This window comes from Streptomyces sp. NPDC002698, assembly GCF_042888945.1.
In the GTDB taxonomy this organism is placed as follows: domain Bacteria; phylum Actinomycetota; class Actinomycetes; order Streptomycetales; family Streptomycetaceae; genus Streptomyces.
Map to the genome: position 1 here is coordinate 386,002 of NZ_JBIAQM010000001.1, position 55,875 is coordinate 441,876.

A 55,875-nucleotide genomic window follows, 5' to 3' on the forward strand; every position below is an offset into this window, starting at 1 on the left:
TCACCGGGGCCTGATGGCCATCTGACCTGCGGTCCAGCAGCCGTCACCTGTCGTAGCTCGCCGCCGTCGGTTCAACTGGGCCGACCCACGAACGGCCCACGGACGGCCCAGAGGTAACCCCTGGGCCGTCCGTTGCTGTACAGCGGTGCTGTACTACAGCTGTGCTGCACTACAGCGGTTCCGGAGCGACCGGCCGTCTTCGGGTGCGGGAACCGGCCACGCGTTCACCGCGTCCGGTCCAACTGGTACTGGAGGAAGGCGCAGGTGCGTATGACGAAGCCGGCCATCTCGCTCGGCAGCGGCCTGCTGGTTGTCGGGATCACCGCGGCCGTGTGGTGGAACTGGTTCAGCGAGCCCTACGCCCTGGCCGACGCGCCCAAGGTCGACGTGACGGTGCGCGCGGAAAAGTCCAGGTACCCCGACGTACAGGAGACGGCCGAGGACGTCGACACCCTCGTACGGGTCTACGTGCAGCGGCTCAAGGACGGAGACGCGAAGGGAATCGCCGATCTGGCCGGCCCCGCTTTCAAGCAGCCCGGGCCCACCGCGGCCGAGTACGTGCGCGAGTACGGCCGGGCGGCGGGCGGCCCCGTCGAAGTCACCGTGCTGGAGGGAGTCGTCGACTACTTCAACCCGGTGACGGTGACGTACAAGGAAACCGGTCAGCGGCAGGAACTGCTGCTGGTGAAGGACGACGGACACTGGTGGATAGGCCTCGGCGACGGCGACCCCGCGGCGGGCATGCGGCCCTGACGAGGACGCTAGTCGCAGCCGGGCGGGTTCTTCCTGGCCGGCACGAACTGCAGCGTGGGCATCCCGGCCGCGTCGAAGTTCGCCGTGTCCGGGCCGATCAGGGTCATATAGCCGGCGAGCGTCTGGGCGTACGGTGAGGACCGCTTCCCCCGGACCTGCTCGACACCGGGGAAGACCGTGTCGAGGACCCACCAACGCCCGCCGAACCTGGCCCACTTGATCCCACAGTGCGTATAGAGGTCGTACGGGTACGGCTTGTGCCGCACGGGCTTCGCGGGCCCTTCTTTCCAGTGGCCCCCTTCCGCGGTGCGGGCGGGCAGGGTGGGGCCGCGGTACCCCTCGGAGGCCGGGGTGTCGGTCGGGGACGAACAGCCGGTGAGCATCAGCCCGGCGCTCAGCAGCAGGACGGCGGTTCGGCGCGATGTCTTCATGGTCCCAGGACGCCCGAGGTCCGCGGTCCGTTCGATTCCCGCAGGACGTAGAGCGTCCGGCCCGGCGAAACGGGTCCCACCTCCCGCCCGTCCGGCGCCTTCCACTACCTCGGTTCGGTCACCGGAGAGGCCGAGGCGTAGCCCTCGTCGGATCCGTCCGTGGCGCCCTCGGGGAACTCCGGCGGCGTGTAGTGCCGCAAGGGCTCCCCGTCCGGGTCCGGGCGTACGGCACCCAGCAGCGGGTTGGCCGCGATGGGGGACACCTTGATCCTCGCCCCCGGCCGCGGGGCCTGCACCACCATCCCCTCGCCGAGATAGAGGGCGACGTGCGTGGCCTCGGGGAAGTAGATCACCAGATCACCGGGACGCAGCTTGTCCAGCGGGACCCTCGGAAGCTCGGCCCACTGCTCCTGGCTGGTGCGGGGGATGGGCCGGCCGGCCCGCTCCCAGGCCTGTGACGTCAGCCCCGAGCAGTCGAAGGTCTTCGGCCCCTCCGCACCCCACTCGTACGGCTTCCCGACCTGCTCGACGGCGTAGCGCAACGCTTCCTCGCCCTCCCGCGTGGGCGGCCGCACGCTGCTGAGGGCGCCGGACGCCATGATCTTCCTCTGGGCCGTGTCCGTTCCCGACTTCTCCATCCGGTCCAGTTCGGCGATCTGTTCCGCGGTCAGCGAGGCGAGCAGCCGCTGCACGTCGTCGAGACGCTCGCGCACCTCGTCCCGCTCCTTCTGCCGGCGTGCGGCGAGGGAGAGCTGTGCGTCCAGCGCCTTGCGGGCCGCGCGCGCGAGCTCGTCGGCCCGCTTCTCGCGGCCTGTGACCCGCCGCACGGTCTGGGCCCGCTCCAGCGACAACTGCCTGATCAGGTGCCCCTGGTCGAGGGCGTGCTGCGGATCCCGGGCGAGCAGCAGCCGTACGTACGGGGAGATCTCGTCCCCGCTCTGGTACTGCTGCCGGGCCAGCCGTCCGGCGGCGACCCGGCTGTCCTCCAGCGACAGACGGGCCCTGGCGAGGCGGGCGTCGAGCCCTGCGACCTCCGCGCGCTGCTTCTTCAGTTTCTCGGCGGTCCCGTTGTACGTCTCGGTGGCGCGTTCGGCGTCCCGGTAGAGCCGCTGAAGATCCGTCAGCAACGAGGTGACGGGCCGCTGGGCGTCGGTGCCGGAGGCCGGGCCGGGCTCGGGGGCGGCCACCGCGGGCGTGGAGGAGAGGAGCACCCCGACCGCCACCGCCCCCGTGCAGACCAGACGCAGAAGCCTTCCTGACATGCCGTCACCTCCGTTGCCGGGGCGGCCGGTCCGCCACCCGTTTCGCACCGGCAGGATCGGGCCGCCGCATCCCGGGCGCGCGCCGGAAGAGCGCTTCGGCCCAAGAAGGTCACCCGTCGGCGTTGCCGCCCGGCGTGGCGCCGCCGCCCCCGCCCTTGTGCGTGCCCGGGGACCAGGGCAGCTTGAACCGGCGCTCCGACGCGTCGCCCTCGGGGGCGTACTCGTACTTCCACCCCTGATGCAGACCGAGCCGCTTGCTGGTGGCAGCCTGGACGCGCCGGTAGACCAGAACGGTGGACTTGCCGCCGTCCGGGTCGGGCACCGGGATCCGGTACGTCTTCGGCGGGTGGCCGGTGATCCCGAGCAGGACCGGCAGGACGCGCCCGTCCAGCGGGCCGCCGACAAAGGGGGTGTCTTCGCTCTTCACCGGACCAGTGTCACAGCAGGTGGCCCGCATTCTCGACAACGGGCAGCACCCGCCGGACCAGCGCCCCCGCGAGGCCGTCGGGGCGCTCCATCGCGAGCGCGGCCCGGACCACCGCGGCGGTCTGCGGATCGCTCCCGGCGCTCGCCGCGAGCGCCGCCGTGAACTGCTCGACGAGCCAGTCCCGCAGCTCGTCCAGCGGCGGTTCCTTGTCCTCGTCGAGCCAGATCAGCGAGGCGGCCTCCACGGCCGTGATCCACATCCGTACGGTCATCCGCAGCCGGGGCCCGGGATCCTGCACCGCCAGATGATCGAGAATGTGCTCCGCCGCGGCCCGGCGGACTCCGTCGACTATGGCCGTGGTCCGCGAGGTCTCGATGACGCTGCCGCCCTGGAGCAGGGCGCTGAATCCGGCGTCGTGCTGGTCCACGAACGCGAGGTACCGGTCGAGGGCCCGGGACAGCCGCTCGGTCAGCGGTCCCTCCGGGGGCTCCGCGAAGCACTGCTCCAGCTCCTCGGCGGCGGACCGCAGGGCAGCCTCGTACAACTGCTGCTTGCCGCCGGGGAAATACCGGTACACGAGCGGCCGCGACACCCCGGCCGCCTCCGCCACATCGTCCAGTGAGACCTCCTCGGGGACCCGCTGGGCGAACAGGGACAGCGCGGCTTCGAGCAGCTGACTGCGCCGCTCCTCGACACTGAGCCGACGGTAAGCGGGGGTGGAAGCCTGCGAGGTCATGTCCGGCAGCGTAACCGCCCGTCCGCACACCCTCGCGAACAGCGCGGAAGAGCGGACACCGAGGCCGGTCCGGGGCCCGAGCCCCGTACCACCCGCAGTAGCCGCCGTACACGCGAGGGCCGCCGGTCCGGGAGCCGTCCGGGAGTCGCTTCAGGCCAGCAGTCCCGACGACTTCCACAGCCGCCGCCCGGCCCCCCGCAGCACCCCGATGTCGTCCAGGAAGTCCGTCAGCTTCCTGGCCCCGGTCTGCATCACGTCCCGCCGGTGCCCACTGGCCTTCACCTGGGCCATGGCCTCGCGCTTGTCGAGCCCGACGTTCGTGTAGACCTCGGGGTTGACGAAGGCCACCGAGAACACGCGGGCGAACTCGCCCGAGGTGACCCGGGTGAACTCCTGCGACCACCGCGGCGCGGTGAGCATCTGCCGCCGCAACTCCTCCCGGGCGTACCGGACATGGCGCGCCTCCTCCACCACGTGGATCCGGGTGACCCCCCGGACGAGGGTCTGCACCCGCTCGTCCGGGAACGTCAGCCGCTGCATCCAGTCGAGGATCTCCTCACCGAGCAGTGTCGCCGTGAAGGACCCCGGAGTGGTCGAGACGGTCTTGAACAGCCGTCCCAGATGCTGATGCGCCCGGCTCACCGGGTAGTACGGCGTGCCCCCGCGCGTGATCAGCCGCGCGAACATCTTCGAGTGCCGGCACTCGTCCTCGATCTCGGTCAGCGCGTACCGCACGTGCGCGCTCGTCGCCGCCTTGTCGTAGATGTGCCGCACCAGCAGCTGCATCAGGATGATCTCGAACCAGATGCCCAGCGAGGCCAGCGCGGCCGCCTCGTGCCGGGACAGCGCGATCCGCTGCTCCTCGCCCATCTTCCGCCACAGCGGGGTGTCGTACAGCGACACCAGCTCGGGCGGCCAGAACCACTTGCCCTCCTCGAAGGGCGCGTCCCAGTCGAGTTCCTTGTCGGGGTCGAAGGAGTGCTTGGCGGAGGAGTCGAGGAGGCGCTCGGCCACCTGCTCCCGGTCCTTGAGCAGACCGAGCGCGTCACGGAGCACATCGGCCTCGGGCACCGTCGTCATGGCTGTTCCCACCTCGTCGTACGGGATCTCTATGGGTTACCGGCGGTCATCACTTATGAGACTGCTTGTCAGCAAGCTCGTCAATCCCCCGTGCCGGACTTGTTGACGGCGCGTCTACTCCGTGTGAGCCTGCGAAGTATGCCGACGCATGAGCTGTACGCCGCGGACTCGGGAGATCCCCACTGGCAGATACCGGCCTCGGGGGCGGCCCGCTTCAGCTGGGAGTACGACGACGGTCGTGACCGGCTGCTCGCTCTCTACCAGAAGGGCAAGGACAAGCAGTGGGACGGCCAGAAGCGCATCGACTGGGGCCTGGAGGTCGATCCCCTCGATCCGCTCGGCACCCCCGACGAGGCGATGACCCTGTACGGCACCCCGTACTGGACGAAGATGACCGACCGGGACAAGGGTGAACTGCGCAAGCACTACGCCTCCTGGCAGTTCAGCCAGTTCCTGCACGGCGAACAGGGCGCGATGGTCTGCGCGGCGCGCATCGTCGAATCGGTCCCCGACCTCGACGCCAAGTTCTACTCGGCCACCCAGACCATGGACGAGGCCCGGCACGCGGAGGTCTACTCCCGCTTCCTGCACGAGAAGATCGGGATGCTCTACCCGATCAACGACAACCTCCAGTCCCTCCTCGGCGACACCCTGCGCGACTCGCGCTGGGACATGCCGTACCTGGGCATGCAGGTCCTGATCGAGGGCCTGGCGCTGGCCGCCTTCGGGATGATCAGGGACACCACCGACAAGCCGTTGCCGAAGCAGATCCTGTCGTACGTGATGCAGGACGAGGCCCGCCATGTCGCCTTCGGCCGCATGGCCCTGCGCGACTACTACCGGCAGCTCTCCGACGCCGAACTCCGCGAACGCGAGGAATTCGTGATCGAGGGCTGCTACCTGATGCGGGACCGGCTGCGCGGGGTCGAGGTCCTGGAGAACTTCGGCATTCCGAAGGCGGAGGCCGAGGAGTTCAGCGAGAACTCCGAATTCCTGTACCTCTTCCGCCGGTTGCTCTTCAGCCGCATCGTCCCGTGCGTCAAGGACATCGGCCTGTGGGGCGAACGCCTCCAGCGCGCCTACGTGGACATGGGCGTCTTCGACATGGGCGACTCCAACCTCGACCTCCTGATGGCCCAGGACGAGGAGATGGCCGAACAACTGGACGCGGAACGGTTCGCGGCCGAGGAGAGGGAACGCGTGGCGGAGGTCGGGAACACGATCGACGAGGGGCGCGGGAGCCTGTGATCACCCCGCCGGCGGGAAGGAGGTCCGCAGGCTGAAGGCGTGCGGCGTGGGTCCGTGTTCGCGCAGGTGGAGGAGGCGGGACTCGGCTTCCGTGACCGTGGGACGATGGGCGGCCGGAACCCACCACAGTGCGGTCACCGCCTCCTCCAGCCGTTCGAACCACTCACGGCGCCGTGCCATCAGCTCGCGGTGCCGGCCCTGGTACATGAACGCCGTCAGCGCGTTCGTGTCCCGCCAGGTGGACATGTTGATGATCGTCCACGCGTCGCCGAGAACGCGGAAGTCCGTGGCGTCACCGGAGTCGTCCTGCAGACGCCAGACGAATCCGTCCGCCGCGTCCGCGACGGCGTTCACGGGTTCGAGAGCTTCCACGAAACCTTTCAACTGAGGGGAATCCAGAGGGGCCTTGAGGCGGGCGACGTTGACCTGGGCGAGCTCGAACGAGGCTGTCGGCGAAGTCATGGCCGAACGGTAGGTCGGCCGGGAGGAACGGCACAGCCCCCGTCTCACGAAGTGGGCGACCCGAACGGAACCGGGGCGAGGCGGACCGGAACCGGAGCGACCCGAACCGGAACCGGGGCGAGGCGGACCGGAATCGGGGCGAGACGGACCGGAACCGGGCAGAGGCGGACCGGAATCGGGGCGAGGCAGGCCAGAACCGGGCCGCGACAGGCCGGAACCGGGCCGCGCGATGAAGCGATCCGGAGTGGGAGTCCCCTTCACGAGCCCAGCACCGCTTCCATCACGGCCCGGGCGATCGGCCCCGCGAACCCGCCCCCGGTGATGTCCCCCCGGTCCGCGGCGGCGTCCTCGACGACGACCGCGACGGCCACCGCGGGCTCCATGGAGCCGTCGGCGCGGGCCCAGGAGATGAACCAGGCGTACGGGGTACCGGAGTTGCCGATGCCGTGCTGGGCGGTGCCGGTCTTTCCGCCGACGGTGGCGCCGGGAACGGCGGCCACGGTCCCGGTGCCCTTCTCCACCACGTCGGTCATCAGCTCGCGCATGCGCTGCGCGGTCGACGCTCTCATCGCCTGATGAAGGACGCGCGGACCGGTCGTGCTGAGCGTCGCGCCCCTGCGCGTGGTCGTCCGCTCCACCAGGTAGGGCGCTTTGACCGAACCGTCGCCCGCGACGGCCGACGCGATCATCGCCATCTGCAACGGAGTCGCCCGGGTGTCGAACTGGCCGATGGAGGAGAGCCCCAACTGTGCCCTGTCGAGCCGCAGATCGAAGTTGCTGGGCGCCACCGAGAAGGGGATGCGCAGCTTGCGGTCGTTGAAGCCGAAGTTCGCCGCCGTCCTCGTCATGTCGTCGAGCCCGATGTCCACGCCCAGCTTCGCGAAGACCGTGTTGCAGGACCAGGTGAAGGCGTACCGCAGGGAGGCGTCCTCGCAGCCCTCGATCTCGTTCGTGAGCCTCGTCGTGGTGCCGGGAAGACGGTAGGGGTCCGGTGACCTGGTGGGCGCGTCGACGTCGTCCACGACACCCGAGTCCAGCGCCGCGGCGGCGGTCAGCACCTTGAACGTCGACCCCGGTGGATACGTCTGCCGGATCGCCCGGTTGAGCATCGGCTGGTCGGCCCGGCCGTTCAGTCCGGCCCACGCCCCGGTGACGTCCGGCCCCGTCCCGGACAGCAGCGCGGGATCGTACGACGGCGTGGAGACCAGGGCCAGGATCCGCCCGGTCGACGGTTCGATCGCGGCGACCGCGCCCCGGCGGCCGCCGAGCCCCTCGTAGGCGGCCTGCTGCGCGGCCGGGTCGAGGGTGGTGACGACCCTGCCGCCGGAGCCGCGGGCCCGGGTGAGGCCGTTGAACAGGGGGAACGGGGTCAGCATCGGGTCGGTGCCGGACAGGATGCCGTCCTCGGTGCCCTCCAGCAGCGTGGCCCCGTAGAGCTGCGAGGCGAAGCCGGTGACGGCGGCGTACAACGGCCCGTCCAGGTAGGTCCGTTCGTAGCGGAACTGCTCACCGGTGTCCTTGGAGCCGGTGACCGTGCGGCCGTCGACGACGATGTCCCCGCGCGGCTGGCCGTAACGGGCGATCGCCGGACGGCGGTTGGCGGGATTGCGGTCGTACGACGGGGCCTCGACGACCTGGACGCGGGCGGCGTTGACCAGGAGGGCCACGAGCAGCACGGCGCACAGCCCGACGGCCCGGCGGATGTACTTGGTCATGGTGCCGGAGTCCCGTCGTACTGACCGCGGGCGCAGTCGCTGATCCGGATCAGCAGGGCCACGATGATCCAGTTGGTGACGACGGAGGAGCCGCCCTGGGCGAGGAACGGCATCGCCATGCCCGTCAGCGGGATCAGGCCGGTCACGCCTCCCGCGATGACGAAGACCTGGAGCGCCACGATCGAGGCGAGGCCGATCGCGAGCAGCCGGCCGAAGGGGTCGCGCAGAGCGAGGCCCGCGCGGTAGCCGCGTTCGACGAGGAGGGCGTAGAGGAGGAAGACCGCGGACAGGCCGGTCAGTCCGAGTTCCTCGCCCGCGGTGGCCAGAATGAAGTCGGACTTGGCGGCGAAGCCGATGAGGACCGAATGGCCGAGCCCCAGACCGGTGCCGAGCATGCCGCCGGCGGCGAACGAGAAGAGGGACTGGGCGAGTTGGTTGGGTCCCTGGCCCGCGGTGATCGAGGCGAAGGGGTCCAGCCAGTCCTCGACCCGGCTGTGGACGTGCGGTTCGAGGCGGCCGACGGCGAGTGCGCCGACGCAGGCGAGCAGCAGCCCGACCGCGATCCATCCGGTGCGGCCGGTGGCGACGTAGAGCAGGATCACGAACAGGCCGAAGAAGAGCAGCGAGGTTCCGAGGTCCCGCTCCAGGACCAGGACCAGGACGCTGAGCAGCCAGATCGTCACGATCGGGCCGAGTACGCGGCCGGTGGGCAGCTGGAGCCGCCGGAACCGCCAGATCTGGCGGCCGCTGTAGGCGAGCGCGTTGCGGTTGGCGGCGAGGTAGCCGGCGAAGAAGACGGCGAGCAGGACCTTCGCGAACTCGCCCGGCTGGATGGAGAATCCGGCGATCCGGATCCAGATGCGGGCGCCGTTCACCGCCGGGAAGAAGATCGGCAGGACGAGCAGGACGAGGGCGCCGACCACCGAGACGTAGGTGTAGCGCTGGAGGACACGGTGGTTGCGCAGGCAGAGCACGACGACGATGAAGAACGTGACGCCGAGCGTGGACCAGACGAGCTGGATGGGGGCCGCCTGGTCGGCCGGGGTCTCCAGGTCGAGCCGGTAGATCAGCACCAGGCCCAGGCCGTTGAGGAGGACGGCGATGGGCAGCAGCAGCGGATCGGCGTAGGGGGCCCGCAGGCGCACGGCGACATGGGCGAGGAGCGCGAGCACGCCGAGCCCGGCGCCGTAACCGGCGGCGCCGGGCGGAACGGTGCCGTGCTTGGCGAGACCGACGGCGCAGTAGCCGTACACGCAGAGCAGGACGGCGACGACGATGAGGGACAGCTCGATGCCACGGCGCCTGGGCAGGCGTTCGGCGGGAGGAGCCGGGTCAGCCGCCACGGCCGTTCCGGATGTTCCGGACATTCCGGGCTGGATCATGTCCGGAACGTAGCAAGTGGGCGACCCGATGTCCCGTTACCCGATGTCCCGTCATGCGATGACGGACCGAGGGTCCGGTCCGCCGTCGCCCCGGGTGTCAGCACCAGCGGGGGGCCGGACCGATGTTGTCGATGTAGCGAGCGGCGCCCCAGGCCCAGGTGCCGTCCGTGAGGAGGTACCAGTTCGGGTTGCCGTCGACGGTCTCGCCCGGGGTCTTGCAGAAGATGGAGACGATCTCCCCCTGCCGCGCGACCCGGATCAGCTGGCTGCCGCGTGTCGGGGAGCTGCGCAGGGCCAGCCCGCCGCGAGCGGTGACCCGGCCCTGGTACAGCTGCTGGTTGTTCTGGCCGTTGCCATTCCCATTCCCATTCCCGTTGCCGTTCGCCGGTTCGCGGCCGTCACCGCCCCCGCCGCCGCCGTTGTTCCAGTTCTGGTTTCCGCCCCCACCGCCGTTGTTCCACGCCTGGTTGCCGCCCCCGCTCCCGCCCCCGTTGTCCCAGCTGTTGCCGCCCCCGCCGCCGTTGTCCCAGCTCTGGTTGCCCCCGCCGTCACCGCCACCCCCGCCCCCGTTGTTCCACGACTGGCCGCCCCCGTCGCCACCGGCGCCCTGCTCGTGGCCGGCACCGCCTCCGCCGCCACCGTCGCCACCGGCGCTCCACTGGTGGCCGCCGGCGCCGCTGCTCCACTGCTGACTGTCACCGCTTCCGGAGCCGCCGTCGTCGTCGGCGAGGGCGGGGGCGGCACCGGCGAGGGCGACAAGGCTGCCGGCGGCGAGAGCCATACCGATTCGGGTGTATTGGGACCGCAGGGACATGGAGGGCTCCTCCAGGAAGGGGGTGAAGCTGACTTATCGCCACATTAGGATCGGGAGCCCGGGAGCGCAGTTCACACTCCGCCATCGGGGACGCCCGGCTCTCGCCGTCCGTCCTGAGGGAGCGTCAGCGTCGCCAGCGCACCGCCGTCCGGGGCGTTGGCGAACTCCAGACGCGCACCGAGGACCTCCGCCTGGCCGAGCGCGATCGTCAGACCCAGCCCGTGGCCCTTGGCGCCGCCCTCGGTACGGAAGCGTTGCGGGCCGTGCTCCACGAGGTAGCCGGGATAACCGTCCCCGTGGTCCCGGACGGTGACGACCGGGCCGTCCAGGGTCAGTACCACCGGCCTCCTGCCGTGCTTGTGGGCGTTCGCCACCAGATTCCCGAGCACCCGTTCCAGCCGCCGCCGGTCGGTTTCCACGCGTACGCCCCGCACCACCCGGACCGCGGTGTCGGTCCCCGACGCGCGCACCACCCGTTCGGCCAGCGGCACCAGCGGTTCGGAGTCCAGCTCCAGGCGCTCGCTGCGGGCGTCCAGCCGGGAGATCTCCAGCAGGTCCTCGGTGAGCGTGCGCAGCGCGGCCACCCGGTCGCGCACCAGCTCGGTCGGCCGCCCCGGCGGGAGCAGTTCGGCCGCCGCGTGCAGCCCGGTCAGCGGAGTACGCAGCTCGTGCGCCACGTCCGCCGTGAACCGCTGCTCGCTCAGCAGTTTGCCCTGCAACGACGAAGCCATCGTGTCGAGCGCGCCGGCGACCGCGGCCACCTCGTCCTGCGGGCGGGACGGATCCCGGGCGCGCGGGTCGTCGACGCGCGCGTCCAGGTCACCCGCGCTGATCCGCCGAGCCACCCGCGCCGTCGCGTGCAGCCGGCGCGTCACCCGGGTCACCGCGAACACCCCCACCAGCAGCGTCACGCCGATCGCCAGGGCCGACGACCACACGATCGCCCGGTCCAGGGCGTCGATGGCGTGCGCGCCCTGGGCGTAGTCGAACCGGACGGCCAGCGCGCGCCCGCCGCCCGCGGGCCCGGCCGCCCACATCGTGGGGTGCGTGTCGTGCTCGCCGACCATCGTGCCCCGCTTCCCGTCCGCCGCCAGCTCCCGCAGCCGCGCGGGCAGTGCGGGAGGGTCGACGCCCGCGTCCGGCGGCAGCCGGTCGCCCGCCTCGTAGGCCGCCGTGACGTCGGCGAGCCGGTCGAGCGCGCGCTCGCGGGCCTCGCCGACGGTCTGGTCGGTCACCGAGACATGCACGAGGACGCCGAGGAGGGCGACGAGACAGCAGCACATCACCGCGATGAACGCGGCCGCCTTCCAGGTGAGACCGGCGGTCCATCGCGGCAGGCGCAGCGACCGTCTCATGGGGTGCTCGCGGCGGGGGAGGGCGCAGGGTGGACCGCGGGGGAACCCTGCCGTGCGGGGGGAGAGGCCTGTCGTGGGGGTGCGGAGGGGGACCGCGCCGGGGCGGATGATGCCGTCGGTGCCGGCGGTCCGACCCGCAGGATCTCGTCGCGGGCCGCCAGCATCGCGTTCTGGTGCGGGTCCCAGGACCAGACCGTACGGAACTCGTAGCCGGGCAGCGTCGAGGGCGAGCGGATGATCACGTCGCGGCCCGCCAGTTCCACGCTCACCACGCTGTCCGCGGTCCCCATGACCTGCACCAGCCGGTGGCCGAGGAAGGTGTACACGCGTACCGCCAGTTGGTGGGCGGGGAACCGGATGCCGAGCACCATGTCGGCCTTCCCGTCGCCGGTGAGGTCGCGGTAGTACGCCCGCAGGACCGGGCACCTGCGGCCGCGCGAGCCCGGCTGCCCGCAGTTCTCGAGCAGCCGCGCGGTCTCGGCGTACGCCGCGTGGGGCCCGGTGTACTCGTCCGGATGGGCCGCGACCTCGGCGCGTACGACCGTGACGGGATCCAGGGCGTGGATGTCGTCGCCGGGAGCCGTGACGCCCCTGACCGTCTCGGTGTCCGCCTCGCCGTAGTCGATCGCGGGCGTCGCGGCGGGCGGCAGTTGCGGCCACAGCCGGGTCGGGCCGACCGCGGTGGGGGTCGCGCCCGCGCCGCGCAGATCCCCGGAGTCGCCGCAGCCCGCCAGGGCCGTCGCCAGTACGGCGGCGACCGCGGCCCCGAGGAGGACGCGACCGGGCCCGCCGGTCTCCCCGGCCCCTCCGGTACGACGGGTTCCTCGGGGCCGGGGCCGGTGCCCTCGCGCGAGGCGGCTGGGGATCACTGCGCTCCCGTGTCCGGGCCGCCCCGTCCGCGGGCGCTGCCGCGCCGCTACCGCACGAGACGGGCGAAGAAGTAGAGGTCGTCCAGGGGGCGACCGCCGAGGACGGGCGCGCCCGGGGCGGCCGGGCACGACACCGGACGACCGGCCACCCCGTACCTCTTATTCACGCAGAGTTCCCTTCTGTTCGCACCGCATGGATGATCACGACTCCGAGATCCCTCTCCTCACCGCGGGAGAGCCTGCCCCCTGGTGACTACTCCGCGAGTTCCTCGAGGAGACGTGCCGTGGGGAGCCCGGCCCGCAGGTACTCCACGAACAGTTCGTTGTGCAGCGCCCAGGGCGAGCGCCGGGCCCGGATCAGCCGTATCGCGTCGTCGGCGGTGTACCCCGCGAGGACGAGCGCGTGCGCGACGACCAGCCCCGAGCGGTTGTACCCGTGATGGCAGCGGACGAGCACCCGGCGCCCGTCCTCCAGCGCGTCGTCGACGGCCCGCGCGAGCCGCATGACCCCGGTGAGCTGTGTACCGTCCAGCGGCCCGTCCGGTATCGGCCACACGTGATGCTCGACCCCCGGGTCGGGCCCGTGCCCCGGCTGCCGCAGCAGCGTCAGCACCAGGTCGAACTCGTCGTTCACGACGACGGATTGCGGCTGTCCCGAACGTCCCGTGAACTCGTGGCCGCCCATCCACAGGCCGGGCACGATCTCACTCCACGGGCTGTCCGGGGACGGAACATCCGGATACCTTCTGCGAGTTCGCAACGGCGCCTCCCACCCAACTGCCCCAACTCCTGCCAAAGGTAACCGGGTTCTTGCCCCTGGAGCACCCCGCCTGTTCCCATGGCCATGGGGTGATGGGCATGAACGGACTGCGCGTCGTACCGGCCCGGCGCCACGGACAGGAGCGCCTGTACGTGTGCCTGACCGACGGGAGGAGCGTCGCCTGGTACGACCGTGACACGGCCAGGGTCAATCTGCTCAGCGAGGACCGGCGCGAGGACGTGCTCGGCGTTCTGCGCCCGTTCCTGACCGGCCCGGTGACGGTCGGACCACCGCCCGTGCCGACCTCGGCCGAGCTGGCCCGCCTGACCCTCCACCCGGACGACGACCTCGCGCCCAACCGGCCGGGCGAGGCCCTGCTGATCGACCTCGACCGGGACCCCGGCCCGGCGAACCGGCTGCGCCCCGACCCACGCCGCCGCGCGCTGGCCGCCGAGCAGACCGTCGGCGCGGCCCTCGACCGGCTGGAGGGAGGGGGCCTGTACGTCCTGCACTCGGTTCCGCTCCCTGGCGGCGACCGCATCCATCACCTGCTGATCGGCCCCGCCGGCCTCTTCTCCTTGCATACCCTGCACGCCCACAGGCAGCGCGTCCTGATCACCGACCCGATGGTCACCGTGGGCCGCCGCGCATCACGTCCGCTGCTCCGCCGGATCCGGGCCGACGCCGACCGCGCGTCCCACGCCCTGACCGCCGAGGTCCACGCCGTCCTCGCCGTGGTCGGCCCCGCGCGCCTGGACACGCCGACGCCTCCGCGCGAGGTCCGTGTCCTGCGGGACACCGGCATCGCGGACCTCGGCCGACTCGGCGGGGTGCTCAAACCGGCGGACGTGGAGGCCCTGCACGCGATGGCCCGGGACCGGCGTACGTGGCTGCGGGTGTGAACCGGGAGCGGGGTTGTCGGACCGGGGTGCTGATCCGCGCTCGGCGCCTGGTACGTGGTGCGTGGTGCTCGGCGTGCGGCGTCGGGCGTGCGGCGTCGGGCATGCGGCGTCGGGCTGGGCGCCGCGTCGGGTGGGCGGCGCCCAGCCCTTCGCGCCCGCCGTACTCCGCACCTGAACCCGCACCCGCACCCGGAGCCTCCCACACCCCTCTCCTAGCGCCTTCCACCCTTCTCCTGGCGCCTTCCACCGCCCTCCTAGCGCCCCACACCCCTCTCTGTGTGCCTCTCGCCTTGCGCCCCAGCCCTCACGGCAGCTGCCCGCACGCCCCAGCGTTCATGGCAGCCACCCGGCACGCTTCAGCCCTCATGGCAGCCGCCCGCACGCCCCAGCGTTCATGGCAGCCACCCGGCACGCTTCAGCCCTCATGGCAGCCGCCCGGCGCGATCCGGGGCGAACAGCGGGGCCAGGAGATCGCCGAAGTCCTGTACACGGGGCGGTATGTCCGTTGCCTGGAAGGCGAGTTGAGCCGACGACCCGCATTCCTCGACCTCCTCCCAGGTCACGGGTGCGGACACCGTCGGCTCCGCCCGGGCCCGTAGCGTGTAGGGAGTTGCGGTCGTCTTGCGGCTAGCGTTCTGACTCCAGTCGACGAACACTTTTCCCGGACGCAGGTTCCGTGTCATCCGGTGCACGACCCGCCGGGGCAGCGCCTTCTCCGCCTCCACGGCCAGCTCCTTCGCGTACGCGCTGACGTCGACGGACGGCGTCGGCGCGACGGAGGCCAGCAGATGGAGCCCCTTCGACCCGGACGACTTCGCGTACGCCTCGATCCCGTCGGCGGCCAGCCGCTCGCGCAGCCATAGCGCCACCTCGCAGCACGCCACGACCGTGGCGGGCGCGCCCGGATCGAGGTCGAAGACGATCCGGTCGGCGATCCCGGGCGCGCCGATCGTCCACTGCGGCGTGTGGAACTCCGTCACGAGGTTCGCCGCCCACATGAGCGAGGCCAGATTCTGGATGAGGATCATGCGCGCGGGCCCCTCCGCGCGCGGCACCTCGGCCGTGGTGATCCAGGCGGGTGTACCCGGCGGAACGTTCTTGGTGAAGAACACCTGCCCGTCGGGTCCGTCGGGATAGCGCAGGAAGGAGACCGGCCGGTCCCGCAGATGGGGGAGGAGCACCTCCGCCACCGTGGCGTAGTAGTGCAGAACCTCGCCCTTGGTGAATCCGGTGGCCGGGTGGAGGACCTTGTCGAGATTGGTGAGCGCGAGCCTCCTGCCCTCCGCCTCCGCGATCGGCGCCATACGATGACAATCCCATGAAACAGGCACAAACCTTGCTCAAAGTGACCTGAAGGGTGCTGAACGTGCGATCCATCTGAAACGGCGCCATTTCCTTCGGCCTGGTGAGCATCCCCATCAAGGTCATGAACGCCACCGAGAGCCACGCGATCTCCTTCCGCCAGATCCACCTCGACGACGGCGGCCGCATCCGCTACCGCAAGGTGTGCGAGCTGGAGGGCAGCGAGGTCTCGACCGCGGAGATCGGCAAGGCCTACGAGGACGTGGACGGAACCCTGATCCCGATCACGGACGAGGACCTGGCCTCGCTGCCCATCCCGACCACCCGGACGATCGAGATCGTGGCCTTCGTCCCCGCGGACCGCATCGACCCGCTCCAGATGGACACGGCGTACTACCTGGCCGCGAACGGCGTCCCCGCCGCCAAGCCGTACATCCTGCTGCGCGAGACCCTCAAACGCAGCCAGAAGGTCGCCGTGGCGAAGTTCGCGCTGCGCGGGCGGGAGCGGCTCGGCATGCTGCGCGTCGTCGACGACGTCATCGCCATGCACGGCCTGCTCTGGCCGGACGAGATCCGCGCCACCGACGAGGTCGCCCCGGACACGGCCATCACGGTCCGCGACAAGGAACTCGACCTGGCCGACGCCCTGATGGACACCCTCGGCGAGGTCGACCTGGAAGACCTGCACGACGACTACCGCGAGGCCGTGGAGGAACTCGTCACCGCCAAGGCCGAGGGCCACGAAGCGCCTGCCGCCCCGTCCGGGGAGGAGGCCGGCGGCAAGGTGCTCGACCTGATGGCGGCCCTGGAGAAGAGCGTGCGCGCGGCCAGGGGGTCGCGGGGCGACGAGTCCGAGAAGATCACCGGGACCGGTGAGGACGCCGAGGTCACCGAGCTGCCGAGCGGCAGGACACGGGCCCGCGGGTCGGCCCGTACGGCACCCAAGGAGGTCGGCGGAAAGAAGTCGACGTCGACGGCGAAGAAGACCACGCCGAGAAAGTCGAAGGCGGGAAAGAAGCCCACGGCGGGAAAGCGGACATCGGAGAACCGGACGACGGAAAGCCGGACGACGAAGACGAAGTCGGCCGCCGGGACGGCCGCCTCCTCCCGGACGGCGGCCAAGAAGACCGCCACGAAGAAGACCGCCACGAAGAAGTCGACCCCACGCAAACGGGCGACGGCGTGAGGACAAGCGGTGACCCCTCACCACGTTCGGAGGGGCCTCTGACCACGTTCGGAGGGACCTCGAAGCCGACCGCTACCACCCCGGCAGATGTACGAGCACGCCGCACCCGAGCAGAAGCGAGGCGACCTGGTCGATCGCCCAGGAAAGGCAGTAGCTGAGCGTCCGGTGATTACGGACTTCCAGCAGCCGGGGGAAGCCCTCGTTCGGGTGCTCCAAGTCGTACGTGTCGGTCCAGTGCACCGAAACGACCATCAGGCTCAGCGCTCCGGACAGGCCACTCGCGACGAGGGCCGCGACCAGAAGGACCGTCGAACCGGCACCGCCGGGTGCAGTCGAGTGGGTTGTGCAGCCCGCTGCTCTACCGCAAACGGACCGTTCAGGGGCGTCCGCGACCTGGCGCAGGCGCTTCGAACGCTGTTGTCGTCTGGTCCGGTGCCAGCTTGAATGATCCCGAAGACGGCAACAGCCGGGGAAGAGGGAGGCCGTTGCGCATGGGCCTGCGTAGTTGGCGTGAACGGAAAATCCGGGATCTTGAAGAGTCGTTGACGATCCGAGGTGAAGGCTGGGCGCTGAGGACAGCGGGGCCTCCCAATGTCAACAACGGGCAGGCTGTATCAGTGGCCACCACGGTGAACACCGGAGCTACACGGGCCAGGTTCTCCGTGCAGGTGCACGTCGTTGCAGAGGGAAGACGCATCGGAACTCTCTACGCCACCAGCAGTGCTTTGCCGGCGGGGCAGGAAGAGATGCTGCAGTTCGTCGGATCGGTCATTCCTGGATTTAGACGCCATACGGCAGAATTTGAGGTCACCCGGATTCCGTGCTGATCGAGGTGAGCAAGCCGGCGCCTGCCCTCCTGCTGATGACTCGCTCGGCTTTGTTTGTTGCCCTTTGGGGGCTTGCAACCTCTTCTGCCCAGGTCTGATCCACGGTCGCGCCTATCTCTGCGGTGGGTCTCTCGCATGTCGGAGGTGTGTCGCGTGTATCGCAGATAGTGCGCGAACAGTGAGGGAACGAGAAAGAGCGGGAGTCAGTGAGACTGACTCCCGCTCTCGCATCTAGGCATCCGCCCAGCTCAGCGGGTGTTCTGGCTGGCTGTGTGGCGAGTGCCCCCGGCAGGATTCGAACCTGCGCACACGGCTCCGGAGGCCCTATGCCACTTACGGATCCTTGCTGGTCAGGTGAGTGTGACTGCTGTTTCGGCTTACGCCAGTCCACGCATAGTCCACAGCGCCTGCCTTGCTCGAGTCTGGTGGGGCGACATCGGTCGCCCCACCAAGTCACCCTGTAAGCCGTCGGGCGTGCGTTGGGTCAGTCCTCATCGTCTACTGCGTCAGGCTCCTCAGGGATCTCGCCTGCCTCACCAATTTCCGGTTCGACGTCGAGAACCTGACCTCCGCGATAGTACCGCCATGCGCTCGGATAGTTGCGCCGATTGTCGGGATACATGATGGCCCGGCCCGGAAGTACGGTGATCTGCCACTCTTCCGGCAAGTTAATTGCTATAAGCTCGAACAATTGGGCAATCGTCAGATCCGTTTCGGGGACCTGTATCTCTTTCTTGTAAGCGGTTCCCATCTTCTTCTTCTCGTAGCGGAAGGTGTAGGGAGCCTCCTTGCTTACGTGGGCCAACAGCTTGGCGAGCGTAGTCGCCCCCGGCTTGATTCTGGGAATCGTCCGACCCAAGTCGATGCGAAAAAGTGCATCAAAGTGATTCTCCTTGACGACGGTCTCGTCCCGGCGCTTACCCGGATCGTTATTGCCGAAGCCGTTGTTGTTCCAAGGGATTTCCCCTCGTTTCTTGTAATTCTTGATCAGCAGTTTTTCGGGTGCGAGTGCCGAGAAGTCTTCGGCCACGTAGAGGCAGGTGAAAGTCATCTCGGAAAGAGAGATGCCCTGGCGACCCGACACCTTCCGCAGGTGCTTAAGGATCCGCGTCGGTAGTGATTTATCCGCCTTGCCGACATAGACGAACTTGTCATTTCGATACAACTGGTAGACGCCGGGGCGATCTTCCAGTTCGTCCAAGTTGGGCTCTGTCAATGGTGCAGGGGACAGATCGTCCAGAGCGTCAGCTAGTTGATCGCCGAGCGCCTGCGTGATGCTGAGTCTGAAGTCACCATGATTCGTGACCTGCCCGCGGTGCCCCGCCGTGTCCGGCATCCCCGTCTCCCCTCCTGGCCAGATGATCAAGGGCACTCTAGGGCGCGACAAGGGCCGTTGCGAGCTCGTTCGGAGGAACGCTCCTCAGGATCGGCGACTCCGCGGTATGGTTCGCCCATGGTTGACCTGCCAGGAGACGTGAAGAAGCCCCGCACCAGCGTTGAACTGTTTGCAGGTGGGGGCGGCCTCGCCATGGCGGTGCACCGCGCTGGCTTCCGCCCTCTCCTGTTGAACGAGTTCAACGCGCGGGCGTGCGAGACCCTCGAGGCTAACGCGAATAGGACGCTCGGGGTTGACGGGGTCAAGCGTACGGAGTCGTTCAGTCCCGTACCGCCGGCCGTGGGTGAGCCTGCGCCCCTCTTCCCGTTGGACGTCAGTCAACTGGACCTGAGCGCCTTCCAGGGGCAGGTGGATGTGTTGGCCGGCGGGCCGCCATGCCAGCCCTTCAGTGCTGGAGGCGTGGCGAAGGGGGATGAGGACAAGCGAAACATGTTCCCCGCCATGTTCAAGGCCATTCGTGAGATGCGTCCGAAGGCTGTTATTTGCGAGAACGTGCGGGGTCTTCTGAGGCCTTCCTTCCTGGACTACTTCACTTATATTCAGCGCGAACTTGCCTTGCCGTTTGAGTCCCGTGGATCCAAGGACCTGTGGCAGGATCACAACCGTAAGTTGGAAGGTATTCTGGGCGACACAGTCGATCTTGCCGACGAAGATGATAATGCGGAGCACTACCGAGTCAAGGTGTTCCCTGTGAACGCGGCCGATTTCGGTGTGCCCCAGGTGCGTAATCGGGTCGTGATGGTTGCCTTCCGGGCTGATCTTCCCGTCGATGTTGAGAAATTTTACGAGATTTACTCTGCGCGAAAGCACTCCGAAGAAGCTCTCTACCTGTCGCTGCTCGACGATAACAGCGAGTACTGGACGCGGCATGGCCACGTCGAGCCGCACGTACGGGAGCGAGTTCGGGCGCGTATTCCGAAGGGTGTTCAGCCCAAGTTGGGAGAAGAGGATCTTCCTCCCTGGCGAACCCTTCGAGACGCAATTCAGGGATACGGTACTGGTGAAAGGTTGCCAGCGCTTCCGAACGTCAACCTCGAGGCGTTGGATAAGAAGACCAATCAGGCCGACCATCTTGGGGTTTCTGATCATGTCGGCTGGCCTGATGCGCGGATCTACAAGGGGCATACCCCTAACGAACTAGACCGTCCGGCAAAGACTGTTAAAGCCGGAGTGCACGGAGTTCCTGGCGGCGAATCCGTAGTCCTTCTCGATGACTTGGCACCCGGCTCTGTTCCTGGGGATGGTGCGACCTATCAGCATCGCTACATGACCGTCAGGGAGACCGCACGAGTCATGACGTTCCCTGATGACTGGGAAGGCAGTGGGCCGCGGGGTGAGAAAATGCGCCAGCTCGGAAACGCCGTACCAGTACTACTTGGCGAGCACTTTGCGCGGGCGGTAGCAGATACCCTCGATGATGCAGGGCAGTGACCCTTCTATGGATTCGGCAGGTCGGCACTGGAAGGAAGAGGTCCCGCCCGAGCATGCGTATAAGCGGCGGGCTGGAGCCGCAGCGCCTACTGCCGAGCAGGACAAGGCTGCTGGTGGCAGGAACCGCCGCTGGGTGGCGCTCGATGATAATCGTTATGCCCGAGCCTCTATCAGTTTGCGTCTCTATCGCCGGACGAGAAGAATCCGTGCATACTTGCGCTGGTCAAAAGACGGAGAGACGCAGGAGCGGTACGTCTGCGAGGTCGCACATGATTGGCGCGGAGCCAACCTAGCGGAAGCATGGCGATGCGCGTGGGAGCAAGGGTTCCTAGTTGAAAAACCCCTCCCGGAAAATTCAAAGGCCTCCTCTGTCGCGGTGCGCGCCAACATGCAAGCCAACCGTGCTCGTGACACCGGTCCCGAGCTAGCGCTGCGTTCTCTCCTTCACGCTTCGGGACTGCGGTACCGCGTAGACGCACGCCCTATCCCGGAGATTCGCCGGCGTGCAGACGTGGTTTTTCCTAGGGAGCGCGTTGCAGTTTTCGTAGACGGCTGCTTCTGGCATGGGTGCCCCAAGCACAGTCGCCCGGCAAAGAAGAACGCAGATTTCTGGTCGACTAAAATTAAAGGCAATGTGGAGCGCGACACAGAGACAAACGAGCTCCTTCTTTCTGCTGGCTGGACGGTGCTTCGTGTGTGGGAGCACGATGACCCCAGCACGGCTGCAGAAAATGTGGCGATTGCTGTAGCGAAGGCGCGGCTGGGTCTTGTGGGCTTGTAAAATCTAGCTGAGCTGTTTTGTCTGACCCGGCGAACCCGCAGGCCGTCCTCAACTGTCCTACCGTTTGCTGCCGTCCCGCACGCTGCTTGACTCCGCCTCAGTCGACAGCCGATGGAGTGGGCGCATGACGCGTCGTCGGGCGGAGGGGCCTGCCGAGAAGCTCTTTCCCACAGACAAACTGACGTAAGTCGTGGGCAACAAGAGCTCCCCGGCACGCTGTCGGCAGCAGCCTTTGGAAGCGGCCGCCGTGCCTGAATTCGTCTGGAACGGCGGCCGCCTCCGTCCAGGCCAGTGCCCAGGGGTGGCTGGCCTCAGCCTCCGAAGACCGCTGGGTCGGGGAACTGCAGCCGACTTTCGTCTAGTGCCGTCTCAAGGCTCGCGGCATCCTTTATCCATTCACGCATAAGGCTTTCGGCTCGTTGGTCACTAAACTCGAAGGTGGTGCCGCGTTCGGCGAGACGCAACACCTCGACCTCATCGGCGGCGATCTGGCTGCGGATGTTCAGGATGGCGGCGATTCGACGGATGTCACTTACGAAATCGAGTACCTCCACATGAGACTTCCCCGTCCGGAGGCGAAGTCCGCGGCCAAGCTGCTGGACGAAGATGCGACGACTATGAGTGACTCGCGCGAAACACAATATGTTCACATCTGGGATGTCGACACCCTCATTGAGGATGTCGACGGCGGTGATGATGGGGACCTGCCCTCTGCGGAAGCGCATCAGGCGCGACTGGCGTTCGCGTTGGTCAAGACGAGCGTGTACGGCGAGTGCTCCCGGCCATTGCGGAACCTCATTCAACAGGTCTGCCATGCGTTCGGCGTGTTCGATTGTGCGGCAGAATACGACCGCGCGCGGCTTCTCGGTGGCTTTCCATACCTCGATAAGTCGGTCGCGCACCGCTTCGTCGCGCTCGGGGAGAAACAGGCGAGCGTTTAGATCTTTGATGGAGTATTCGTTCTTGCTCGCGTCCCGTACGAAGTCCCAGTCGATCGTGTCCGCGAACAATCGATAACGTACGTCCGCGAGATAGCCCAAACGCATGCCGTCTTCGATGCCTAGGCTGTAGCTCGGCTCGCCGAAACGCTCCTGGATGTCGAATCGGTCCCCTCGCCACGGGGTCGCAGTGACCCCGAACTGCTCAGTTGAGGAGAGAACGTTCAGCAGGTCCGCCAACTGGCCGTTCTCGGAGACATGATGCGCTTCGTCGACCATGACGAGCCCCGGTCGAAAGCCGGCCCGGGCGCAGTAGAGCGCGCTAGCGACGGTGGCACAGGTGACCCCGCGCAGGTCGTCGGGACGGTGGTCGCCGGTAAGCAATTGGGTGCGCACGTTCTTGGATAGGTGGTGCCACAACGCACGCTCCAGCTGCTCTACGAGGTCCTTCGTGGGAGCGACGACCAGAACTTTGTCGTCGGGTCGGCTGCGCAGGTGCCGGGCGATCACCTCGCCCCCGATGACGGTCTTGCCGAGTCCGGTGGCCAGGATCAACAGGGCCCGTCCCGAGGCGTCTAGATCGCCGACGACTTCCTCGAATGCTGTCACCTGGTAATCCCGGAGCGTGCGTTCAGGGAGGTGTTCGAGCATATAGGAAGGGTCCGCGTACAATTCGGTCAGGTCAACGCCCGACCAAAGTTCCACGCGCATTCCGGCTGATGCAAGGCGATCGCGGCGTTTGTATGTCTCCGGACCGAATCGACTGTTCGTGACGACAACACAGTACGAGGCGCCGTAGTGGGCTTTGGCGTCCAAGACCTCCTCTATGGCGCCTGGAGGAACGGGTGCACCCCGTTTTTTCCACTTCGCTTGGAAGACCCAACGGCGACCTTCTCGCTCGGCTAGAAGGTCACCGCCTTGGTCGCCAGGTCCGTCGATGTTCACGACATTAGTGAATCCCAGGTGCAGCGCTAGGCGTTCCAGTTGGCGGGTGAACCCGATCGGGCCGACTTCGCGCAGGAACGCCGGTTCTACGAAAGAGATGCTCACCTACCTACTCCAACCGGGTAACGATCACGTCGAGCATGTCCAACGTGATCCGCGCCAAGGACAACTCCAGACGCGACTTTCGTCCCTGCTCGACCATGAATTCGTGCAGGACCTCGAACGGCCGGGTGACCTGGGCCACCTGGCGCTCCTTCGTGTCGGCATCCGACCAGCTGGCCCAGGTAGTTGAGAAGACACTGCCGTCGAGGAAGCGTCCAGGTGCCGCTCGGATTAGCGCGGCCACACCGGCGGCGTCGAGGTGGTCAACGAACTTGCCGGTCTTGATTGCCTCACGCCAATCCAAAGCGGAGTCCGCACGTCCTGCAGCACGCTCCGCTTGCAGCTGGCAGGAGTCAGGAAGAGCCGCCCACCAGTCGACGGGCTCGTCGGCCCGCGCCTGCAATCGCATACGACGGCGGACGTTGTCGAGGACGGTCTCGATTCTGTCGCGGAGTGCCGAGTCGGTGACGCGCTGGCCGGGAAATTGCTGAGTGATGTCCGCAGCGATCGTGGTGGCCTTCGGGCCGTCCGGTTGGGTGGCCTGAAGCGTCTGCGCCATTTCCATGAGGGCATAGTCCCGGGGGTCCCGTCCGAACTGGCGAAAGACGGCGTGGTCTCCGTAGACGTAGACCTCGAGGTTGTTCCCGGCAGCCAAGCGTGCCAGCGACGGTGCATCGCGGTCGCGGTCGTCTCGCAAGGGGTGAGCGGTCTCATATACCGTTACCTGCCGGCGTCCCAGGCGTCCGGGGAGCGAGACTTCGCCGACCAGGTCGAGCAGTTTGCGCGCGCCGCGTCGGTACCGTTCGAAGCGCTGCTCTTCCGTTTCCGTCTCGACTGGTTCTGGATCAGGTTGTGCCTCATCGTCCTTCTCAGCCCCCGTTGGGGTGGTCGGTGGCAATGGACCGAGGCCCAGACGCGCCCCGAGGGGGGTGGCCGGACCACTTGCCGAGGGACGTTGTTTGCTGGCTTTGCCAGTACCGCTGCCGTGTTCCTCGTCGTGCCCCACGACGTGCCGGAACCAGACCTCGTCCGAAATGTACTCGGCCATCCCGGTATGGAAGTTCTTCCCCCATGTCCGGGCACTGTCGTGGATGGCCTTCTGGCCGTTGCCTGGGATCAGGCACCGGGCTCCAGGACGGTTCTCCTGGTAACCCTTGAAAATCAGTCCTAGCGGCGACTGGTTTTCTCCGTATCCGAGATCCTTGGCTTTTCTTGCCCTCATTGGTCCGTCGCCGCGCAGCTGTGTAAGGGCGGTGCGCCACTCCCGGCTCTCGCGGTTGAAATCCAGCTTCTGATAGCCCACCGGCACGTGGTCCAGGTGGATTTCGCCGACGATGCGACCTTGCGTTGCGGGGATGTCGACCGGGTACTCCGGAACCAGCGCTCCGGTCTCGGGGTGTTCCCACGAGAACAGGCTGCGATCGTTTAGACGGATCTTGCGACCGTTGCGCAGGAAGTCAATGCCAAAGTCCGTTTCGTCCAGGTAGCGCTGCACGCCGATCCAACCGCGGATACGGCGTTCGCGGACCTGCAGGTCCTCGCTCTCGCATTCGGCACACCGGTCGAGGTTCAGGTCGGCACGGTGCCAGTGACCGCAATCCATGCAAGCCAGCGCGGGTGTGAGCTCGATGTCGACCGGTAGCACGGCCGGGATCTCGCGGCCCTCGCGGGTTACGGACCTGGTGTGATCCCATACACACGGGAGCCGTGGAGAGACGCTCTTGTCGTTCACCTTGAGTTGGAACCCACGTCCCGCAGCCGCGCCGTCGGGGAGGCCTGGCACGGAGCCTTCCGCCCGCAACAGGTAGGAATAGACACGCCCCAGTTCTCTGCGGATGGCGGCATGCCGCTGGGGCCGCTTGAGTTCCTCTGCGATGTCGTCACGTAGGCGACGTACCGTTACCTCGGTTCCGTGAACGGTTGCATCACGCTTCGGTTCGCGGCGCAAGGGGGCGGCATAGCTGTCGTTGCGGGCCAGTCGGCGCAGGTCGATCTCGACGACCAGCCAGGAATCGTCACCCGCTCGCGTGGTGCGTACCTCGGTGAGATTGCCGAGGCGCGCGGTGGCTATGTTGAAGCCCATCCCGAACAGGCCGAGGCTGCCATACCGCCGTTTGCCGCTGTAGCCCGCACGCAGCGCGCTCTGCAGCATCTCCAGGCTCATTCCCCGGCCGTTGTCGACCACGGTCACCTGGGGATCGGCGGAGGTCGCCTTCGGTAGCGTAATCGACACGCTACGGGTCCCCCTTGGATCCGGGTCTGGATCCGACAGGAAGTCATCGAACGAATTATCGATTAGCTCGGCCAGGCACTGCCACGGCTTGTATGGGATGTCTCCCAGTGCCTCCAACAGCTGTGGTGAAGGCGTCAGATCTATCTGCTCCACCGGCTCCCCAAGAACGCTCAACGCGGCCCCTCCCCATACCGGCACCGCCCATGTGCGGCGGCTCGTACCGATGCTGGTACTTGAATACACCACCCTGCCCACAGCCGACGATCCCGCCCCGTGTGAGACTAGGGCGATCTCCGCCGTCAGTGCTGCATCTCGACGTCACTCAAGGGTGTAGACCTTTCCGCAGGCCTCAGCAGGGCCCCGGCAGGGAGCCGCACGCTGCGATTCGGATTCCTCGGATTCCACGTCGGCCGATCGGCGGCTGGAGCCTCAGCCGTGTGCAGTATGGCGTGGCCGGGGCGCGCATCGGGGATCGGTCCCAAGGCTGGCCAGCTCGAACGAAGTACCGTGATCGGCCTGGATGATGCTCTCCTTGAGCCGCCGCTTACGCACTGCGCTCGTGACCTTCTCGGCAGCGCTCAATGCGTTCGACGAGTCCTCGGCCGTGGCGACTGGCCGGCCGGTTCATCATCGTCGGCGTGTGCTTCAAACGGTGATAACTCGCCCAGGTCGAGGAACCCTCATGCCTCATGTCTTTAACAGGATGTAGGTAGAGCTCGTATGGCGCGGGAGCGGACCTCAGTGTGGATGACGTCGAGCTGACCGGGAGTGTCGGCAGGACCGAGAGCCGCTGTACCGGCCGACCTCGCTTCTGGGCTCCGACAAGGGCGTTCTCTGTCATGTAGCGCACTCTGCAAACGCTCTCCAGTGCGTCACACGTGAGGTGTTGGGATAACTCTCAGCTTGGGAGGCTGAGGTGATCTGGGTCCTGCTGAGGAGGGACTGACCTGGGGCGGAAGGGGACAGGCGCCTGGTGGCGAGTTCTGGCCGCCTCAAGTGTCAGAGACGTTTGAGCAGCTCAGCTTTCTTCTCCGCGAACTCCTTGTCCGTGAGGATGCCGGCGTCGTGGAGCGACGCGAGCTTCGCGATCTGCTCGACAACATCCGGCTGAGCTGCGGCCTCGGCCGGTGCCCCATGCTTGCCTTGCCGAATTACCGAAGAAGCGAGGTCCAAGATCTTCTCGGTAACGCCAGGCTGCGCCGGGAGGAGCTCCGAAGGCTCGGCCTGCGCTGAGGTATCAGTTACGACCTGCTGGCCCTTGAGCAATACGGAGAAGATCATGAACAGCTTCTCCGGCAACTCAATGATGGACTGATTGCCATCGGCCCAGTTCACGCGGACGGTGTGCCCGGATTTCATGGAAGCCCCGATGCCGGCACCGACAGCCTTACCGATCATCCCAGGCAGAGCAGCCTTCGCGGCAGCCTGGCCCATGACGCCAGCGACACCTTCCCTGGTCGAGAGTGCCTCCCACTCGAGCACGGTCTCGGCGTTGAGCTTGTGCCGCTTGAATGGGTTGCGTGGGTGCTGGATCGTGAGCCCACCGTGGCCTGAGAGAACGCTGCCGCTCGCCAAGTGGCCGCCCACTACGCGTCCCTGGTTCGTCAGCGTCTGCAGAATCGCCATTCGCGAAACGTAGAGCAACACTTCGACCCGAATCAAGCCCAGAGGATCAGTCAGAGGCCGTCGACGGGGCGAGAGGCTCAGGCGGGTCGTCGTATGACATCTGAGTCTCCTTGAAGACGAGAGGGGCAAGCCGAAGATCCGCATCGTCGGCGCCGTGACTCTGGCCGTGGGCTCACGTCCGGACCAGGTGGGAGCCCCTACACCACTTCCTTGGACGCAACCGTTGGCAGCTACCGCCGTCTGTCGTCATCGCAGTCATCGCGTAACGGTCGCTGCTGTTTGTGCGGCGACCGGTACCCCGCTGCGGACTGTTGAGCATGCTTGCCCTGGTCTACAGCTCGTACAACGCGGCAACCACGGTGAGGGCCTTCGTGGTCTCCATCCTTGTCGTGCTGGCGGTCCGGTTGGTACTTCCGGCGTCGCAGGTAGGTCTGACACCCGCTTTAGGAGTTCGATCCACCTGGCCTCATGGACCTCAGATGCGTGCAGGGTGAAGCGCCACGGTTTGCCCAGGTCTCCTGCTGTCTGCCGTTGTTGATGTCAGAGGTGGATGTCAGGAAGGGGGCTCGCCTGGATCCTTGAGCAGCCTCACCGAAGCTTGAGCGAGAGCGACGTGTCAGACGCTGCCGCAAAGTAGATGCGCCCCGGGGTCCTCGCCTACTTCTGTGGGCGGGGGAGGCCCTGCGGATTCGCGTACGGCCTGAGACAAAGCGGACTTGCGTGAGCAGCGAAACGCTAACTTCCCGGCCTGCGGGCACGACCTCCCGTGCGCCCAGAACTACGCCCACACAGGCTTAGGCAGTCGCTACGGTGGGGTACGCCAGCTCAGATACGGAATCCGGTACAAGGGGGCGCGGTGCACATGCGTGCCGTAAGAGAGCCAGCGAGGCCCAGCGAAACCCATCAGGGGATCGAGTGGCTGACCAATTTCGGCCCCAGGGACACTGAGACGGCTGCGCAATTGCTCGACAGCCTGCATATCGTGTCGGAGACGACGTTCAGGCAGGGGCTTCTGGAACATCTGGGGTCAGTCCTAGTTGGTGAAGCCAGCATGGAGAAACCGGCGGCACTGTATGGCGTCCGCTCCTGCAAGCCAACGGACACGATGTTCATCAACAACGTGTCACCACAGGTTTCTGGTGGCGATGGTGGCGGTAGCGAGTTGATCGTCCAGAACATCATCCGCGGCGTGCAGCGGAGCCTGGACACCTCCGTCGTGACGCGCAACGCCATGACGATTGATCTTCTTCGCGCGCGTCGTGCACGGAGCCTAGTGTTCGTTTCCGACTACGCCGGCTCCGGCGAGGAGTCTCTGGCGTACGCGCGGGCCTGGCTGCGGAATGCGACGATCCGCAGCTGGCGCTCCCTGAAGTTGGTCCGGCTGCACCTGGTCCTCTTCGCCGCAACAACCTCCGGACTGCGGCGCATCCGTGCCAGTGGGCTGTACGACGGGGTGTCGGTGCTGCACCGCGGGATGGACCTTCCCTCGGCTCAGTGGCATCCGGACGAGCTCAGGAGGATCAGGAGGCTGTGCGAAGACTACGCACGGCGGCCCGAAGACGGTGCAGGCTGGTCGGGCAGCGAGGGGTTGCTCGTGTTCGAGCACACCGTTCCGAACAATCTGCCATCCATCCTGCGCCAATCCAGGGGCCGGACTCGGCGTCCCGACGGGAAGTGGGCACCGTTCTTCGAGCACCGCACTGCTCCGCCGGGGCTCATGCGTGACCTCGTCGGATACCGGCCAGAGCGCAAGGCGGAACTCGGGCTGCGTGGCATGGAGCGAGTCCAGCTGACAGGATCGGGCAAGCTGCACGTGCGCTATCGCGGCGGCATCAGGGACCTTGTTGAGGTCCTTGGCCACATCGCGAAGGGCCATAGGCACCCCGAACAACTGGCGACCGATGTTTCGGTCTCTGTTCCGATGGCCAGAGACCTCGTCCTCCAGGCCCAGAAACTGGGTTTGGTGGACTCTCAAACGCGGCTTACCGACACAGGATGGAAGGAGCTGCGGGCAGCCAAGGCGAAGCCCCGGGTCATCGTAAGCCGCTTGCGTGGCAGTCAGGAGCCTTACTACCCTGGCACCTTGCGGGAGAGTTGGTAACGGCCTAGCGCAATCGGCGAGGTCATCGTCGAGTCAACGATCTGCATTTGTAGGTCAGGCTGCGGTCGTGAGCCGCACGCTGTGGACAAGCTGTCGAACGCCTGGATGGTGCGAGGCGCACGTGCTCCGACGGGAGTCTGGCGCGCGACTCGCACCAGCCCGCCGGGGCGGGATACACCGAAGGTAGGCCACCAATCGACTCTCCCGCACACTACCGGAGCCTCGGCCGCAGGAATGGCATCACTTCTTCAGTAATCGACGAGGCTTTGGTGCAGATGCAACGAGTCCGAAGTCAAGGACTCACACCTGTACTGACGCTGGGGCACCTGGCCCACCAGACAGGCGCGCCTTACCTCTACCTACGAAAGATCGTCCAACGGCGACAGGACCCATACACCGAGTTCTCCCGCCCCAAGCGTGAGCCCGGCAAATTTCGCACAATCGCTTCCCCAGCGCCCGTCTTGATGGACGTACAACGCTGGCTCCTGGGCAACGTATTCAGCCAGATACCGACCCACGGGGCGAGCTACGCCTACCAGCAGGGACGCTCTGCTGTGCAGTGCGCGCAGCTTCACCTTGGTGCCTCGTGGTTGCTGAAGTTCGATCTGCATGACTTCTACCACTCCGTCAACGAGCGTGCAGTTCAGTCGATCCTGCGAGCGGTGGGCTACAACAGCCTCGTCTCCTTCGAAATTGCCCGCGTCTGTACCCGTCTTCCGGGCGGAATCACCTGGCCACACTTCAGGAGTGCGTACCAGGCCATCCCCACCTACAGAGCGCCGGCCCTGGGCCACCTGCCACAGGGAGGCCCCGCGAGTGGCGCCCTTGCCAATCTGGCCGCCCGCCCACTGGACGAGGCTCTCTCATCCGTCGCCGACCGGTACCGCATGACGTACACACGCTATGCGGACGATATGACCTTCTCTACTCCGAGGGGCCTCGACCGCTCCACGCTTACACGCTGCGTCTCCGAAATCTCGGCAACGGTGTCCGACGCCCGGTTCCGGCTACACAGGAAGAAGACCCGCGTTGTGCCGCCAGGTGCCCGCAAGATCGTCTTGGGTCTCCTCGTGGACGGCGAGAGACTCCGACTACTGCGGCACACGAGACGGGGACTCGAAGATCACGTCCGCGGTGTCGCCAAGTTCGGGCTTGGGGCCCACGTCGAGCACGCCGGCTACAGCTCCCTGCAAGGGTTCGTCAACCACATCGACGGGCTGCTTGCGTACGGACATGGTGTGGACCCTGCGTGGTCGAAGCCACTGGCTGCCCAGTGGGAGCACCTGATGAATGCTGCGGGTCTTACGGCCCAGGAACGCCGCCTCTGGTGAGCAAAAGTCGGCCTCACCTATCGTGCAGGCCATCTGCCCCCCTTCATGAGTGGGGGTGCTCTGAAGGCATGTCCGGCCCGATACGTGTGATCGCGCATTCGCCGTCGCTGGCGGGTGGCCGGCGTGTACACGTGTATGGCGAGATCCTCGGCCTGGCCCACAACGTGGTCGATGTCGCCAAGTTCCTTCGCCGTGCCGGACTGGAGATCGCCCCGGCGAGGTCGCGCAGGTGCCGTTGATCGACTGGCGCGGAGTTGGGCCGGAGCGCTGGAGTCCGGAGACGTGATGGCTTCGGCGCGATACACGGCGAGGCCATTACTTTCTGATCCGTAGCTCTAGAGAGAACGGTCGATCAGGGTCATACCGGCCGAAGCTGAGTCCGTGGCGCCCACTGCTGAGCAGAGACGGCTGCTGTAGTTGCTGTACCTCGCTGCTGTACGCAGAATCACCCGCATGGGATCTATGCAACCTCAGCTGAGCTGGCCGTTTAAAGGGGAAATCTTCCCCCATGACTTGCTTGCGATCATCCAAAGGACGGTCTCGGCTGGGGAGTTTCCGGCCCTCACCGTGATCCACGATGACGAGGATGACTGGCTCGTGAGCGACGGCGTCCACGATCCCAACGGCAGTGATGCCTCATCGGTCCTCCACCTCCAGCACGTGGGTCTGATGCAGGGTTGGGTGACAGGTTGGGTCACGCGGCCTGGAAGGCCGGTGTGGTCATAACGGTCTCGAATTCGATGGGTGTCAGCCGGCCGAGGGAGGCTTGTCTGCGGCGTCGGTGGTAGGTCCGCTCGATCCAGGTCACGATCGCGATCCGCAGTTCCTCGCGGGTGGCCCACGCCCGACGGTCGAGGACGTTCTTCTGCAGCAGACTGAAGAACGACTCCATGGCCGCGTTGTCGCCTGCCGCCCCGACCCTCCCTATCGAACCGGTGATCCGGTGCTGGCCGAGCGTCTGGACGAACTTCCGTGACCGGAACTGCGACCCACGATCGCTGTGCAGAACGCACCCGGCGACGTTCTCCCGGCGGGCAACGGCGTTGTTCAGGGCTGTGACGGCCAGGCGGGACTTCATCCGTGCGTCGATGGAGTAGCCGAAGATTCTCTTGCTGAAGACGTCCTTGACCGCGCAGAGGTACAACTTGCCCTCACCTGTGGCGTGTTCGGTGATATCGGTGAGCCACAGCCGGTTCGGTCCGTCCGTCGTGAAGTCACGGCGGACGAGGTCGTCGTGGACCGGCGGGCCGGCCTTCTTGGTCCTGCCGAGCTTCTTGCCGAAGACACTCCACCAGCGGTTGTCCCGGCAGATCCGCCAGGCGGTCCGGTCCGCCATGCCGGCTCCCATGCTGCGGGCCTCGTCGGCCAGGAAGCGGTAGCCGAACTCAGGATCCTCAAGGTGAGCGTCGAACAACGCGTTCGCGCGAGCGGCCTGCTCGAACTCGGCATCGGTCACCGGCCGATCCAGCCAGCGGTAGTAGGGCTGTCTGGCGAGCTTCAGGACCCGACACGTCACCGTGACGGGCACACCGTCCCCGGCCAGCTCCTTCACGAGCGGGTAGATCCTTTTCCCGGCAGATGCGCCTGCGACAGATAGGCAGCGGCCCGGCGCAGGACCTCGTTCTCCTGCTCCAGCAGCTTGATCCGCCGACGTGCTTCCCGCAGTTCCGCGCTCTCCTGGCTGGTCACCCCAGGCTTTGTCCCATCGGCGATGTCCGCCCGGCGCATCCACTTCCACAGCGTCATCGCGTGGACTCCGAAGTCGGCGGCCACCTGCTCCACCGTCACGCCCGGGCCGCGGTTCCTCGCGACCCGCACGACATCCTCGCGGAACTCTTCCGGATAAGGCTTGGGCACAGCGACATCCTTCCCACCCGCCCCACAGGGCAAGCCAGATCAGATGTCACCCAATCGTGCAGCAGACCCCTCGTGGTTCAGCCCGAGCTCGGCCGCGCTGAGGCCGTACGCCTCGCACAACAGCGGTCCGTAGAAGTCGTCAGGAACGCTGTGACCGTTCTCCCAGCTGGCGATACGCCGCTTGACGCTGGCATCCGCCGGAAGCTGATGGCCACGACGAGTTGCCGCCTGACGCAGCTCGCGTACCAGCCGCGGCTGGCTCCACCCGCGATCCGTACGAGCTTGCCGTAAGCGAACGCTGGTCGATTCCATTGAAGACGTGACCGTCCCCTCCCGCGGCGTGGACTGCTGCGACCACTGGGGCGCACGACGCTGATGCCGTACGACCGAATGTACGCGCGGTTCACGGTCTGACGCCCCAAGTAACGGCACATCGAGGGAGATTGAGCCACGACGGGGGATGACGCGTCCACGCGCAACGCGTCATCCCCCGTCACCTCTCGTCATCTGCCACAGCCGGGGTGGTGAACGTGAGTCTGGAGGCAGAGCGGCATTGCAGCCGCGACTGAGACTGACCGAGGTGAGATGACGTGCAGAGGATGACCACCAGGGGCGTCGAATGGCTCTCTGCGGCGGCCGATGATCCGGCAGCCTGCCGGGCGACCTGGGCGGACGACCCACTCGCACCGTACCCGCTCGCGGCAGGCCGCTTCTTCGACGTGGTGACGGTCGAACAGCGGGTCGGCATGGAGACCTTCGACCAACTTCTGCGCCGGGGGCTTCCGTTCGGGCCCGTGGTACTCGACCACAAGGCTCGGCGGGTGGGCTTCTTCCTCGGCTCACGGAGCAAGGAGACCTTTTCTCACCACCTCGCGCGGGAAGTGGGAGCTCCGCCGCGATACCGCTACCTGACTCAAGGCTCGGTGGTCGTCGTCCCCGGCCCCATGCCCATGACCGGTGACCGCTACCAGTGGCTTCGGGCTCCCACCCGGCGGCCCGTTGCCAATCCGCTCCGCCCGATCGCCCTGGCGACGATGCTGATCGCCTCGGCCGAACTGCTCGCCCGCGTGGACAGCTACAGCGAGCGCTATTCGTCCGCTGCCGCCTTTGCACTCCGCGCCTTCGAGGGGACGGCCACCGATGCGGGGTGACGCGGCACAGCGGCACGACGCTGCCACCTGGTCGCCCCTGAACAGTGACGATTGGTATGCCGCGCGGGATGCCACGACCGCTCTCCGCGACGCTCTGGTCCGCGCTGGACTGGAGAAGGACTTTCCCTACCTGCGCGCCGACTTGAACGCCTTCGGGCACGGCTTTGTGGAGTTGGGACGGGTGTCGCCGGCCACTGCGGAACGCCTGGCGGAACTGCTGCGTCTAGCCCTGGCCTCAGTGTCGCAACACCTTGAAGATCACGGCGATGATGCCGCGGAACACGATGCAGGAAAGGACTGACGTCATGACCGACCGACGGGGAGTCGTCGCCAAGCGCGCCGAGAACCTGATGCCCGGCGTGCCCTACGTCCGCGGCTGGGCACAGGCCCGTCGCAGTGCTGATGCTCTGGCCACTCAACTGACCGCCGTAGGTCTGGAGTCGGACTTCCCCGGCCTCACCGCCGACGTGAACGTGTCGGGCGACGGCCTGGTAAGCCTCGGCATCGTCCGGCCCGAAGCGGCTCTGATACTCGCCGAGGTGATCGCGTCGGGCCTAGCGGCGGAGATGCCGACCCAACCCGAGCCGCTGCCGCACGAGGCGGGGCGTACTCGCTCGCACACGTCGGCTGCCTGACCGCTTCGCTTCAGAGACCCCGGTCGCTCGCGGTTCGAGCAAGCTCCCGCGACTGGCCGGCATGGCCCCGCATGTCTCCGTTCCCCCGGCGGCTGATGTGCGGGGTTCTCTGCAGCGCGCGCTGCACTTCATCGCCTGCTTGTCTGCCGCTCGGCCGGGACCGGCGCCCCAGCGCCGCAGCCCGGACGAAGCGGCAGACAAGCACACGAGGTGAGGAATAGCAGCCGTCTGGAATCGCGAACGAAACCATCAGCTTGGGAAGCTGCGTCTACTTGGGACGGGCTTGGGCGCTGACCTGGGCAAAGGCCTGTGATGTGGTCCGGTCGGGCTTCGTTGCGCTTACCGTGGTTCCCCGCTGTTCCCCGACGTATCTGGTGCGCTTGTGGTGCGTTCGACAGCGCTGCGCGCTACTCGGCAGGCCCCTACAGATCCACACGTATCTCGCTGTCGCCCCGCCGGAGAAGGACGTGTGCCGGCCGGAACGGCAGACTGCGCAGAGTCGGCTCCAGGACCTCGAACAGAGCATCGGCGTCGGGTCCGTAGGAGTACACGACGGCTTCGCCGCCTCCGAACTCGTTCCCGTCGACCTCCCCGACACCAGCCTTCTCAGTTGCTACCCCCATCACCCGCTTAGCGCTGTAGATCCGCGCGCGCTGGTCGGCCTCGCCGAAGCCGTCACGGGCAAGCCGGAAGTACGCGATGACGGCGTGCTCTTCGTCCCCGCGGTCAGGGGCAATGGGTGTCTCCATGCCGGACAGACTGCCATCGGGGTCTGACACCCGCACTGCCGTGTCCGACTCAGATCCGCCGCGCCAGCACGCTTTCCAACTGTGGTGGTGCCACGCTGGCCTGTGTACAGGGGCGTTCACCTGCGTTCATGGGCGACCTGATCCCGAGCTGTACCCGGGTCCTGGGCTCGCCTGAACGGCCGTGAACGGTGCTGAATGAGACGGAAACTGAGACGGACGATGACCGCAAGTTGCCTGACCAGGTGTGCCGGTGCCGTATCTTCATGCTCGCCGCGTCCGCCACGGATCGACGTGATGACACCTTTCCCGTTGGGTGTAGCCGCCGGGAATGCCCGCGCTGACAGAACTCCAGAAGGGCTCGGCCTCGCGGAAGTGCCCGCCACCTGTGTGCCACTGGACTTCGGGGTAAGTACGGCGCAGCGACCGGAGTGCGGCTGAGGCGAGGCCGCAGCGCTTGTAGCCCTCATAGGAATAAGGCGATTCCACCCAGCCGGTCTCACACTGACCGCAGACCACGTACGAGACCTCGAAGGCCAGGTCGGATCTGAAGTACGCCGCCCGGATGCGCCAACCGGTCCGCTCGTAGTGCCCGGCGGGTCTGTCGACCCAGGGCCTTGGCGGGGTGGCGCTTCGGTCGAACCGGTAAGACTCGGGGTGTACCCATCGGCGAACCCGGTCGCGCCAGGCCGGTTTGTCCGGCCACTCCCGTACCCAATGCACGTGGTCGGCGAGCTGTGCCAGGGCGCGGATGGCCTTTGCCTCCCCTGCCATCGGCCCTCCTCTCGTATCTCGGGAGCGACGACTTGTAGCTGGAGGTGAGGGAATGGGCCCTGACCGCCACGGCCGGGCCCGTTCCCCTACTGCTGTCCTCGGATCAGCGGCGGCAGCTCTACGTCCAAGTCGGCTGCTAGGTGTTCAAGTTCGAGCAGTGCCTCGCGCAGGTCGGCAGAAAGCGCCAGCGTCAGCTCGGTCAGGGATTTGGCCTTCGCGGCTTCCGGCTCGATCAAGCCGATGTCGAGATTGACATCCTTCGTAGCTACGAGTTCGGCGCCGTCGAAGACCTGGAGGCGGCCTTCGGGTACGCGGCGTTCGATGGCGCCATCCGGGTCGTCGGTGCCGACGCCGAACGCACGCTTCTCGAAGTCCTCAAGGTGCCCGGGGAGCAGCGGGTTCTGCTTCAGCGTGAAGCGATTGCCGGTGCGCAGGTCATACACCCACAGCTGCTGCGTGTGCGGGGGTTCGTCTTCGCTGCGGCGGGGCGGGGCAGCGTCGAAGAAGAGGACGTTGGCGTTGACGCCGCCCGCGTAGAAGATGCCGGCGGGCAGGCGCAGCATGGTGTGGAGGTTGTAGCGCTTGAGTAGTTCGCGGCGGATGCTCGTGCCCCGGCCGCCTTCGAAGAGGACGTTGTCGGGGAGGATCACCGCGGCACGGCCGTTGTCGGTGAGCAGGTTCGCGATGTGTTGGACGAAGTTGAACTGCTTGTTGGTGGTGGTCTCCCAGAAGTCCTTGCGGTGGTACGACATGTCCTCGCGGCTGACCGAACCATCGACGTTGGTGATCACGATCGAGGACTTCTTGCCGAACGGCGGGTTGGCGAGGACCATCGAGGCCCGCTCGGCGGGAGTGGGAGGCTTGGCGAGGGCGTCCTTCACATGGATGAGGGGCTTACCCTCGGGCCTGCCGATTTTGTGGAGGAGCAGATTCATCGCCGCGAGGCGGGCGGTCGCCGGGACGAGCTCGGTACCCCAGATGGCGCCCTCGTCGAATCGGACGGACTCCTCCGTGGACATATCATCGCCGCACGTCTGCACGATGTAGTCGTGTGCGGCGAGCAGGAAGCCGCCGGTGCCGCAGGCTGGGTCGGTGATGGTGTCGTCCGGAGTGGGGCGCATGCACCGCACGATGGACTCGATGAGCACACGCGGCGTGAAGTACTGCCCAGCCCCCGCCTTGGTGTCCTCAGCGCTGCGGGCGATCAGCGCCTCATAGGCGTCGCCCTTGATGTCCTTGCTGGAGCTGAGCCACTTCTCCTTGTCGATCAGGTCGACGATGAGGCGGCGGAGGTTGGCCGGGTTCTGGAGCCGGTTGCGGGCGCGGTAGAAGATGAGGCCCAGGGTGGTCTTCTCGCCCTCACCCTGCTTGCCCAGGTCGGTGAGCAGCTGGGTGTACTCCTCTTCCAGGCCGCTGCCGGTGCGGTCAAGCAGATCAGTCCAGCCTCGATTACGCCACTTCTCGGTGTCCGGCAGGACTCGGCGGCGCTTGTCCTGGGGAAGGTCCTTATCGGCTTCTTCCATCTCGGCGGCCATCTTGAGGAACACCAGGAAGCTGAGCTGCTCCAGGTACTCGAGGCTTGAGACGCCGTCATCGCGCAGAACGTTGCAGTAGTTCCAGAGCCGCTCGACGAGACGGCGGGCTTCCAGCTTCACGCGTTGAACTCCAAAGGGAGGGTGGCCTGTTCGCCCTCGGGGAGGGGGGTGACGGTGACTGTGGTGGGGGCAGGAGGTGGCGGGGCGTCTGCCGGGGCAGGCACCTTGGGCTTAGCCTGGCTCTTCCGTTTGGCCTGGGCGGCAGCCCACCGTGCTGCTTTCCGCTCTGCGTCGGCGGCCTCGCGCTCGGCGCGGATGCGCTTGAGGAGATCCTCGGCGGGCTCGTCTTCGGGGTCCTGCGGGACGAGGCGGCCAGCGAAGGCTTCGGCTAGGAGAGCATGGCGGAGGGCGGCGGCGTGGGCGAGACCGTTGTTCACCCGGCGACGGCCGGCGACGATACGGGCGTACGCACGGTTTGCGGCCTCTACCAAGCTGTCCTGGTCAGGTAGCGCAGCAACGGGAATGACAAGCTCTTTGAGCTTTCGGGTGCTGAGTGTGTTCAGGCCGCTTGTCGAACTCGCTGCGCGGCGCAGACGCTGTGCCACGGTCGGTGAGTTCCATACCAAGTTCAGGTATGCAGGCCGCAGCTCCGGACCGGGCCGTACGCGGATGAGATGGTTCTGGTGGACGCAATCCTCGATGCTGCCGTCCCAGGTCGCGGCTCGCCCGATTTGCTCCGAGCTGCCATTGCCCTCGACAACCAGCAGATCGCCTTCAGCGAGACGATACCGATCGATCTCGTTCTTGAAGAGCTCGATCTTGTGCACGTCTTCAAGGTCGAGCTTGCCCCGACCGACGTTGGCGACGCGCAGAAAGGGATAGGCATTCTTGTCAGGCTCACGTCGAGACTGCTTCTGAATGCCACCGCGTACGTCAGCTACTTCCTGGACGAGGCGTTCTGCCGGAACTTGGGCTTGGACGTCTCCCAATGCTCCTGTGGCCACACCATCGAGCACCGCTTGCAAGAGCGCATCGAAGTGAGAGGACGCAGCTTGCAGGCGCGCTTCAACCTTGTCTAGCCGCGCGAGGTGTTCCTCCAGGGCGTCGGCGATGCGGTGCTGTTCAGCGGCAGGTGGCAGGGCGAGCCTGATGGCTTTGAGGTCCGGCTGGGAGATGTTCCTCATCGAATCCGACGTTCCGGATGCCTTCGCTGCAATTGCCCTGCGTACAGCCGGAGATCGGAGCGAGTAAATAAACCAATTCCGGTCGATTGCAGAGCCCAGCTTGAAGCGGAGGCTCTTGTCGCTCAGCAGCAATCGCGGCCTCACCTCACCGACGAGCACTGGAGCGCCGACATGCTCAACCGTGTTCGCGCGGCTCACCAAGACGTCGCCTGCCTGGATCTCGTAGTCAGGGTTGACGAGTCCTTCGTCGAGCAGGGCCTTGTTCTCGGCAGGGCGGAATTCACCCCACGTCATGGCGCTGACCTTCACGATGCCCCACTCGTCTGGAGCGGCTGGACGGAGCTCGCACTTGAATGACTTGCCTGTGTCGGACGCCACGAGAACTTCTGCGATGGTGGCCCATGCCCACCCCTCCGGCAGCCCCGCTCCCTCCGAGCTGGGTGGCGCCCCCAAGCCCCCTTCACCGCTATCCACGCTCATGCACTCAGTTCCCGATCCAGTTCGTTAATCAGCTCATTCGGTGTCCGGGGCCCTCCCTCGAACACCTCCCTGAACTTGCTCCAGCCGCCCTCAGCCCGACACACCGCATGTTGGTCCAATGACTCGAACGACACGGTCGCCGATGTGGCAACCACGCCCACGATGCGCCCCAGCCACGCCTGCTGTTCCTCCGTGAACGTCGCTCCTGCCGTTTCCTGCCGTGCGAGCCATTCCCGGAAGCGAAGGTCTACGGTATCCCGGTATGGCCGGAACTCATCTCCGTCGAGCCCGAGCTCGAAGCGCAGCACCGACAGCAGCTCGGGCAGCCCTGCAGCGCGGCGTCGCCCATTACGCGCGATGCCGAAGTCGACGTACGCCTTCCAGAGCTGCTGGTGGGTCCAGCGCTGCTGCGGCGGACTGACCAGGCCGAGGAGCTCGTCGATCCGCTCCCGGACCTCGCTCAGTGGCCGGCGGTCCTCAAACGCGATGCGCAGGTCGGCGAACCGTTCTCGCTGCTCCTCCATGTACCTGCGCCAGTCTGTAATCGTTCGCTCGGCGCGCATGACATCCGTCACGCCTTCGGCGATCACACCGCCGTCCCGGCTGAGGTGGTCGATCTTGATCCAGCGGCGTTCCCTGGCGGCCTCCAGCAGCGCCTCGCGCAGCGCCTCCCGTTCCATGAACGGTCGCAGCGCCTCGATCAGCATGGTGTCGCCCGCAGCTTCAGCCGATTCCGGGTCCGATTCCGCGTTCCCCAGGTCACCGGCTTGTGGAAGGCCCGGCGCTGAGTCTTCCACAGCGGCCCTGACTCGCTCCCCTGCCAGCCTGTCCGGGTCGGTCGCCAAGACGAGGCCCGTCACCAGTTCGGTGAGCTTTCGGCCGCCGGCGCTGCCCTCGACCCGGGCGAGTTGCTCGTCGTCCAAGCGCTGGCCGAGACGGCTGAGGCGTCCGGCCAGCGTGGCGGCGTCGTCGGCCGACAAAGGAAGTCCGTCCTCGCACGCCTTGAGAAGCCTCTCAAGGCTGGGGGTCTCCGCCATCCCATCTCGTACGAGCGGTCTCGCGTCGACCATGGCGTGCTCGGTTACTCCGACCGTGTCGACGATGACGAAGCGGTCCTTGCACAGCGCGTCCTCGGTGACCTGTTTCAGGACCTCAGGCTTGATGATCCGGGCGCCGCGGCCTTTCATCTGTTCGAAGTACGACCAGGTCCTGATGTCTCGCATGAAGACGAGACACTCCAGAGCGGGGATGTCGGTGCCGGTGGCGATCATGTCGACGGTGACGGCGATACGGATCTCGGGCTTGTTGCGGAAGTCACGGATGGCCTTGTCTGGGCGAGATGCCGTACTGGTGATCTTCTTGCAGAAGCCATCTCCTGCGCCGTCCCACGCGCGAAGCACCTCGTCCACGATCGCGTCTGCGTGTTTGTCGCTGGCCGCGAAGATCAGCGTCTTGGGCACGACCTTCCGCTCGTGGACCACCTCGCCGGTATCGAGGTCCCACTGCGGCGGGAAGATCTCGGTGAAGAGGTTGTCCTTGAAGGTCTTGATGATCGTGCGAATCTGGCTGGTGGTCTCCACGCTCCTGTTGAGTTCGGACGGTGCGTACGCCTCGTCCTCGTCCTGTTGGCGCCAGTGCCGTGTCCGCGTCACACGGTCCACGTGGGCGAGGACCGTGTTCAGATGCTCGATCGTGCCATCGGGGGCGACTGTTGGAGTCGTGGCCCGGATCAGCGAGCCTTCACGGCTGATTTGTGTCGAGATCTTGTAGACGTCGTAGTCGACGTTGACCTCGTCGGCGACGGCTTCCTCGTAGGAGTATGTGCTGACGAGGTTCTCGTTGAAGAAGGCGAACGTCGGCCCGATCGGGGTCGCGGTCAGGCCCACGACGTGCGCGTCGAAGTACTCAAGCACGGGCCGCCAGGTCCCGTAGATCGAGCGGTGGCACTCGTCGATGACGATGAAGTCGAAGTAGTCGGGCGGGAGTTCGGCTGAGTAGAGGACTTCGGGACGCCCGGCTGTGAGGCCCGCTGTGCCGTCCGCCTCGAACCCCTCCTCGCCCTCACTGCCCGGCTCCGGCAGCGGCTGACCGGACAGCTTGCACCACAGCCTCTGGATCGTGGTGATCACGATCTTGTCGGAGTCGGCGAGGCCCGACTTCCCACCCGAGAGGTGCTTGAGGGGGAACTCCTCGTGCAGGGCCTTCTTTGAACCTGCCGGGACGAAGTCGCGGTACTCATCGCGCGCCTGGTCACCCAGGTTGTTGCGGTCCACAAGGAAGAGGATCCGGTGGGCATCCGCATGCTCAAGGAGCCGATGACTCGCCTGCACGACGGTGTAAGTCTTGCCAGAACCGGTCGCCATCTGGATCAAGGCCCGTGGCTGATCGGCCGCGAGGGATTTCTCCAAGCCCTCGATCGAGCGGCGCTGGGCGTCATACAACTGGCGCCGCGGGTCGAGGAGGAACGTAGGCAAGCGGCGCAGCCGGGCCCGCAGGGTCGGTACATCGGGATCGCGCACGGCCTCACGTTTCCACCGGGCGATGGTGGCCGGCCGGGCCGGGGCGAAAACGTAGCGATTGCGCGCTCCGCCTTCCGGGGCGTCGGGAGCGGACGTGCCATCAAGGCGTTCGGCGTCGAGGGAGTTGCGGAAGCGCCAGACGTGGCCGTTGGTTCCGTAGCGGAAGGGCAAGGAGCGTCCCTGCCAGGCACGCTTGGGGTGCTGTTCGGCGAATGGGGTGGCGAGCCTGTCGGCTTCGGCGATCAGGTCGTGAGGATCAGCCGTGTCCGCTCCGGCCACGACGAGGCCGCTTAGGTCCTGGTCGACGTAGAGGAGATAGACGCGGAGGCCGGGGTCGTGCGGGTGAACGGTCCGGACGGCCGTCGCGTCTGGCCTTAGGTCACGCTCATATGGAGCGCATACGCGCCATCCGGCCTCAGACAGAGTGCTCTCGGCTCTGTCGTCCGTCTGCGTGCCAGCAACGCTCACGACCCCTCCCCGTGGTTGATTGCTCCGTGCCTCGGACGCGTCCTATTCGGCTCGTCAGTCTCACCCATTACATCAACCGGCGTACGCCCGTACGGTACGTGCGCGGCATTACGAATGCCCACCGTCCGAATCCGGCCACGAACCGCGACGAGTCGCTGTCAGTGCACATCCGTACAGTGGGCGGTAGATTGCGGCGGGCCACGTGGCCCGGCCAATACAGGGAAGGGCAGTCCGGTGTATGTGACGAGGCTCCGGCTCGACGGCGTGCGTGGGTTCAGCGGCGCTCGTGCCTGCGACCTCGACTTCACGCGCCCGGACGGAGGTTTCGCAGGCTGGACGGTGCTCGCCGGGCGAAACGGCTCAGGGAAGACGACCCTGCTGCGAACGATCGCCCTGGCCCTCACAGGGCCGGAGCGTGCGAGCCAGCTGGACAACGAGATCGAGGACCACCTCTCTTACGGGCAGAACACAGGACTGGTGGAACTCACGGTCGGAACGGATCCAGACGCTGATCTAGGGGCTCCGCGCTCATCAGGCTCGCTGAAGGTCGCGATTGTGTGGAAGCCGGACCGGGAGCCACTGGCCCCAGACGACGAGCCGCCGACACGAGCGAGCTTCGTCGCGCGTTCGGGCGCCAAGGCCGTTCGTCTCCTGTGGTCGCCCTCGCCGCCGACAGGCTGGTTTCACGCGGCGTACGGTCCCTTCCGACGGTTGAGTGGCACAGGTCTGTACGAACGCAACGCCCAGAACCCCGACCGTTCCGTGGCTCTGCGCACTCTGTTCGAGGAACAGTCGGCGCTCACAGAGTCCGTCGACTGGCTTGTGTCTGTGCGACTGCGCCAACTAGAAGACGAACCCGGGGCCGACCAGCTACTCAAACTGGTCCTCGCACTCCTCAACGATGGCCTGCTGCCAGGCAAATTCAGTGTCGAGGAGGTGACCTCGCGTGGGTTGTGGCTGCGGCGCGCCGACGGCGAGGGGCCACTCATCGCGCTCCGACGCATGAGCGATGGCCTGCGCACGGTCACGGCTCTGGTCCTGGACGTCGTACGGCAGATGCACACCGCCTACGGTTTGTTGGCTCTGCATCGCGATGACAACGGTCGGCCGTACTTGCCGTACCAGGGTGTCGTTCTCATCGACGAGGTGGACGCCCACCTCCACGTCTCCTGGCAGCAACGAATCGGCGAGTGGTTCAAGACCCACTTCCCCGCGATCCAGTTCATCGTCACAACCCACAGCCCCTACATCTGCCAGGCGGCAGATCCGGGGGGTCTCATTCGGCTGCCGAGTCCGGACGAGGAGACTCCGCCGGAGGTAGTGGACGAGAAGGAATACAGCACGATCGTCTACGGCACTGGAGATGATGCGGTGCTGTCCGATTTCTTCGGCCTGGAAACCCCCTTCTCCCGTCGCGCTGAGGAGCTCAGGGAAGAGCTTGCTGACCTGGAGTACGAGGTCGCGGCGGGAGACGCCGATTCGGAGACAGTCCGCCGGTTCCGCGCCCTGCGCCGGACCCTGGCCAGCTCACAGGCGACCTACGTCGAGGATTCCAGCCTGCGAGCCAGGAGGCGGGAGAGCGGCGGCTCGTGATCAGGATCGTTCGGCCGAGGCTCCCCACCGAACTGGAAGCCTCCCTGCTCGCCTTGTCCCAGGAGATGGCCGGCACCCCAGTCCCCGAACGGGACGAGCACACCGAGCGGATGTGGAAACGCAACACCGTGCGCCGCGACGTGTACCGGCCGGTGCGGGAAGCCCTGGAGGAAATGGCGCCCGGCATCGACTGCTGTATGTACTGCGGCAATCACATGGCCGACACCGTGGACCACTTCGTACCCAAGTCCCGCTGCGCCCTACGGACGTTCTACTGGCCGAACCTGCTGCTGGCCTGCTCCACCTGCAACACGCGCTTCAAGGGCAACAAACACCGCAGCGACGGCCTGCTCGGATCGCTGCTTATCGACCCGACCCGCGAGGATCCCTTCGATCACCTGGACCTCGGGCTCGCCAGCGGTGTCTACCGCCCGGTCGAGGGCTCACCGAAGGGCGAGTGGACCATCGAGGTCTGCGGCCTGAACCAGGGAAAGCGACCACGGGTCCGGGCCGAAGGCTGGCTCAACCTGGCCGACGACCTGCAAGGCTGGGCACAGGCCCGAGCGGCGGGCGATGTCAGAAACATGCGCCGCAAGATCTATCGCATGCGCACGCAACCGTTCGCCGACGTCTGCTACGCGGCGTTGCACAAGGCCGTGTCCGAGGAAGCGCCCCTGGTCTTCGTGGACGAGGACCCTGCCGTCTTGGACCTGCTCCGGGATGACGAGCTCCGGGCCGCCTTCCAAATGTGAGCGGTTCGGCCTGAGCGCTGCTGTGGCTCCCGATCGTGCCAACTGCAACCAAAACTGCAACCACGCACGACGAAGGGCCCCGCCGCGAACGGTGGGGCCCGGCGACATCGTGCCCGAGGCACTGGCGGAGGATAGGGGATTCGAACCCCTGAGGAGTTGCCCCCAACACGCTTTCCAACTGTGTTGGTAGCACCAGGGGCGTTGGACGGGGCCGTTCACCTGCGTTCATGGACGGCCGGTCGTGAGAGTGGCTACCGGCTTCTGTCCGGTCTGAACGGCCGTGAATGGCGCTGAATGAGACGGAAACTGAGACGGACGGCGGGGCAGAGTTCGCTAGCATCGCCGCTCTTGGAGGGGGTGTAATGGCGCTGGTCCGCAAGGGATCACGACGGATCGTCGTCGACGGCACGGTCTACCGCTGGCGCCTGCGAGGCAGGCCGACGTATCCCCAAGGCTTGGCCTGGTCGCCGTGCACATTCGCGGTCGAGCGTGCGGACACTCCGGGCGCGACCCTTGTGGTCACCACAGACCAGCCGCATCCGAGCAACTGGATCGGTCGTGAGGCAGAGCCTGTACTGCCGTCTGATGCGGCTGCGGCTGTTCGGCTTGCCCTGCATGAGGGTTGGACGCCGACGACTCCGGGCTCCGCCTTCCACCTCGGCCAGTCCGCCGGCTCCACACTTTGGAACTGACCGGATCCGCGAAATCGTTGGTGCTCGTAACCTCAGCCGACGACAGTCAGCCACGATGGCGGGTGCGCCGACGGGATCAGGCGCGCGTGTGTCTCGCTGCACCCCAACCGGCCTCAGCCACGCTGCCATGCCGTTAACCAGAGCAACCCGCGACGTAGCCCAGAACGGTTCATAACGGTGTTTATCTGCCGTGTGGGCCCGAGCGCGCTGCCGTCAACTGTCTTGGTCCTTCCGTAGCGAATTGATCCACCAGCAAGAAGGCTCGACCCAGCTCATTTAGCGTCAGCTCCAGCCGGTAGAAGTCGACCTCGCCGGAGGGGTTTATGTATGGATGCAAGACGCCCCAATCATCACGGTTGTAAGGATAGTCGTCATATTCGACATCTTCATAAGTTTCCGCATGCAGGCTTACATTAGCCCAAGCGAAAAGCTTCGGGACTACTTCGACATAGCTGGACAACCCCAGAAAAACAGTCCAGCTGGCAAGCTGCTCAGGGTCGTTACCGTCTTCATTGTCTACGCCCAGGGCAATTGTGCCTCGGCCTGAAGTCTTGTTAACCCATTCCTCAATGTCGATCACTAGACGCGTGCCCTCAATCAACATTCTCATCCACGGCCGTGCGAGCTGTAGTTCACGAATTCGGAGCGTGTATGGGTCACCCTCGGCGGCCCTGCTGAGTACAGCCCTGGCTTTCTCGTCGAGCACTTGGGTCTCAGGAACCAGCAACTTCCAGCCTCCGCGGGGAGTTTCGATGAGTGTCTCGCGGTTGACCAGCTGCCAGTAGCAGTGCTTTCTCTCCGGATGGTAGAGCACTACTACGACGGGCAAGGAATGATTCATCCAATACTGTACGTGTTCGGTATCTGGCCGGAACCACCACCCGCCTTGACCTTGTTCTCTGAACCAGCTAGAGCCGCTCTTGATCTGCAAGGCAAGTAGCCGACCTCTGACCAGTTCTGCGTCAACGACCTCGGCCTGCGCGTCGATGCCGTAGTCCTCTGTTGGCTGCTCACGAAACAGCCAACCCAGCCCCTCCTCGACTGCGAGCTGTGTCCGCGTCACGCCGATGCTGGCCATTTTGGCGGACGGTTTGCGATGCATCATGTCTCCGTTCTGGCTTCGGGTTCGATCGGAGCTACTCAAAGTCGGCTAATAGGTGCGCGCGCCCTGTTGAAACTTATAGCCTGTTCGCCCGTTGGCGCTCAAGGTAGGAAACTGTTCGGCACTAGAGCCGCTTTAGGTCAGGTAATTTCACGTGTTGGGGGCTCGAAGGATCGCCCCTCTGCGGTGTCGGCTCTAGCTAGCTAGGGTGTTGATCATATGGAGAACTTGCAACATTTCGTCAGGGATCTCATCTTGCCGAATGTATTTCGCGAGGGCGTCAAACGAGACGGCTTTACAATTGCTGTTCTGTAGATGCTTATTGAGTTCCGACATGATCTCTTTTGGTGGGCAAACTGATCGCCTGTATTCCACTCTCTCCCATCTGGGCGTAAACTCGGCAAGAGTGGCCGCGGTGATGTTAACTTCGTGCACCTTCCCTGATCGCTCCGCAGATTGGCGTTCACAGTTGAATTTAGCGAAAACCTCTCCCTGCATAGGATCCATAATTTCAGTCATGACCCGTTCCACTTCAGGAAGAGGGCACCCCGAGATACGGGAGATCGCAGACGGTGAAATCAAATAGCTTTCGAGTTCTTTCTTGGACCATACATGGCACTTGAGGCCTGCTTCTGTGAGCTTCTCCGTGACTGAGCTAACTTGGGACTGCGTCCTATAGTCGCGATCGAGGATGATGATGGAACCGACTGATCCCTTCAAAAAGTTTTGGACCAGCCAGCCGAAGGCCTCGGCGTTACCCCAGTTCGAGTAGCCATTGATTGGAACAACGGCCAACTCCATATCGGCAACAATATTTGCGTAACCGAGATTCTTGGCAAGGATACGTAGAGTCCTCAGGTCCTTGCCCTCCACGAAGACAACACCTTTGGCGCGCAGAGCCTTCGCCATGCCTAGATTAAATGCGGTTCCGAGGGATGCGCTGAGCGTCTCCATCCCCTCCTTGCGGGGGGCTCGAATTGCGTTGCGCTTGGATTTGTCAATCCATACGATCGACTTGCTGTCTGCCTCGGCTAGGACTTCGCTAGAGTGAGTGGCCAATACGACTTGAATTCCCAGCGAATCGATCAATCGCACCAATCGGCGTTGGAGGTCAGCGTGCAGGAATACCTCGGGTTCGTCGAGGATCAAGGTGGGGGATTCCTTCAGGCGGTAAATATGGAGAAGGAGTTGAAGCCAAATTTGTACCCCATCTCCGGCCCAGACGAGCTCTTTTTCTCGACCGCTTCCCGGTTCTGTATAGAATACGTCAATGCTTGACTCGGGTCCGTATTGGGCTACCGGTTCGGAGATTTGCATACCCCCCATCCATGGTTCCGCAAAATCAAGAAAGTCCTGCCAATCGTCACTGCTTGAGCTTAGAATGCGCAGTTGATTTCTGAAGTGACGGCTACTGAGTCGTGACGCCAGGTTTTTCCTAACGTATTCAGCAGTAAGGATCTCCTCCTCATGCTCTAGAGGGGTGAGTGCGGGGATGATCCCAATCGGGGTGTACTCATCTCTCACCTGCTTAACGGTTCGAGGGGTGCGCCCCATTGCATCCAGCAGGTAGAAGAAGGGAGTGCTGTCGCTGTCGTAATCGTCTCTTGGCCAGACGGCTCTTAGCCTGCATCCGTTTCGCCAAATCAATTCCAAAGTCGTTTCGTTCGTTTCTCTGAACTCGTGGCGAACGCTTTCGTTCAGGAGCTCGAAATCTTTGAGTGGAATTGGGTAACCCTGAACCCAGGTATCTCCGTGCTGACGGTTTAGTGAAAACTTTGATCTTTTGGCGCTTCGGAGGCATGCTTCAGCGAACTTGAGCGCGGAGAGGATAGTGCTCTTTCCGGCGCTATTGGGGCCGACCAAGAGGGAGAATTCTTTTAGTGTAATTGAGAAATTCTCGAAAGCTTTGAAATTGCGGAGCTTTACCTGCTTGAGCATTTCGCCCTCCCTGTGTGGCTTCGGGGGACCGTCCCTCCCGGGCGTCTGGTAAGTGATCGTATGGGAGGTGGCGCCGGTGGGGGGATGCCTTTGAAAGAAGTGAAGTCGCCGGAGAGTAGCTTTGGGGTGGCTCCGTAGAGCCGCGAAGCCGACCGCCCCAGCCACGACGTACGCCTTCTCTGCATCATGCGGCTGATTGCTGCGAGCGCGGCACGGATGCCGGCCGGGCTGGAGCGGGGCGGAGACAGGAGTGCAGGCCTGGCCGGGGGCCGGGCCGCGCGCGGTGAGCGGAGCGAGCCGCCTTGAACCAGTAGAGAAAGTTTGAATCACGTCGCCCTCGTGGGGCCGGTGTGATCGTTGAGCTGGGTGCTCGCCGGGCGTTGGTGTAGAACGCTGGGTATGGGGAGTGAGCGGCAAGAACGAATGCGGGCGCTGGGGGCACACCTTCGGGCTCTGCGCGTGGATGCCGGCCTGACGGGTGCCGTGTTGGCGCAGCGGGCTGGGGTGGGTCAGCCGACGGTTTCCAAGGTGGAGAACGGGCGGATGGTTCCCAGCCGTGACGTCCTCGACCGTCTGACCGGAGCTCTCGGCCTCGATGCCTCTGTCGTCACGGAGCTGCGGGTGGCTCTTGCTGAAGTCGAGTCGGCTCCTTCCGCGGACACGGACGAGAACCTGTCGGGCTCGACTGGTTCCGCGGATGCCGTTGTCGACCTGGCGGTGCGCGGGGCCCGGCTCGTTCGGTCGTTCCAGTGCGTGGTTCTGCCGGCCATGCTTCAGAGCGCGGAGTACGCGCGGCACGTCTTCGCGAGCACGCCCGGCGCGGATGTTGCCGAGGTGGGCAAGGCTGTTGCGGCTCGGGTGGATCGGCAGAGCGTCTTGTACGAACCCGGACGAGAGTCGGTCTTCGTGGTGACGGAGAGCGTGCTGCGGACGTGGCCCGGCAGTCCGGCGCTGATGCTTGCTCAGCTCGACCGGCTGCTCGCGGTGGAGAGCCTGACCACTGTGCGGTTCGGCGTGATCCCTTGGGACCGACCGGTGCCGGTCATGCCGCGGCACGGCTTCACCCTGTGCGACCAGGAGACGGTGGTCGTGGAAACCTTCCGGGATGAGCGGGCGGAGAAGGACCCGGACGCCGTCGCGTCGTACGAGGAGACGTTCGCTCAGTTCGAGGGGGCGGCTGTCTTCGGCGATGAGGTGCGGGAACGACTGATGCGGATCATGAGCGATCTGCGTGCCCTGCCTGAGGACGTCACTCAATAGAGGAATAATTCCTCTGAATGCCTAGAAGCTTTGCGTGTCAAGGAATACGCTGCCTGCGTGCTGTCTAGCCCTCTAGACGAGGAGTGTTTCTCTTGCTCGCGAAGTGGTGCCGTCCATTCCCTGGCCTGCCGCAACAGGTCGCTGAAGCTCGTTACTTCGTTGCCGCACTGATGGAGGCCGAGGGGCCCCGCATGGTGGAGAGTGCCGTGCTCATCGTCAGCGAGCTGGCGTCCAATGCCGTCCGGCACTCCCGGAGTGGCCGTAAGGGTGGCTGGTTTCTCGTGATCGTCGTGCTCGACGACGACCGGGTACGCATCGAGGTGATCGATGAGGGAGGTGACGGCAGACCGCAACTGCTCGGCGCGAATGACTGGGAGGAGGAGGGTGGGCGCGGGCTGCTGCTGATGGCGACCTGCGCCAAAGACTGGGGAGTGAAAGAGCGGGTGCACGGCCGGTCTGTCTGGGCCGAGCTCGCGCGAGCTGGCGCATGATCCTCGTCGGCCTTGCCGACCGTGCGGCGTTCTCTGCGGGCGGCGGGGCGTGAGCCCTCGCGGCGTCCCTGGCTATCGGTCCGGCTTCTATGTGGTTGATGTTCGTACGGGACGGCGTCTCCCGCCCGAACCGTCTAGGGCCCTAGACTCCTGGATGCGTCTAGGAGGTGTGGGCATGTCGGACGAGTTGCAACGGATCGCGGCCATCGATGATCCGTACTTGCTGCTGCGTGAGGTCACGACCAGGTTGGCCGACGCACAGCAGGAAGTTACGGAACTCGCTCGGCTGCGTCGGCGTGTGGTTCAGGACCTGCACGCGCAGGGGCTGTCGTACGCGCAGATCGCCGAAAAGGCGGGCCTGAGCCGCGGGCGGATTCACCAGATCCGGCACACCGGGCCTGCGCCGGAGGGTGCTTTCCTGGGCGCGGGTGCCGTCACCGTCATCACTCCGCTGCGGTGGGACGGCGAGAAGAAGCGGCCGGTCGTCGCCATGGACGACATGAACTCCGGGAAGCGGCTCGAAGAGCTGGCCAAGTCGTACGGGCTCGACGTCGGCTCCGAGCACGTGCAGGTGAGCGGCGAGGTCGACCTCAACCGTGACGGCCTGGTCGTCGTCTGCGGGCCGGGCATGTCTCAAGCCATGAGCGATCTGTACGCCCAGGATCCCGTCCTCGCCTGGGAGCATCCGGTCGGCAAGCCGTGGGCCCTGGTGGACCGTCGTACCGGCACGTCGTACGGCGCGGGAGCGGATGCCGATCCGTACCGCCCGCATGACGTCGGATACCTCGGTCGGCTGCCCCGTCCGGACGGAAACGGCTCGGTGCTCGCCGTTGCCGGTATTCACACCGCGGGCTCCCTCGGCGTCGTCCATCTGCTCACCTCCGACCTCAACACGCTCTGGGGGCAGGTGGGCAAGCGTCACTTCTCCACGCTGGTGAGCGTCGACTACGACCCCGAGACCGACGAACCGCGATCCGTCGAACTGCTTTGTCCCCTCTACCTGCACGACGAGGAGACGACGGCGTGAATGTCGTCCTCGGCTCGCAGCCGGCCGAACCGTCGCGGGAGAACGAGGACTTCGCCGCCGCAGCCCCCGGTGCGGCCATCCTTCTCGACGGGGCCGGCGTGGCCGGGGCGGAGACCGGATGCGCGCATGGCATCGCATGGTTCTCCGCGACCCTGGGTGGCCTGCTGCTGAGCGCCATCACCGCGCAGTCCGCCCGGCCGCTCGCCGAGTGCCTGGCCGACTCGATTCGGGCTGTCCGCTCCCTGCATGAGGACACGTGCGACCTGACCCATCGGGCCAGCCCGACCAGTACGGTCGTCGCCGTCCGGGCCGACGCGGGAGCTCTGGAGTACCTCGTACTGGGTGACTCGACGCTTCTCCTCGCCGACCTGGACGGGAAGGCAACAGCCGTCACGGACCAACGGTTGGACGAGGTGGGCAAACGGCTTCGCGCACCGGTTGACGTGCTGCCCACCGGTTCGCCCGAACACGTGGTGGCCCTGGCGGATTACCGCGAGGCCCTGACAGGGCTGCGGAATCGGCCGGGCGGTTTCTGGATCGCCGGACCCGACCCGCGGGCGGCTGAGCACGCCTTCACCGGGGCGGTGCCAGTGGCGTCACTTGCCTCGGTGACGCTGCTGAGCGACGGCGCGACGCGACTTGTCGACCTCTTCGAACTCGCTACCTGGCAAGAGACGTTGGCCGCCCTTGGGTCGGTCGGGCCCGATGGGCTGATCCGCCGTGTTCGGGAAGTTGAGGCGGGCGACCCTGGCGGTCGGCGCTGGCCGCGAGGAAAAGCGCAGGATGACGCGACGGTCCTGCATTGGGTCCTGTCGTAACGCTGCGTCCTGTTGACGATGGTGAGGGCAGCGATGCGGCTCATTGTGGGAACGAGGACTCCTCACCGACGACGGCGAGAAGTTCGTACGGGAACTCTGTGTCCCCCTGCCCGATCGCCAGCCCGAACCAACGGCTGGTGGACGGTATCCGCCACGCCGACATGCTGAAGGCGTAGCCGTACAAGGTGGCCAAAGGCTCGGGCGCGGGTTCGAGCTCCTGCTCGATCGTGAGATAGTCCGGGTCGTCGAATTCGGGGTACGGCCACAGATCGACGGTGGTCGGATCGCCCCAACGCTCGGTCAGAACGTCGGCCACCGCAGTGAGGTTGGCCATCAGTTCCACCAGTGCCGACTCGCTTTCGCCACGGGCTTCATCCCTCCAGAAACCCTGGGTGGCCCGCAGGACGGTTATGTGGAAGCCAGCCCCGCCCCAGCCGTGTTCCGTCTCCGTTCTCTCCTTCCCTTCGAGGAACGGCTGGGTGATCAGGGTGCCGATGATCGACAACTGTTCATCGGTGGAGCCTGAGGAATAGTTCTGGGGCCGCATGGGGCTGGAGTGTAGGGCTGGCGGCACATGGGGTGTCGTTCCGCCGCCACTTGCTGATCCGGCCGGTGCCTCGATGATGCGTCCCGACGTCTCGTATACCCCCCTAGACGGTTGACGGGTCGTCGGTTTATTGTTGTCGTCAACCCCCCTAGACAGTTGGGGCGGCTCCCTCCTTGTGCTGTCTAGGGGGGTATCCAATCGAGGTGGCGCCGGAAGTGGCGCCACCGACTCAGTGAGGTCAACAGAATGCGTGTCATCCCCGTGGACACTTCGGCCGCGACGCTCCTTGTCACCAAGCTGCCCGAGGTGAAGGTGAAGGACCGGCAGACGGGCGAGATCGCCGTGGACCCGGTGACCAACGACCGGCTGATGGTGCTGGAGGTGGTGTTCATCGCCCAGGGCGGCTCGGACATGGTCAAGGTGACCGTGCCCGCCAAGGGCGTCGGCGAGGGCCTGGTCATGGGCACGCCGGTGATCCTCTCCGGCCTGGTCGCACGGCCGTGGGAGAGCGAGTTCGGCGGCCGTGCGCGGCACGGGATCGCCTACCGGGCCGATGCCGTCATGGCCAACGTTCCCGCCTCGGTCCAGGGCTGAACGCCATGAACGACTCCGTGTGGACACTGCTCTTAGGGCTGGTGGCCCTGGGCGTGATCTTGCAGGTGTTGCGGCGCCGGTTACCGGTCGTCTTCTGGTGGCTCATCGGCTATCCGGTCGTCGCGCTGCGCGTGCTCACCACCTACCGCTCCACCATGGACGCCTGCGGCCTGACCGTCCCGGCCTCGGCTGTGCGGCGCGCAACGGCCCGGATGATGGGGCGGGAGGCGTCACCCGTACCGCCGCGCCGGTCGCTTCCCCTGCCCACCGGCTCGGGGCTCGTGATGCGACTGCGCATGGCGACCGGGCAGGCACCGGAGGACTTCGCCGCCTCCGCGGATCGGTTGCGCCACGCCTGGGCCGCGCACGCCGTTCACATCCGTCCGACCAAGCCGGGACGTCTCGAACTGCGACTTATCGGCTGGGACGTACTCGCCAACGTGCGTCCCGCTCGGCGCCGGCTCTCCGGCGGACCGCTGACCCTTCCTCTTGCCCTGCGGGACGACGGGAGTTGGCACGTACGGGACTTCCGCACCGTGCCGCACGAACTGATCCTTGGTGCCACTCAGTCCGGCAAGTCCGTCTACCTGCGCAACCTGCTGTGCGGTCTGGCCCGGCAACGGGTCGTCCTCGTCGGCATCGACTGCAAGTGGGGTGTCGAACTGGCGCCGTTCCAGCCCCGGTTGTCCGCGCTCGCCGACACCTCGGACCGTGCGAACGAACTCCTGGACGTCCTCCTGGAGGAGATGGAGGAGCGGTTCCGGCTGATCGGCGTCACCTCCGGAGCGGGCCCGGACGCCGTGCTCACCTCCGACGTGTGGGGTCTGCCCGACGCGGTCCGGCCCGTGCCGATCGTGGTCGTCGTCGACGAGGTGGCGGAACTCTTCCTCGCCGCGAGCCGCGATGACGAGAAGCGCCGGGACGCCATGGTCACCAAGCTGATCCGGATCGCCCAGCTCGGCCGAGCCGCGGGCATCTATCTGGAGGTGTGCGGACAGCGCTTCGGCTCCGAACTCGGTAAGGGCGCCACCATGCTGCGGGCCCAGCTCACCGGCCGCGTATGCCACCGCGTCAACGACGAGTCCTCCGCGAACATGGCCCTTGCCGACATCTCCCCGGAAGCCGCGCTCGCCGCGACCGGCATTCCCGCCGACCGCCCCGGCGTGGCCGTCGTCGGTGACTCCTCCGGCGGTTGGTCCCGCGCCCGCTCACCGCACCTCACCCTGGACGATGCCGCAGCCGTCTGCCGCGCCACCGTCGACCTGGTCCCCGCCCTGCCCCGCCTCGCCGCCTTCCGGCCGCACGCCGCCCTGGCCACCGACAAGCCGTCGCCCTCGACCGCTGCTGTGTCTGCCGCGCGCCCGGTGACCGAGTAACAGCCCTTCCCGCCCCGGTCGGCGTGACCGCCTCGCGCCGTGTCCCTACCCCTCCCATGCCTCGAACCGGAAGGAGTCCGTACCGATGCGCGCCCTCCTGGCCCGTGTGGACGCTGTGATCATCCAAGCGGCCATCGCGGGCGCCCTGTCCTTCTCCCACCTGCACGACCTGGCCGAAGCGGCCGGACAGGGCGGCTGGAAGGCGTGGGCCTATCCGGTCTCCGTCGACCTGCTTCTCGTCGCCGCCTGGCGTCGAATGCGCGAACAGCAGCGCTCGGGGCTCCCATCCGGTGGGTCGCGGCTGTGGTTCCTCGTCGCCCTCGCCGCGTCCCTCGGTGCGAACGTCGCCACCGCCGGACTCCTCGACCTGGCCCACGTTCCCGCCTTGCTCCGCGTGGTCGTTGCGGGCTGGCCGGCCGTCGCCTTCTTCGGTGGCACCCTGCTGGCCCACACACCCCGTTCCTCGGATTCCGTCGACCGTGGTGCGTCGGCTGTATCCGAGGCGGGCGACTCGGTGGCGTCGGCCCTGACTTCCGCACTCCCCGAACCGACCGCAAGCGACATGACCGTCCCGGACCTCATCCCGGCCCTGGAGCCCGCGGCCGACCCGGGCCCGGTACCGGTGCCCGCCTCGACCGTCCACCTCCCGCCCGCCCTCGTCGACCGTGCCCAAGCGCTCGCCCGAGAGCTCCACTCCAGTACCGGCGAACCCGCCGACCCCGACACCGTCCGTGCCCGGCTCGGCCTGCCCGCGTCCATGACGCCGGCCGTCGCCGCGCACCTCTGACCAGGGAGACGCCCGCCATGACCCCGCGCTTCCGCGACGTTCGCCGCATCGGCCCCGTCCAGGTCGCCTCTTACCTCTCCCGAGGCCGAAACCGACACGTCGCCGCCTGCACCGCCCCGCACTGCGACTTCTCCGCCGAGTACGACAGCCGCGCCGCCGCCGAACTCGCCGCCCGCATCCACCGCTGCCGTGCCTGACAGGAGACGACAGACATGCACGTTCCGCTCTGGCTCGCCCTCCTCGTCGTCGGGGCCCTCGGGGTCCGGCTCGCCCGCCCACCGTGGTGGCTCGTCGTCGTGCTCCTCCTGGGCGGCTACCTCGCCGCCGGGAGCTTCCTCGCCCCCGCCGTCGACCCCGTTCTCAAGTAACGCAACCGCGCAGAAGGGAATCCGCCCCATGTTCAAGCCCAAGTACCCGCCCCAGGACATTGCCCCGGTACCCGCCGCGCCGCCCTCGACCGTCCCCAGCCCGGTTTCCTTCCAGAGCGCTGCGGCACCTGCTCCCACAGCGGCGGGGGCCTCGAACCGCCCTGCCGTGCAGCTCACGCCGGGGAGCGCGCTGACCCTCGTGGTGGGCGGCTCCGCCGTCGTCCTGGTCGTGGGCGCTGTCCTGGTCTCCATGTTCCTCGCCGTCGCGATCACCGCCGCCTCCGTGGCCGTCTGCGCGGTCACCATCCGCTCGATCCTCAAGAGCGACCGCCGCTGACTTCACTTCGTCCGCGCACTGGCTTGCCCACGATGTCTAGCCCCCTGGACAAGCCAGGTGCTGTCTCGAACCCGTTCCCTCAAGGAGGAACCCGCACATGCGTCCCGAGGCTCCGACCGGAGCCGTCCGCCAACTGGCGGCCCTCGCCCAACACGGCGACGTCAGCGCTTACGCGCACCAGATCCAACGACTCGGCGGCTGCGAGCGGCCCGTACGAATGGAGGGCCGCCGCTTGGACGTCCTCGCCGCCACCGGCGAAATTGTCCGGGAGATCACCGACCGCAGCCTTCCCGCCGGACAACTCCTCATCCGCTGCAACAACCGACGCGCAACCCGCTGTGCCGCCTGCGCCGAGGTTTATCGCAAGGACACCTTCCACCTCGTCACGGCGGGCCTCAGTGGGGGCAAGGGCATCGATTCCGCGGTCGCCGAACACCCCCGCGTCTTCG

General features: G+C 66.4%; 54 protein-coding genes and 1 pseudogene (2 of these 55 cut by a window edge). 27 read left to right on the forward strand and 28 right to left on the reverse strand.

What is annotated here, in order from left to right; translation table 11 throughout:
- Positions 1 to 14, forward strand: partial view of a styrene monooxygenase/indole monooxygenase family protein gene (locus ACFYW9_RS01685; RefSeq protein WP_389143219.1) — the end only. It extends 1,240 nt beyond the left edge of the window; the window shows 14 of its 1,254 coding nt (coding positions 1,241-1,254); the start codon falls outside the window, past its left edge; the stop codon is at positions 12 to 14.
- Between the two features lie 256 nt (positions 15 to 270).
- Positions 271 to 753 carry a hypothetical protein gene (locus ACFYW9_RS01690; protein WP_389143222.1) on the forward strand — a complete coding sequence of 161 codons (483 nt, stop codon included), beginning with the start codon at positions 271 to 273 and terminating at the stop codon, positions 751 to 753.
- Positions 754 to 761: 8 nt separating this feature from the next.
- Here the strand turns inward: ACFYW9_RS01690 and ACFYW9_RS01695 are convergent, their stop codons facing one another.
- The 5 genes from ACFYW9_RS01695 to ACFYW9_RS01715 all read right to left on the reverse strand — a co-directional run bounded on the left by ACFYW9_RS01695 (position 762) and on the right by ACFYW9_RS01715 (position 4,689).
- Entirely contained in the window at positions 762 to 1,184 is a 423-nt protein-coding gene (locus tag ACFYW9_RS01695; protein ID WP_389143225.1) for a hypothetical protein, read from the reverse strand.
- A gap of 104 nt (positions 1,185 to 1,288) precedes the next feature.
- Complete coding sequence (locus ACFYW9_RS01700) at positions 1,289 to 2,446, reverse strand: NlpC/P60 family protein (protein WP_389143228.1); 1,158 nt, start codon at positions 2,444 to 2,446, stop codon at positions 1,289 to 1,291.
- Between the two features lie 109 nt (positions 2,447 to 2,555).
- Positions 2,556 to 2,903, reverse strand: coding sequence for a hypothetical protein (locus ACFYW9_RS01705; RefSeq protein ID WP_351859352.1), 348 nt, complete (start codon positions 2,901 to 2,903; stop codon positions 2,556 to 2,558).
- A complete protein-coding gene (locus ACFYW9_RS01710; RefSeq protein WP_351859354.1) occupies positions 2,884 to 3,609 on the reverse strand; it encodes a TetR/AcrR family transcriptional regulator in 726 nt (241 codons plus the stop codon). The genes ACFYW9_RS01705 and ACFYW9_RS01710 overlap by 20 nt, the downstream gene beginning before the upstream one ends.
- Positions 3,610 to 3,759: 150 nt before the next feature.
- A complete protein-coding gene (locus tag ACFYW9_RS01715) occupies positions 3,760 to 4,689 on the reverse strand; it encodes a diiron oxygenase (RefSeq protein WP_389143233.1) in 930 nt (309 codons plus the stop codon).
- Positions 4,690 to 4,827: 138 nt separating this feature from the next.
- Here ACFYW9_RS01715 and ACFYW9_RS01720 point away from each other — a divergent pair, with 138 nt between their 5' ends.
- Positions 4,828 to 5,937, forward strand: coding sequence for a ferritin-like domain-containing protein (locus ACFYW9_RS01720; protein ID WP_389143236.1), 1,110 nt, complete (start codon positions 4,828 to 4,830; stop codon positions 5,935 to 5,937).
- Here the strand turns inward: ACFYW9_RS01720 and ACFYW9_RS01725 are convergent, their stop codons facing one another.
- From ACFYW9_RS01725 to ACFYW9_RS01755, 7 genes are all read right to left on the reverse strand, one after another.
- Positions 5,938 to 6,399, reverse strand: coding sequence for a DUF3291 domain-containing protein (locus ACFYW9_RS01725; protein ID WP_389143239.1), 462 nt, complete (start codon positions 6,397 to 6,399; stop codon positions 5,938 to 5,940).
- A gap of 257 nt (positions 6,400 to 6,656) precedes the next feature.
- Positions 6,657 to 8,114 carry a penicillin-binding transpeptidase domain-containing protein gene (locus ACFYW9_RS01730; protein ID WP_389143242.1) on the reverse strand — a complete coding sequence of 486 codons (1,458 nt, stop codon included), beginning with the start codon at positions 8,112 to 8,114 and terminating at the stop codon, positions 6,657 to 6,659.
- On the reverse strand, positions 8,111 to 9,496 hold the full coding sequence (locus ACFYW9_RS01735) for an FtsW/RodA/SpoVE family cell cycle protein (protein ID WP_389143245.1): 1,386 nt from the start codon (positions 9,494 to 9,496) through the stop codon (positions 8,111 to 8,113). The genes ACFYW9_RS01730 and ACFYW9_RS01735 overlap by 4 nt, the downstream gene beginning before the upstream one ends.
- A gap of 97 nt (positions 9,497 to 9,593) precedes the next feature.
- Entirely contained in the window at positions 9,594 to 10,310 is a 717-nt protein-coding gene (locus ACFYW9_RS01740) for an SH3 domain-containing protein (RefSeq protein WP_389143248.1), read from the reverse strand.
- Positions 10,311 to 10,381: 71 nt separating this feature from the next.
- Positions 10,382 to 11,665 (reverse strand): ATP-binding protein, encoded by a 1,284-nt coding sequence (locus ACFYW9_RS01745; protein WP_389143251.1) that lies wholly within the window; start codon positions 11,663 to 11,665, stop codon positions 10,382 to 10,384.
- Positions 11,662 to 12,534: a hypothetical protein gene (locus ACFYW9_RS01750; protein WP_389143254.1), complete on the reverse strand. Its 873-nt coding sequence runs from the start codon at positions 12,532 to 12,534 to the stop codon at positions 11,662 to 11,664. Before ACFYW9_RS01750 ends, ACFYW9_RS01745 begins: the two co-directional genes overlap by 4 nt.
- Before the next feature lie 253 nt (positions 12,535 to 12,787).
- Positions 12,788 to 13,294 carry a dual specificity protein phosphatase gene (locus tag ACFYW9_RS01755; RefSeq protein WP_351859369.1) on the reverse strand — a complete coding sequence of 169 codons (507 nt, stop codon included), beginning with the start codon at positions 13,292 to 13,294 and terminating at the stop codon, positions 12,788 to 12,790.
- A gap of 98 nt (positions 13,295 to 13,392) precedes the next feature.
- On the opposite strand from ACFYW9_RS01755, the gene ACFYW9_RS01760 reads away from it, so the two are divergent.
- Complete coding sequence (locus ACFYW9_RS01760; RefSeq protein ID WP_389143258.1) at positions 13,393 to 14,196, forward strand: NERD domain-containing protein; 804 nt, start codon at positions 13,393 to 13,395, stop codon at positions 14,194 to 14,196.
- Positions 14,197 to 14,618: 422 nt separating this feature from the next.
- On the opposite strand, the gene ligD is transcribed toward ACFYW9_RS01760, so the two are convergent.
- Positions 14,619 to 15,500, reverse strand: a complete 882-nt coding sequence (gene ligD, locus ACFYW9_RS01765) for a non-homologous end-joining DNA ligase (protein WP_389143260.1) — start codon at positions 15,498 to 15,500, stop codon at positions 14,619 to 14,621.
- Positions 15,501 to 15,622: 122 nt separating this feature from the next.
- Between ligD and ACFYW9_RS01770 the strand changes: the two genes are divergently transcribed.
- Positions 15,623 to 16,684 carry a Ku protein gene (locus tag ACFYW9_RS01770; RefSeq protein ID WP_389143586.1) on the forward strand — a complete coding sequence of 354 codons (1,062 nt, stop codon included), beginning with the start codon at positions 15,623 to 15,625 and terminating at the stop codon, positions 16,682 to 16,684.
- A 72-nt stretch (positions 16,685 to 16,756) separates the two neighbouring features.
- On the opposite strand, the gene ACFYW9_RS01775 is transcribed toward ACFYW9_RS01770, so the two are convergent.
- A complete protein-coding gene (locus ACFYW9_RS01775; protein WP_389143262.1) occupies positions 16,757 to 16,924 on the reverse strand; it encodes a hypothetical protein in 168 nt (55 codons plus the stop codon).
- A gap of 251 nt (positions 16,925 to 17,175) precedes the next feature.
- Between ACFYW9_RS01775 and ACFYW9_RS01780 the strand changes: the two genes are divergently transcribed.
- On the forward strand, positions 17,176 to 17,511 hold the full coding sequence (locus ACFYW9_RS01780; RefSeq protein ID WP_389143264.1) for a hypothetical protein: 336 nt from the start codon (positions 17,176 to 17,178) through the stop codon (positions 17,509 to 17,511).
- Positions 17,512 to 17,995: 484 nt separating this feature from the next.
- Here ACFYW9_RS01780 and ACFYW9_RS01785 read toward each other — a convergent pair whose 3' ends face one another.
- Positions 17,996 to 18,847, reverse strand: a complete 852-nt coding sequence (locus ACFYW9_RS01785) for a GIY-YIG nuclease family protein (protein ID WP_389143266.1) — start codon at positions 18,845 to 18,847, stop codon at positions 17,996 to 17,998.
- Positions 18,848 to 18,964: 117 nt separating this feature from the next.
- On the opposite strand from ACFYW9_RS01785, the gene ACFYW9_RS01790 reads away from it, so the two are divergent.
- Together ACFYW9_RS01790 and ACFYW9_RS01795 are read left to right on the forward strand one after the other, a co-directional pair.
- Positions 18,965 to 20,338 (forward strand): DNA cytosine methyltransferase, encoded by a 1,374-nt coding sequence (locus ACFYW9_RS01790; RefSeq protein WP_389143269.1) that lies wholly within the window; start codon positions 18,965 to 18,967, stop codon positions 20,336 to 20,338.
- Positions 20,339 to 20,345: 7 nt separating this feature from the next.
- A complete protein-coding gene (locus ACFYW9_RS01795) occupies positions 20,346 to 21,119 on the forward strand; it encodes a very short patch repair endonuclease (protein ID WP_389143589.1) in 774 nt (257 codons plus the stop codon).
- A gap of 311 nt (positions 21,120 to 21,430) precedes the next feature.
- On the opposite strand, the gene ACFYW9_RS01800 is transcribed toward ACFYW9_RS01795, so the two are convergent.
- The 3 genes from ACFYW9_RS01800 to ACFYW9_RS01810 form a co-directional block, all read right to left on the reverse strand.
- Positions 21,431 to 23,107, reverse strand: coding sequence for a DEAD/DEAH box helicase family protein (locus ACFYW9_RS01800; protein WP_389143272.1), 1,677 nt, complete (start codon positions 23,105 to 23,107; stop codon positions 21,431 to 21,433).
- A 4-nt stretch (positions 23,108 to 23,111) separates the two neighbouring features.
- Entirely contained in the window at positions 23,112 to 25,490 is a 2,379-nt protein-coding gene (locus ACFYW9_RS01805; RefSeq protein ID WP_389143275.1) for an ATP-binding protein, read from the reverse strand.
- A gap of 846 nt (positions 25,491 to 26,336) precedes the next feature.
- Positions 26,337 to 26,963, reverse strand: coding sequence for an SHOCT domain-containing protein (locus tag ACFYW9_RS01810; protein ID WP_389143278.1), 627 nt, complete (start codon positions 26,961 to 26,963; stop codon positions 26,337 to 26,339).
- A gap of 862 nt (positions 26,964 to 27,825) precedes the next feature.
- Between ACFYW9_RS01810 and ACFYW9_RS01815 the strand changes: the two genes are divergently transcribed.
- Both ACFYW9_RS01815 and ACFYW9_RS01820 read left to right on the forward strand, forming a co-directional pair.
- Positions 27,826 to 29,064 carry a hypothetical protein gene (locus ACFYW9_RS01815; RefSeq protein WP_389143281.1) on the forward strand — a complete coding sequence of 413 codons (1,239 nt, stop codon included), beginning with the start codon at positions 27,826 to 27,828 and terminating at the stop codon, positions 29,062 to 29,064.
- Between the two features lie 275 nt (positions 29,065 to 29,339).
- Positions 29,340 to 30,395 carry a reverse transcriptase family protein gene (locus ACFYW9_RS01820; RefSeq protein WP_389143592.1) on the forward strand — a complete coding sequence of 352 codons (1,056 nt, stop codon included), beginning with the start codon at positions 29,340 to 29,342 and terminating at the stop codon, positions 30,393 to 30,395.
- 694 nt (positions 30,396 to 31,089) lie between these two features.
- On the opposite strand, the gene ACFYW9_RS01825 is transcribed toward ACFYW9_RS01820, so the two are convergent.
- Positions 31,090 to 32,252 (reverse strand): IS3 family transposase gene (locus ACFYW9_RS01825; protein ID WP_389143284.1). Its coding sequence is split into 2 segments (ribosomal slippage): positions 31,090 to 31,965 and positions 31,968 to 32,252, totalling 1,161 coding nucleotides; the frame shifts between segments, so codons are not numbered across the junction.
- Between the two features lie 72 nt (positions 32,253 to 32,324).
- A pseudogene (locus ACFYW9_RS01830) lies at positions 32,325 to 32,564 on the reverse strand (hypothetical protein); the annotation flags it as partial.
- 287 nt (positions 32,565 to 32,851) lie between these two features.
- Between ACFYW9_RS01830 and ACFYW9_RS01835 the strand changes: the two are divergent.
- The 3 genes from ACFYW9_RS01835 to ACFYW9_RS01845 are packed head-to-tail and all read left to right on the forward strand — an operon-like array spanning position 32,852 to position 34,038.
- Entirely contained in the window at positions 32,852 to 33,403 is a 552-nt protein-coding gene (locus ACFYW9_RS01835) for a bifunctional DNA primase/polymerase (protein ID WP_389143595.1), read from the forward strand.
- The gene (locus tag ACFYW9_RS01840; RefSeq protein ID WP_389143288.1) at positions 33,393 to 33,704 is read left to right on the forward strand and encodes a hypothetical protein; all 312 of its coding nucleotides are present in this window, start codon (positions 33,393 to 33,395) and stop codon (positions 33,702 to 33,704) included. The genes ACFYW9_RS01835 and ACFYW9_RS01840 overlap by 11 nt, the downstream gene beginning before the upstream one ends.
- A gap of 4 nt (positions 33,705 to 33,708) precedes the next feature.
- Positions 33,709 to 34,038 carry a hypothetical protein gene (locus ACFYW9_RS01845; protein ID WP_389143291.1) on the forward strand — a complete coding sequence of 110 codons (330 nt, stop codon included), beginning with the start codon at positions 33,709 to 33,711 and terminating at the stop codon, positions 34,036 to 34,038.
- Between the two features lie 422 nt (positions 34,039 to 34,460).
- On the opposite strand, the gene ACFYW9_RS01850 is transcribed toward ACFYW9_RS01845, so the two are convergent.
- The 5 genes from ACFYW9_RS01850 to ACFYW9_RS01870 form a co-directional block, all read right to left on the reverse strand.
- Positions 34,461 to 34,787, reverse strand: coding sequence for a hypothetical protein (locus ACFYW9_RS01850; RefSeq protein ID WP_389143294.1), 327 nt, complete (start codon positions 34,785 to 34,787; stop codon positions 34,461 to 34,463).
- Positions 34,788 to 35,048: 261 nt separating this feature from the next.
- Entirely contained in the window at positions 35,049 to 35,558 is a 510-nt protein-coding gene (locus ACFYW9_RS01855; protein ID WP_389143297.1) for a hypothetical protein, read from the reverse strand.
- 86 nt (positions 35,559 to 35,644) lie between these two features.
- The gene (locus ACFYW9_RS01860) at positions 35,645 to 37,213 is read right to left on the reverse strand and encodes an N-6 DNA methylase (protein ID WP_389143300.1); all 1,569 of its coding nucleotides are present in this window, start codon (positions 37,211 to 37,213) and stop codon (positions 35,645 to 35,647) included.
- Positions 37,210 to 38,655, reverse strand: coding sequence for a hypothetical protein (locus ACFYW9_RS01865; RefSeq protein WP_389143303.1), 1,446 nt, complete (start codon positions 38,653 to 38,655; stop codon positions 37,210 to 37,212). Before ACFYW9_RS01865 ends, ACFYW9_RS01860 begins: the two co-directional genes overlap by 4 nt.
- Positions 38,656 to 38,753: 98 nt before the next feature.
- Complete coding sequence (locus tag ACFYW9_RS01870) at positions 38,754 to 41,555, reverse strand: DEAD/DEAH box helicase family protein (protein WP_389143306.1); 2,802 nt, start codon at positions 41,553 to 41,555, stop codon at positions 38,754 to 38,756.
- Between the two features lie 423 nt (positions 41,556 to 41,978).
- On the opposite strand from ACFYW9_RS01870, the gene ACFYW9_RS01875 reads away from it, so the two are divergent.
- From ACFYW9_RS01875 to ACFYW9_RS01885, 3 genes are all read left to right on the forward strand, one after another.
- Positions 41,979 to 43,337: an AAA family ATPase gene (locus ACFYW9_RS01875; RefSeq protein WP_389143309.1), complete on the forward strand. Its 1,359-nt coding sequence runs from the start codon at positions 41,979 to 41,981 to the stop codon at positions 43,335 to 43,337.
- Positions 43,334 to 44,089, forward strand: a complete 756-nt coding sequence (locus ACFYW9_RS01880; RefSeq protein WP_389143312.1) for an HNH endonuclease — start codon at positions 43,334 to 43,336, stop codon at positions 44,087 to 44,089. The genes ACFYW9_RS01875 and ACFYW9_RS01880 overlap by 4 nt, the downstream gene beginning before the upstream one ends.
- Before the next feature lie 362 nt (positions 44,090 to 44,451).
- Positions 44,452 to 44,781, forward strand: a complete 330-nt coding sequence (locus tag ACFYW9_RS01885; protein WP_389143315.1) for a hypothetical protein — start codon at positions 44,452 to 44,454, stop codon at positions 44,779 to 44,781.
- A 181-nt stretch (positions 44,782 to 44,962) separates the two neighbouring features.
- On the opposite strand, the gene ACFYW9_RS01890 is transcribed toward ACFYW9_RS01885, so the two are convergent.
- Positions 44,963 to 45,886: a DUF4365 domain-containing protein gene (locus ACFYW9_RS01890; protein WP_389143318.1), complete on the reverse strand. Its 924-nt coding sequence runs from the start codon at positions 45,884 to 45,886 to the stop codon at positions 44,963 to 44,965.
- 192 nt (positions 45,887 to 46,078) lie between these two features.
- Positions 46,079 to 47,821, reverse strand: coding sequence for an ATP-dependent endonuclease (locus ACFYW9_RS01895; protein ID WP_389143321.1), 1,743 nt, complete (start codon positions 47,819 to 47,821; stop codon positions 46,079 to 46,081).
- Positions 47,822 to 48,220: 399 nt separating this feature from the next.
- Here ACFYW9_RS01895 and ACFYW9_RS01900 point away from each other — a divergent pair, with 399 nt between their 5' ends.
- From ACFYW9_RS01900 to ACFYW9_RS01915, 4 genes are all read left to right on the forward strand, one after another.
- The gene (locus ACFYW9_RS01900; RefSeq protein ID WP_389143324.1) at positions 48,221 to 49,081 is read left to right on the forward strand and encodes a helix-turn-helix domain-containing protein; all 861 of its coding nucleotides are present in this window, start codon (positions 48,221 to 48,223) and stop codon (positions 49,079 to 49,081) included.
- 92 nt (positions 49,082 to 49,173) lie between these two features.
- Complete coding sequence (locus ACFYW9_RS01905) at positions 49,174 to 49,572, forward strand: ATP-binding protein (RefSeq protein WP_389143327.1); 399 nt, start codon at positions 49,174 to 49,176, stop codon at positions 49,570 to 49,572.
- A gap of 175 nt (positions 49,573 to 49,747) precedes the next feature.
- A complete protein-coding gene (locus tag ACFYW9_RS01910) occupies positions 49,748 to 50,599 on the forward strand; it encodes a sigma factor-like helix-turn-helix DNA-binding protein (protein WP_389143330.1) in 852 nt (283 codons plus the stop codon).
- A complete protein-coding gene (locus tag ACFYW9_RS01915) occupies positions 50,596 to 51,417 on the forward strand; it encodes an integrase (RefSeq protein WP_389143333.1) in 822 nt (273 codons plus the stop codon). The genes ACFYW9_RS01910 and ACFYW9_RS01915 overlap by 4 nt, the downstream gene beginning before the upstream one ends.
- Positions 51,418 to 51,457: 40 nt before the next feature.
- On the opposite strand, the gene ACFYW9_RS01920 is transcribed toward ACFYW9_RS01915, so the two are convergent.
- A complete protein-coding gene (locus ACFYW9_RS01920) occupies positions 51,458 to 51,964 on the reverse strand; it encodes a hypothetical protein (protein ID WP_389143336.1) in 507 nt (168 codons plus the stop codon).
- Positions 51,965 to 52,210: 246 nt separating this feature from the next.
- On the opposite strand from ACFYW9_RS01920, the gene ACFYW9_RS01925 reads away from it, so the two are divergent.
- The 7 genes from ACFYW9_RS01925 to ACFYW9_RS01955 form a co-directional block, all read left to right on the forward strand.
- Positions 52,211 to 52,558, forward strand: a complete 348-nt coding sequence (locus ACFYW9_RS01925) for a hypothetical protein (protein WP_329299726.1) — start codon at positions 52,211 to 52,213, stop codon at positions 52,556 to 52,558.
- A gap of 5 nt (positions 52,559 to 52,563) precedes the next feature.
- Complete coding sequence (locus tag ACFYW9_RS01930) at positions 52,564 to 53,934, forward strand: FtsK/SpoIIIE domain-containing protein (protein ID WP_389143339.1); 1,371 nt, start codon at positions 52,564 to 52,566, stop codon at positions 53,932 to 53,934.
- A gap of 85 nt (positions 53,935 to 54,019) precedes the next feature.
- The gene (locus tag ACFYW9_RS01935) at positions 54,020 to 54,721 is read left to right on the forward strand and encodes a DUF2637 domain-containing protein (RefSeq protein ID WP_389143342.1); all 702 of its coding nucleotides are present in this window, start codon (positions 54,020 to 54,022) and stop codon (positions 54,719 to 54,721) included.
- 17 nt (positions 54,722 to 54,738) lie between these two features.
- Positions 54,739 to 54,918: a mobile element transfer protein gene (locus ACFYW9_RS01940; protein ID WP_356753204.1), complete on the forward strand. Its 180-nt coding sequence runs from the start codon at positions 54,739 to 54,741 to the stop codon at positions 54,916 to 54,918.
- A 15-nt stretch (positions 54,919 to 54,933) separates the two neighbouring features.
- Positions 54,934 to 55,089, forward strand: a complete 156-nt coding sequence (locus tag ACFYW9_RS01945; RefSeq protein WP_389143345.1) for a hypothetical protein — start codon at positions 54,934 to 54,936, stop codon at positions 55,087 to 55,089.
- Between the two features lie 28 nt (positions 55,090 to 55,117).
- Positions 55,118 to 55,426: a SpdD protein gene (locus tag ACFYW9_RS01950; RefSeq protein ID WP_389143348.1), complete on the forward strand. Its 309-nt coding sequence runs from the start codon at positions 55,118 to 55,120 to the stop codon at positions 55,424 to 55,426.
- A gap of 97 nt (positions 55,427 to 55,523) precedes the next feature.
- Positions 55,524 to 55,875, forward strand: partial view of a replication initiator gene (locus ACFYW9_RS01955; RefSeq protein WP_389143351.1) — the 5' portion only. 989 nt of this gene lie beyond the right edge of the window; only the first 352 of its 1,341 coding nucleotides appear in the window; its start codon is at positions 55,524 to 55,526; its stop codon lies off the right edge, out of view.

Bases quoted from the DNA above. Each gene is read 5' to 3' on its own strand.
- ACFYW9_RS01690 (WP_389143222.1), top strand. From the start codon at position 271: ATGACGAAGCCGGCCATCTCGCTCGGCAGCGGCCTGCTGGTTGTCGGG.
- ACFYW9_RS01695 (WP_389143225.1), bottom strand. From the start codon at position 1,184: ATGAAGACATCGCGCCGAACCGCCGTCCTGCTGCTGAGCGCCGGGCTG.
- ACFYW9_RS01700 (WP_389143228.1), bottom strand. From the start codon at position 2,446: ATGTCAGGAAGGCTTCTGCGTCTGGTCTGCACGGGGGCGGTGGCGGTC.
- ACFYW9_RS01705 (WP_351859352.1), bottom strand. From the start codon at position 2,903: ATGCGGGCCACCTGCTGTGACACTGGTCCGGTGAAGAGCGAAGACACC.
- ACFYW9_RS01710 (WP_351859354.1), bottom strand. From the start codon at position 3,609: ATGACCTCGCAGGCTTCCACCCCCGCTTACCGTCGGCTCAGTGTCGAG.
- ACFYW9_RS01715 (WP_389143233.1), bottom strand. From the start codon at position 4,689: ATGACGACGGTGCCCGAGGCCGATGTGCTCCGTGACGCGCTCGGTCTG.
- ACFYW9_RS01720 (WP_389143236.1), top strand. From the start codon at position 4,828: ATGCCGACGCATGAGCTGTACGCCGCGGACTCGGGAGATCCCCACTGG.
- ACFYW9_RS01725 (WP_389143239.1), bottom strand. From the start codon at position 6,399: ATGACTTCGCCGACAGCCTCGTTCGAGCTCGCCCAGGTCAACGTCGCC.
- ACFYW9_RS01730 (WP_389143242.1), bottom strand. From the start codon at position 8,114: ATGACCAAGTACATCCGCCGGGCCGTCGGGCTGTGCGCCGTGCTGCTC.
- ACFYW9_RS01735 (WP_389143245.1), bottom strand. From the start codon at position 9,496: ATGATCCAGCCCGGAATGTCCGGAACATCCGGAACGGCCGTGGCGGCT.
- ACFYW9_RS01740 (WP_389143248.1), bottom strand. From the start codon at position 10,310: ATGTCCCTGCGGTCCCAATACACCCGAATCGGTATGGCTCTCGCCGCC.
- ACFYW9_RS01745 (WP_389143251.1), bottom strand. From the start codon at position 11,665: ATGAGACGGTCGCTGCGCCTGCCGCGATGGACCGCCGGTCTCACCTGG.
- ACFYW9_RS01760 (WP_389143258.1), top strand. From the start codon at position 13,393: ATGAACGGACTGCGCGTCGTACCGGCCCGGCGCCACGGACAGGAGCGC.
- ligD (WP_389143260.1), bottom strand. From the start codon at position 15,500: ATGGCGCCGATCGCGGAGGCGGAGGGCAGGAGGCTCGCGCTCACCAAT.
- ACFYW9_RS01770 (WP_389143586.1), top strand. From the start codon at position 15,623: ATGAACGCCACCGAGAGCCACGCGATCTCCTTCCGCCAGATCCACCTC.
- ACFYW9_RS01780 (WP_389143264.1), top strand. From the start codon at position 17,176: ATGGGCCTGCGTAGTTGGCGTGAACGGAAAATCCGGGATCTTGAAGAG.
- ACFYW9_RS01785 (WP_389143266.1), bottom strand. From the start codon at position 18,847: ATGCCGGACACGGCGGGGCACCGCGGGCAGGTCACGAATCATGGTGAC.
- ACFYW9_RS01790 (WP_389143269.1), top strand. From the start codon at position 18,965: ATGGTTGACCTGCCAGGAGACGTGAAGAAGCCCCGCACCAGCGTTGAA.
- ACFYW9_RS01795 (WP_389143589.1), top strand. From the start codon at position 20,346: ATGGATTCGGCAGGTCGGCACTGGAAGGAAGAGGTCCCGCCCGAGCAT.
- ACFYW9_RS01810 (WP_389143278.1), bottom strand. From the start codon at position 26,963: ATGGCGATTCTGCAGACGCTGACGAACCAGGGACGCGTAGTGGGCGGC.
- ACFYW9_RS01815 (WP_389143281.1), top strand. From the start codon at position 27,826: ATGCGTGCCGTAAGAGAGCCAGCGAGGCCCAGCGAAACCCATCAGGGG.
- ACFYW9_RS01820 (WP_389143592.1), top strand. From the start codon at position 29,340: ATGCAACGAGTCCGAAGTCAAGGACTCACACCTGTACTGACGCTGGGG.
- ACFYW9_RS01835 (WP_389143595.1), top strand. From the start codon at position 32,852: ATGACCACCAGGGGCGTCGAATGGCTCTCTGCGGCGGCCGATGATCCG.
- ACFYW9_RS01840 (WP_389143288.1), top strand. From the start codon at position 33,393: ATGCGGGGTGACGCGGCACAGCGGCACGACGCTGCCACCTGGTCGCCC.
- ACFYW9_RS01845 (WP_389143291.1), top strand. From the start codon at position 33,709: ATGACCGACCGACGGGGAGTCGTCGCCAAGCGCGCCGAGAACCTGATG.
- ACFYW9_RS01850 (WP_389143294.1), bottom strand. From the start codon at position 34,787: ATGGAGACACCCATTGCCCCTGACCGCGGGGACGAAGAGCACGCCGTC.
- ACFYW9_RS01855 (WP_389143297.1), bottom strand. From the start codon at position 35,558: ATGGCAGGGGAGGCAAAGGCCATCCGCGCCCTGGCACAGCTCGCCGAC.
- ACFYW9_RS01885 (WP_389143315.1), top strand. From the start codon at position 44,452: ATGGCGCTGGTCCGCAAGGGATCACGACGGATCGTCGTCGACGGCACG.
- ACFYW9_RS01890 (WP_389143318.1), bottom strand. From the start codon at position 45,886: ATGATGCATCGCAAACCGTCCGCCAAAATGGCCAGCATCGGCGTGACG.
- ACFYW9_RS01895 (WP_389143321.1), bottom strand. From the start codon at position 47,821: ATGCTCAAGCAGGTAAAGCTCCGCAATTTCAAAGCTTTCGAGAATTTC.
- ACFYW9_RS01900 (WP_389143324.1), top strand. From the start codon at position 48,221: ATGGGGAGTGAGCGGCAAGAACGAATGCGGGCGCTGGGGGCACACCTT.
- ACFYW9_RS01910 (WP_389143330.1), top strand. From the start codon at position 49,748: ATGTCGGACGAGTTGCAACGGATCGCGGCCATCGATGATCCGTACTTG.
- ACFYW9_RS01920 (WP_389143336.1), bottom strand. From the start codon at position 51,964: ATGCGGCCCCAGAACTATTCCTCAGGCTCCACCGATGAACAGTTGTCG.
- ACFYW9_RS01925 (WP_329299726.1), top strand. From the start codon at position 52,211: ATGCGTGTCATCCCCGTGGACACTTCGGCCGCGACGCTCCTTGTCACC.
- ACFYW9_RS01930 (WP_389143339.1), top strand. From the start codon at position 52,564: ATGAACGACTCCGTGTGGACACTGCTCTTAGGGCTGGTGGCCCTGGGC.
- ACFYW9_RS01935 (WP_389143342.1), top strand. From the start codon at position 54,020: ATGCGCGCCCTCCTGGCCCGTGTGGACGCTGTGATCATCCAAGCGGCC.
- ACFYW9_RS01940 (WP_356753204.1), top strand. From the start codon at position 54,739: ATGACCCCGCGCTTCCGCGACGTTCGCCGCATCGGCCCCGTCCAGGTC.
- ACFYW9_RS01945 (WP_389143345.1), top strand. From the start codon at position 54,934: ATGCACGTTCCGCTCTGGCTCGCCCTCCTCGTCGTCGGGGCCCTCGGG.
- ACFYW9_RS01950 (WP_389143348.1), top strand. From the start codon at position 55,118: ATGTTCAAGCCCAAGTACCCGCCCCAGGACATTGCCCCGGTACCCGCC.